Source organism: Paenibacillus sp. NFR01 (assembly GCF_900111565.1).
In the GTDB taxonomy this organism is placed as follows: domain Bacteria; phylum Bacillota; class Bacilli; order Paenibacillales; family Paenibacillaceae; genus Paenibacillus_AQ.
This window is the reverse complement of the sequence record NZ_FOIK01000001.1, coordinates 2,166,394-2,223,759: the sequence shown is the minus strand read 5'-3', so window position 1 is coordinate 2,223,759 and position 57,366 is coordinate 2,166,394. Positions and strand designations below refer to the sequence as shown.

60 protein-coding genes, 3 tRNA genes and 1 other annotated feature (2 of these 64 cut by a window edge) are annotated in these 57,366 nt (G+C 55.2%); of the genes, 54 read left to right on the top strand and 9 right to left on the bottom strand.

Annotation, left to right across the window (positions count from 1 at the left end; all coding sequences use genetic code 11):
* The 26 genes from rsmH to BMW84_RS10165 all read left to right on the top strand — a co-directional run.
* Positions 1-751: the 3' portion of a 16S rRNA (cytosine(1402)-N(4))-methyltransferase RsmH gene (gene rsmH / locus BMW84_RS10290; protein ID WP_091067390.1), read on the top strand. The gene continues 203 nt to the left of window position 1, outside the view; the window shows 751 of its 954 coding nt (coding positions 204-954); its start codon lies off the left edge, out of view; it ends in the stop codon at positions 749-751.
* Positions 752-776: 25 nt separating this feature from the next.
* Complete coding sequence (locus BMW84_RS10285; RefSeq protein ID WP_091067388.1) at positions 777-1,163, top strand: hypothetical protein; 387 nt, start codon at positions 777-779, stop codon at positions 1,161-1,163.
* 141 nt (positions 1,164-1,304) lie between these two features.
* Positions 1,305-3,434: a penicillin-binding transpeptidase domain-containing protein gene (locus BMW84_RS10280; protein WP_254772915.1), complete on the top strand. Its 2,130-nt coding sequence runs from the start codon at positions 1,305-1,307 to the stop codon at positions 3,432-3,434.
* A 96-nt stretch (positions 3,435-3,530) separates the two neighbouring features.
* Positions 3,531-5,456 (top strand): stage V sporulation protein D, encoded by a 1,926-nt coding sequence (locus BMW84_RS10275; protein WP_091067383.1) that lies wholly within the window; start codon positions 3,531-3,533, stop codon positions 5,454-5,456.
* 51 nt (positions 5,457-5,507) lie between these two features.
* A complete protein-coding gene (locus BMW84_RS10270; protein ID WP_091067380.1) occupies positions 5,508-6,995 on the top strand; it encodes a UDP-N-acetylmuramoyl-L-alanyl-D-glutamate--2,6-diaminopimelate ligase in 1,488 nt (495 codons plus the stop codon).
* Complete coding sequence (murF, locus tag BMW84_RS10265) at positions 6,992-8,401, top strand: UDP-N-acetylmuramoyl-tripeptide--D-alanyl-D-alanine ligase (protein ID WP_091067377.1); 1,410 nt, start codon at positions 6,992-6,994, stop codon at positions 8,399-8,401. Before BMW84_RS10270 ends, murF begins: the two co-directional genes overlap by 4 nt.
* Before the next feature lie 16 nt (positions 8,402-8,417).
* Positions 8,418-9,383 carry a phospho-N-acetylmuramoyl-pentapeptide-transferase gene (mraY, locus tag BMW84_RS10260; protein ID WP_091067374.1) on the top strand — a complete coding sequence of 322 codons (966 nt, stop codon included), beginning with the start codon at positions 8,418-8,420 and terminating at the stop codon, positions 9,381-9,383.
* A gap of 2 nt (positions 9,384-9,385) precedes the next feature.
* A complete protein-coding gene (gene murD / locus BMW84_RS10255; protein WP_091067372.1) occupies positions 9,386-10,804 on the top strand; it encodes a UDP-N-acetylmuramoyl-L-alanine--D-glutamate ligase in 1,419 nt (472 codons plus the stop codon).
* A 49-nt stretch (positions 10,805-10,853) separates the two neighbouring features.
* A complete protein-coding gene (gene spoVE, locus BMW84_RS10250; protein WP_091067369.1) occupies positions 10,854-11,951 on the top strand; it encodes a stage V sporulation protein E in 1,098 nt (365 codons plus the stop codon).
* A gap of 6 nt (positions 11,952-11,957) precedes the next feature.
* Positions 11,958-13,073 (top strand): undecaprenyldiphospho-muramoylpentapeptide beta-N-acetylglucosaminyltransferase, encoded by a 1,116-nt coding sequence (gene murG, locus BMW84_RS10245; RefSeq protein WP_091067366.1) that lies wholly within the window; start codon positions 11,958-11,960, stop codon positions 13,071-13,073.
* Positions 13,074-13,357: 284 nt separating this feature from the next.
* The gene (gene murA, locus BMW84_RS10240) at positions 13,358-14,641 is read left to right on the top strand and encodes a UDP-N-acetylglucosamine 1-carboxyvinyltransferase (protein WP_091067364.1); all 1,284 of its coding nucleotides are present in this window, start codon (positions 13,358-13,360) and stop codon (positions 14,639-14,641) included.
* A gap of 61 nt (positions 14,642-14,702) precedes the next feature.
* Positions 14,703-15,455 carry a cell division protein FtsQ/DivIB gene (locus BMW84_RS10235; protein WP_091067362.1) on the top strand — a complete coding sequence of 251 codons (753 nt, stop codon included), beginning with the start codon at positions 14,703-14,705 and terminating at the stop codon, positions 15,453-15,455.
* Positions 15,456-15,778: 323 nt separating this feature from the next.
* Entirely contained in the window at positions 15,779-17,041 is a 1,263-nt protein-coding gene (ftsA, locus tag BMW84_RS10230) for a cell division protein FtsA (RefSeq protein ID WP_091067359.1), read from the top strand.
* 63 nt (positions 17,042-17,104) lie between these two features.
* Positions 17,105-18,220 (top strand): cell division protein FtsZ, encoded by a 1,116-nt coding sequence (gene ftsZ / locus BMW84_RS10225; RefSeq protein ID WP_091067356.1) that lies wholly within the window; start codon positions 17,105-17,107, stop codon positions 18,218-18,220.
* Positions 18,221-18,456: 236 nt separating this feature from the next.
* Positions 18,457-19,413, top strand: a complete 957-nt coding sequence (gene spoIIGA / locus BMW84_RS10220; RefSeq protein ID WP_175498729.1) for a sigma-E processing peptidase SpoIIGA — start codon at positions 18,457-18,459, stop codon at positions 19,411-19,413.
* Positions 19,414-19,464: 51 nt separating this feature from the next.
* A complete protein-coding gene (sigE, locus tag BMW84_RS10215) occupies positions 19,465-20,187 on the top strand; it encodes an RNA polymerase sporulation sigma factor SigE (RefSeq protein ID WP_091068258.1) in 723 nt (240 codons plus the stop codon).
* Positions 20,188-20,264: 77 nt separating this feature from the next.
* Positions 20,265-21,047 carry an RNA polymerase sporulation sigma factor SigG gene (gene sigG, locus BMW84_RS10210; protein ID WP_091067353.1) on the top strand — a complete coding sequence of 261 codons (783 nt, stop codon included), beginning with the start codon at positions 20,265-20,267 and terminating at the stop codon, positions 21,045-21,047.
* 185 nt (positions 21,048-21,232) lie between these two features.
* Positions 21,233-21,544, top strand: coding sequence for a YlmC/YmxH family sporulation protein (locus BMW84_RS10205; RefSeq protein ID WP_091068255.1), 312 nt, complete (start codon positions 21,233-21,235; stop codon positions 21,542-21,544).
* A gap of 97 nt (positions 21,545-21,641) precedes the next feature.
* A complete protein-coding gene (gene pgeF, locus BMW84_RS10200) occupies positions 21,642-22,457 on the top strand; it encodes a peptidoglycan editing factor PgeF (protein WP_254772953.1) in 816 nt (271 codons plus the stop codon).
* Positions 22,458-22,466: 9 nt separating this feature from the next.
* Positions 22,467-23,159: a YggS family pyridoxal phosphate-dependent enzyme gene (locus BMW84_RS10195; protein WP_091068254.1), complete on the top strand. Its 693-nt coding sequence runs from the start codon at positions 22,467-22,469 to the stop codon at positions 23,157-23,159.
* Positions 23,159-23,602, top strand: coding sequence for a cell division protein SepF (locus BMW84_RS10190; protein ID WP_091067349.1), 444 nt, complete (start codon positions 23,159-23,161; stop codon positions 23,600-23,602). Before BMW84_RS10195 ends, BMW84_RS10190 begins: the two co-directional genes overlap by 1 nt.
* Before the next feature lie 37 nt (positions 23,603-23,639).
* A complete protein-coding gene (locus BMW84_RS10185; RefSeq protein ID WP_091068251.1) occupies positions 23,640-23,879 on the top strand; it encodes a YggT family protein in 240 nt (79 codons plus the stop codon).
* A gap of 9 nt (positions 23,880-23,888) precedes the next feature.
* A complete protein-coding gene (locus BMW84_RS10180) occupies positions 23,889-24,671 on the top strand; it encodes a YlmH family RNA-binding protein (protein WP_091067347.1) in 783 nt (260 codons plus the stop codon).
* A 162-nt stretch (positions 24,672-24,833) separates the two neighbouring features.
* Positions 24,834-25,319, top strand: coding sequence for a DivIVA domain-containing protein (locus BMW84_RS10175; RefSeq protein ID WP_091067345.1), 486 nt, complete (start codon positions 24,834-24,836; stop codon positions 25,317-25,319).
* A gap of 797 nt (positions 25,320-26,116) precedes the next feature.
* Positions 26,117-26,397: a binding site (T-box leader), on the top strand.
* 96 nt (positions 26,398-26,493) lie between these two features.
* On the top strand, positions 26,494-29,586 hold the full coding sequence (gene ileS, locus BMW84_RS10170) for an isoleucine--tRNA ligase (protein ID WP_091068248.1): 3,093 nt from the start codon (positions 26,494-26,496) through the stop codon (positions 29,584-29,586).
* A gap of 183 nt (positions 29,587-29,769) precedes the next feature.
* The gene (locus tag BMW84_RS10165) at positions 29,770-30,156 is read left to right on the top strand and encodes a DUF5665 domain-containing protein (protein ID WP_254772914.1); all 387 of its coding nucleotides are present in this window, start codon (positions 29,770-29,772) and stop codon (positions 30,154-30,156) included.
* A gap of 29 nt (positions 30,157-30,185) precedes the next feature.
* Here BMW84_RS10165 and BMW84_RS10160 read toward each other — a convergent pair whose 3' ends face one another.
* Complete coding sequence (locus tag BMW84_RS10160) at positions 30,186-30,917, bottom strand: TraR/DksA C4-type zinc finger protein (protein ID WP_091067343.1); 732 nt, start codon at positions 30,915-30,917, stop codon at positions 30,186-30,188.
* Between the two features lie 228 nt (positions 30,918-31,145).
* On the opposite strand from BMW84_RS10160, the gene lspA reads away from it, so the two are divergent.
* The 3 genes from lspA to BMW84_RS10145 all read left to right on the top strand — a co-directional run bounded on the left by lspA (position 31,146) and on the right by BMW84_RS10145 (position 33,964).
* Complete coding sequence (gene lspA, locus BMW84_RS10155) at positions 31,146-31,649, top strand: signal peptidase II (protein WP_091067340.1); 504 nt, start codon at positions 31,146-31,148, stop codon at positions 31,647-31,649.
* A complete protein-coding gene (locus BMW84_RS10150; protein WP_091067337.1) occupies positions 31,642-32,613 on the top strand; it encodes an RluA family pseudouridine synthase in 972 nt (323 codons plus the stop codon). Before lspA ends, BMW84_RS10150 begins: the two co-directional genes overlap by 8 nt.
* 97 nt (positions 32,614-32,710) lie before the next feature.
* On the top strand, positions 32,711-33,964 hold the full coding sequence (locus BMW84_RS10145) for an LL-diaminopimelate aminotransferase (RefSeq protein WP_091067335.1): 1,254 nt from the start codon (positions 32,711-32,713) through the stop codon (positions 33,962-33,964).
* 103 nt (positions 33,965-34,067) lie between these two features.
* Here BMW84_RS10145 and BMW84_RS10140 read toward each other — a convergent pair whose 3' ends face one another.
* Positions 34,068-34,706 carry a GNAT family N-acetyltransferase gene (locus tag BMW84_RS10140; protein WP_091067333.1) on the bottom strand — a complete coding sequence of 213 codons (639 nt, stop codon included), beginning with the start codon at positions 34,704-34,706 and terminating at the stop codon, positions 34,068-34,070.
* A 313-nt stretch (positions 34,707-35,019) separates the two neighbouring features.
* Between BMW84_RS10140 and pyrR the strand changes: the two genes are divergently transcribed.
* From pyrR to BMW84_RS10095, 10 genes are all read left to right on the top strand, one after another.
* The gene (gene pyrR / locus BMW84_RS10135; protein ID WP_091067331.1) at positions 35,020-35,583 is read left to right on the top strand and encodes a bifunctional pyr operon transcriptional regulator/uracil phosphoribosyltransferase PyrR; all 564 of its coding nucleotides are present in this window, start codon (positions 35,020-35,022) and stop codon (positions 35,581-35,583) included.
* Positions 35,580-36,494, top strand: coding sequence for an aspartate carbamoyltransferase catalytic subunit (locus BMW84_RS10130; RefSeq protein ID WP_091067328.1), 915 nt, complete (start codon positions 35,580-35,582; stop codon positions 36,492-36,494). The genes pyrR and BMW84_RS10130 overlap by 4 nt, the downstream gene beginning before the upstream one ends.
* A 112-nt stretch (positions 36,495-36,606) precedes the next feature.
* Positions 36,607-37,896: a dihydroorotase gene (locus BMW84_RS10125; protein WP_091067325.1), complete on the top strand. Its 1,290-nt coding sequence runs from the start codon at positions 36,607-36,609 to the stop codon at positions 37,894-37,896.
* Positions 37,897-37,942: 46 nt separating this feature from the next.
* Complete coding sequence (gene carA / locus BMW84_RS10120; RefSeq protein ID WP_091067323.1) at positions 37,943-39,121, top strand: glutamine-hydrolyzing carbamoyl-phosphate synthase small subunit; 1,179 nt, start codon at positions 37,943-37,945, stop codon at positions 39,119-39,121.
* A 1-nt stretch (position 39,122) separates the two neighbouring features.
* On the top strand, positions 39,123-42,341 hold the full coding sequence (gene carB, locus BMW84_RS10115) for a carbamoyl-phosphate synthase large subunit (protein ID WP_091067320.1): 3,219 nt from the start codon (positions 39,123-39,125) through the stop codon (positions 42,339-42,341).
* 105 nt (positions 42,342-42,446) lie between these two features.
* Positions 42,447-43,205 carry an orotidine-5'-phosphate decarboxylase gene (pyrF, locus tag BMW84_RS10110; RefSeq protein ID WP_175498728.1) on the top strand — a complete coding sequence of 253 codons (759 nt, stop codon included), beginning with the start codon at positions 42,447-42,449 and terminating at the stop codon, positions 43,203-43,205.
* Complete coding sequence (gene pyrE / locus BMW84_RS10105) at positions 43,202-43,843, top strand: orotate phosphoribosyltransferase (RefSeq protein ID WP_091067317.1); 642 nt, start codon at positions 43,202-43,204, stop codon at positions 43,841-43,843. Before pyrF ends, pyrE begins: the two co-directional genes overlap by 4 nt.
* 127 nt (positions 43,844-43,970) lie before the next feature.
* Positions 43,971-44,135, top strand: coding sequence for a hypothetical protein (locus tag BMW84_RS24775; RefSeq protein ID WP_019909365.1), 165 nt, complete (start codon positions 43,971-43,973; stop codon positions 44,133-44,135).
* Positions 44,136-44,233: 98 nt separating this feature from the next.
* Positions 44,234-44,310: transfer RNA gene (locus BMW84_RS10100), tRNA-Met, on the top strand.
* Between the two features lie 57 nt (positions 44,311-44,367).
* Positions 44,368-44,441: transfer RNA gene (locus BMW84_RS10095), tRNA-Ile, on the top strand.
* A 43-nt stretch (positions 44,442-44,484) separates the two neighbouring features.
* Here BMW84_RS10095 and BMW84_RS10090 read toward each other — a convergent pair.
* Positions 44,485-44,685, bottom strand: a complete 201-nt coding sequence (locus BMW84_RS10090) for a hypothetical protein (RefSeq protein WP_091067315.1) — start codon at positions 44,683-44,685, stop codon at positions 44,485-44,487.
* Positions 44,686-44,768: 83 nt separating this feature from the next.
* On the bottom strand, positions 44,769-44,999 hold the full coding sequence (locus tag BMW84_RS10085) for a DUF6199 family natural product biosynthesis protein (RefSeq protein WP_091067312.1): 231 nt from the start codon (positions 44,997-44,999) through the stop codon (positions 44,769-44,771).
* Positions 45,000-45,195: 196 nt separating this feature from the next.
* Here BMW84_RS10085 and BMW84_RS10080 point away from each other — a divergent pair, with 196 nt between their 5' ends.
* Positions 45,196-45,744 carry a leucine-rich repeat domain-containing protein gene (locus tag BMW84_RS10080; RefSeq protein ID WP_091067308.1) on the top strand — a complete coding sequence of 183 codons (549 nt, stop codon included), beginning with the start codon at positions 45,196-45,198 and terminating at the stop codon, positions 45,742-45,744.
* A 7-nt stretch (positions 45,745-45,751) separates the two neighbouring features.
* Here BMW84_RS10080 and BMW84_RS24770 read toward each other — a convergent pair whose 3' ends face one another.
* The gene (locus BMW84_RS24770) at positions 45,752-45,910 is read right to left on the bottom strand and encodes a hypothetical protein (RefSeq protein WP_175498727.1); all 159 of its coding nucleotides are present in this window, start codon (positions 45,908-45,910) and stop codon (positions 45,752-45,754) included.
* Between the two features lie 190 nt (positions 45,911-46,100).
* On the opposite strand from BMW84_RS24770, the gene BMW84_RS24765 reads away from it, so the two are divergent.
* Entirely contained in the window at positions 46,101-46,247 is a 147-nt protein-coding gene (locus tag BMW84_RS24765; protein ID WP_175498618.1) for a hypothetical protein, read from the top strand.
* 55 nt (positions 46,248-46,302) lie between these two features.
* Here the strand turns inward: BMW84_RS24765 and BMW84_RS10070 are convergent, their stop codons facing one another.
* Positions 46,303-46,740, bottom strand: a complete 438-nt coding sequence (locus tag BMW84_RS10070; protein ID WP_091067304.1) for a NucA/NucB deoxyribonuclease domain-containing protein — start codon at positions 46,738-46,740, stop codon at positions 46,303-46,305.
* 126 nt (positions 46,741-46,866) lie between these two features.
* Between BMW84_RS10070 and BMW84_RS10065 the strand changes: the two genes are divergently transcribed.
* A complete protein-coding gene (locus BMW84_RS10065; RefSeq protein WP_091067301.1) occupies positions 46,867-47,466 on the top strand; it encodes a hypothetical protein in 600 nt (199 codons plus the stop codon).
* Between the two features lie 178 nt (positions 47,467-47,644).
* A complete protein-coding gene (locus tag BMW84_RS10060; RefSeq protein WP_175498726.1) occupies positions 47,645-47,980 on the top strand; it encodes a YolD-like family protein in 336 nt (111 codons plus the stop codon).
* Between the two features lie 34 nt (positions 47,981-48,014).
* Here the strand turns inward: BMW84_RS10060 and BMW84_RS24760 are convergent, their stop codons facing one another.
* The gene (locus BMW84_RS24760) at positions 48,015-48,176 is read right to left on the bottom strand and encodes a hypothetical protein (protein ID WP_175498725.1); all 162 of its coding nucleotides are present in this window, start codon (positions 48,174-48,176) and stop codon (positions 48,015-48,017) included.
* A 170-nt stretch (positions 48,177-48,346) separates the two neighbouring features.
* On the opposite strand from BMW84_RS24760, the gene BMW84_RS10055 reads away from it, so the two are divergent.
* From BMW84_RS10055 to BMW84_RS10045, 3 genes are all read left to right on the top strand, one after another.
* Complete coding sequence (locus tag BMW84_RS10055; RefSeq protein WP_091067297.1) at positions 48,347-49,033, top strand: M15 family metallopeptidase; 687 nt, start codon at positions 48,347-48,349, stop codon at positions 49,031-49,033.
* 78 nt (positions 49,034-49,111) lie between these two features.
* Positions 49,112-49,597, top strand: coding sequence for a WGxxGxxG family protein (locus tag BMW84_RS25035; protein ID WP_091067295.1), 486 nt, complete (start codon positions 49,112-49,114; stop codon positions 49,595-49,597).
* A gap of 140 nt (positions 49,598-49,737) precedes the next feature.
* Positions 49,738-49,823 (top strand) — tRNA-Leu (locus BMW84_RS10045).
* An 81-nt stretch (positions 49,824-49,904) separates the two neighbouring features.
* Here the strand turns inward: BMW84_RS10045 and BMW84_RS10040 are convergent.
* A complete protein-coding gene (locus tag BMW84_RS10040) occupies positions 49,905-50,384 on the bottom strand; it encodes a tyrosine-type recombinase/integrase (RefSeq protein WP_091067293.1) in 480 nt (159 codons plus the stop codon).
* A gap of 76 nt (positions 50,385-50,460) precedes the next feature.
* Between BMW84_RS10040 and BMW84_RS10035 the strand changes: the two genes are divergently transcribed.
* Positions 50,461-51,273: a hypothetical protein gene (locus BMW84_RS10035; RefSeq protein WP_091067290.1), complete on the top strand. Its 813-nt coding sequence runs from the start codon at positions 50,461-50,463 to the stop codon at positions 51,271-51,273.
* A 68-nt stretch (positions 51,274-51,341) separates the two neighbouring features.
* Positions 51,342-51,866 (top strand): hypothetical protein, encoded by a 525-nt coding sequence (locus tag BMW84_RS10030; RefSeq protein ID WP_091067289.1) that lies wholly within the window; start codon positions 51,342-51,344, stop codon positions 51,864-51,866.
* 210 nt (positions 51,867-52,076) lie between these two features.
* Here the strand turns inward: BMW84_RS10030 and BMW84_RS10025 are convergent, their stop codons facing one another.
* Positions 52,077-52,493: a hypothetical protein gene (locus tag BMW84_RS10025; RefSeq protein WP_091067286.1), complete on the bottom strand. Its 417-nt coding sequence runs from the start codon at positions 52,491-52,493 to the stop codon at positions 52,077-52,079.
* A 95-nt stretch (positions 52,494-52,588) separates the two neighbouring features.
* Here BMW84_RS10025 and BMW84_RS10020 point away from each other — a divergent pair, with 95 nt between their 5' ends.
* The 6 genes from BMW84_RS10020 to BMW84_RS09995 all read left to right on the top strand — a co-directional run.
* The gene (locus tag BMW84_RS10020) at positions 52,589-52,810 is read left to right on the top strand and encodes a hypothetical protein (protein ID WP_091067284.1); all 222 of its coding nucleotides are present in this window, start codon (positions 52,589-52,591) and stop codon (positions 52,808-52,810) included.
* Positions 52,770-54,179, top strand: coding sequence for a hypothetical protein (locus BMW84_RS10015; RefSeq protein ID WP_091067282.1), 1,410 nt, complete (start codon positions 52,770-52,772; stop codon positions 54,177-54,179). The genes BMW84_RS10020 and BMW84_RS10015 overlap by 41 nt, the downstream gene beginning before the upstream one ends.
* A gap of 18 nt (positions 54,180-54,197) precedes the next feature.
* The gene (locus BMW84_RS10010) at positions 54,198-54,560 is read left to right on the top strand and encodes a hypothetical protein (protein WP_091067279.1); all 363 of its coding nucleotides are present in this window, start codon (positions 54,198-54,200) and stop codon (positions 54,558-54,560) included.
* 205 nt (positions 54,561-54,765) lie between these two features.
* On the top strand, positions 54,766-55,290 hold the full coding sequence (locus BMW84_RS10005) for a phage holin family protein (RefSeq protein ID WP_175498724.1): 525 nt from the start codon (positions 54,766-54,768) through the stop codon (positions 55,288-55,290).
* Between the two features lie 2 nt (positions 55,291-55,292).
* Entirely contained in the window at positions 55,293-56,120 is an 828-nt protein-coding gene (locus BMW84_RS10000; RefSeq protein WP_175498723.1) for a M15 family metallopeptidase, read from the top strand.
* 137 nt (positions 56,121-56,257) lie between these two features.
* Positions 56,258-57,366, top strand: the 5' portion of a protein-coding gene (locus BMW84_RS09995; RefSeq protein WP_091067274.1) for a DEAD/DEAH box helicase. 769 nt of this gene lie beyond the right edge of the window; the window shows 1,109 of its 1,878 coding nt (coding positions 1-1,109); the start codon lies at positions 56,258-56,260; its stop codon lies beyond the right edge, outside the window.

Below are 57,366 nucleotides of genomic sequence, written 5' to 3'. Positions count from 1 at the left end.
CGGAGAGCGCGTCGTGCTCGTAAAGACCAATTTCCGCGATCTTCAGCAGGTGCTGACGGATCTTCCGTTTGTGCCTAAGAAGGACGGGATCCCTCAAGTTGACGGCATTCTGTTCGATCTCGGCGTATCTTCGCCCCAATTTGACGAAGGCGAGCGGGGGTTCAGCTACAACCACGATGCGCCGCTCGACATGCGGATGGATCAGTCGGCGGAGCTGACGGCGTCCGAAATCATCAATACTTGGCCGGAGCAGGAGATTGCCCGGATTCTTTTCCAGTATGGAGAGGAAAAGTTCTCGCGGCGCATTGCGCGGCGTATCGTCGAAGCCCGGCAGGAACGCAAGGTGGAGACAACCGGCGAGCTGGCCGAGCTGATCAAGGAAGGCATACCAGCGGCGGCGCGGCGCACGGGGGGACATCCCGCCAAGCGCAGCTTTCAGGCGCTGCGGATTGCCGTCAACGATGAGCTGGGCGCGTTCGAGGAAGGCCTGCACAGCGCGGTGCGCTGCCTGGCACCTGGAGGAAGGGCTTCGGTCATTACGTTCCATTCGCTGGAGGACAGGATTTGCAAACAAATTTTCAGCGGTTATCTCAGCCGGTGTACCTGTCCGCCGGATCTGCCGTTCTGCGTCTGCGGCGCCGAGGGCACGCTCAAGCTGGTGAACCGTAAACCCATCGTGGCATCAGAAGAAGAACTGGCGCTGAATCCGCGCGCTCGCTCCGCGAAGCTGCGCGTCGCCGAGAAATTGTAAAAATGATGACAAAGGAGAGTCAAAGATGGCCTATACCCGCGGCAACCTAGCTACACAACCCAGAAGAAAACAGGAAGCGGCACCGCTATACCGTGAGAAGACCAAGGTCGTTACCCGGCGGAAGGTGCTTCCGGTTCAGGAGAAATTGCTATATATGCTGACGGTGGCCGTTTTTGCTCTCATGGCTGCCCTGCTGGTCTGGCGTTACGTCCATATCTACGATCTGAATATGAAGGCCCAATCGATCGACCAGAACATTGCCGAAACGAAGAAGCAGATTGCCACATTTGAAATGAAAAAGCAGGTCCTGGAGCAGACAGTTGTTCAGCGCGCCAAGGAAATGGGCTATCAGGAGGCGAATGCCGACGATACCATTCATATCAGCGGACAGTCCTCCGATGGAGACAATTAACGGGCGGTTTTCGGGAAACCGCAATATATACGTTTGTGGGGTTTGCTTATGGTGAAGAGAATAAAACTTCGCACGCTGTTTATAGGAGGGTGTATTACCCTCTTTTTTCTTGTTTTAGTCGGAAGGGTGTTCTGGATCCAGGTGCTTCAAAACGACTTCTGGCACGGGAAGGCGGTAGCTCAGTGGGCGCATTCCTCGGAAATCAAAGCGGTCAGGGGCACGATTGAGGACCGAAACGGCAATGTGCTGGCCAGCGATGTTCCGGCTTACACCGTCGTAGTCGATCCTGAAGTCATCGCCAAGCAGAAGATCGGCGACGAGGTGATTGCCGGATTGCATGAGCTGCTGGGCAAGCCGGAGGACGAGCTCCGCAAGCTGGTGGAAGCCAAAGACGAGAACGGCGAATACCTCAAAAACCGCGAAATCCGCAACGAAGGCTGGAAGATCGACGAAGAACTGAAAAACAAGGTCGACCAGTTTATCCAGAAGCTCCGCAAGGAGCATGACATTCTGGAAACCGGCGTTGGACTTGTGCGGGAACAGAAACGTTATTATCCGAAAGAAACGCTGGCGGCGCATATTCTCGGGTATACCGACCGCGACGGTAATGCCGTCATGGGGCTGGAACAATATTTCGACAAGGTCTTGAAGGGCACGAACGGCAAACTCTACTACCAGAGCGACGGCAAGGGCGTCAAGCTGCCCGATTCGCAGGATATTTACCAGCCCGCCGTGAACGGCAGCGACATCAAGCTGACCATCGACAGCACCATTCAATATTATATTGAAGATGCCATTGCCAAGGCCTATGCGGAATATAAACCGAAATCGATCAGCGTCATTGCCGCAGACCCGAAGACGATGGAGATTCTGGGCATGGCCAACATGCCGACGTTTAACCCGAACGAATACTGGAATACGGATCAGGCCAACTTCTATAATCATGCGATCAAGTCCAGATACGAGCCGGGCTCGACATTCAAAATCGTCACACTGGCCGGCGCGGTGGAAGAGAAGCTATTCAAACCGGAGGACAAATTCCAGTCGGGCCAGATCCGGATTAAAGGATACAGCAGGCCGCTGCATGACATCAACACGGTCGGCTGGGGGCAGATTTCCTTCCTGGACGGCGTCAAGCGCTCGAGTAACGTAGCTTTCGTAAAACTGGGCTACGAGATGCTCGGCCAGGACCGGCTGCTTCAGTACATCAACGATTTCGGGTTCAACGGCAAAACCGGCATTGATCTGCCCGGCGAGACGAGCGGGATCGTTAACCCGAACCCGAGCATCGCGGCCGAGAACGCTACACTGGCCTATGGTCACGGCAAGGTGCTCGTAACACCGATCCAGCAGCTTACGGCGGTAGCGGCAATCGCCAACGGCGGCAAGCTGATGGTTCCCCATGTGGTCAAGGAGATCACCGATCCGAATACCGGAAAGACGACCGTCACGAAGCCCGAGGTGGTTCGTCAGGTGATTTCGGAAGCGAGTGCCAAGGAAACCGGCAGCTATCTCGAACAGGTCGTCTCTGACCAGGTCATCGGTACCGGACGGCATGCGTACATCGAAGGGTACCGGGTCGCGGGCAAAACCGGCACGGCCATCAAGGTTGTCGGTAAAGGCTATGACCGGGATATCGTGTTGTCTTCGTTTATCGGCTATGCGCCGGTGAACGATCCGAAGATCGCGATGATCGTTATCGTGGACGAACCGCAGGGCGGGGAAGGCGGCGGCGCGGTGGCGGCGCCGATCTTCAAGGAGATCGCGTCCCAGGCGCTGCAATATATGGGAGTGCCAAAGGTGACGGACGATCCGAAAACCGCCGGCAGCAAAGCCAAGCAAACATCAACGGCGGCTGCGCTGCGCAAAGCGCCGGATTTGACCGGCAAAACCGTGCAGGAAGCGCGGAAACTGTTGCTTGACCAAGGCTTTGATTTTGAAGTGGTCGGGCAGGGAGCGAACGTCGTCCGGCAGTATCCGGAGAAAAATACATCGCTGGCTTCGGGACAACGCATCTATGTCATCAGCGAGGAAAGCAACAATCCGGCGATTCCGGATCTGCGCGGCCAATCGCTGCGCGATGCGCTGGAGATGCTCAGCCTGCTCAAGGTGAACGTAACCGTGGAAGGCGAAGGGTACGTAACCGGGCAATCGGAAGGAACCAAAAACGGCAAGCCGCTGGTCACCCTGCAGCTCAGCCCGCTTAATCCGTACGGCGAGGACATACCGGTTCCGCCGCCGGATGAGGAAGCGGAGGACGCTGCTCCATAGCGCTCCGGGTCAGAGGCTTGTTCTAAGCCCTGTTTGTCCCGAATAGTCATGAAGATAAGAGATCATGCCTATACAGGGAAAGCGGGGAGACGGAAAATGAAGGTTTCGAAGGTTGCCACCCGGCGCAGAATGCTGTGGACGCTGGTCGGACTAGCCGTATTGTTCGGCTCGCTGGCCGTGCGTCTTGCCTATGTGCAGCTGTCTCAGGGTGAAAAGCTCAGCGCCAAAGCAGAAAACTCCTGGCGCCGCAATATACCGATAACCGCCAAACGCGGAGAAATACTGGACCGAGAAGGAGTGCCGCTCGCCTACAACATCAGCTCTCCTACCATCTATGCCGTTCCGGTACAGGTGAAGGATAAGATGAAGACGGCGCAGACGCTGGCTCCGCTCCTCGGGATGAGCGAGGTAAAGCTGTCGGCTTTACTGTCCAAAAGAGAGTCCTCGGTGAAGCTACAGCCCGGCGGCCGCAAAATTACGATGGAGCTTGCCGCGAGCATCCGTGATTTGCAGCTTCCGGGCATCGTTGTGGCAGAGGACAATAAACGGTTCTATCCCTATGGCGACCTGGCGGCCCATATTCTGGGCTTCACCGGGATCGATAACCAGGGCATCACCGGAGTCGAGAGCATTTACGATAAGTTGCTGCTGGGCATCAACGGCAATACCTCCTATCTCTCCGATGCGGGCGGACGGCTGATGCCGGGCTCCTCGGAGAAGTACAGCCCCTCCCAGGACGGGATGAGCCTGGAGCTGACCATCGACAAGCAGATCCAATCCATCATGGAACGCGAGCTGGATCAGGCGATGGTGAAATATCAGGCCGACGGTGCCTGGGCGATTGCGATGAATCCGAAAAACGGGGAAATCCTGGCTATGGCCAGCCGTCCGGGCTACGAGCCGGGGGCCTACAAGGAATATGATCCGAATGTGTATAACCGCAATCTGCCCATCTGGATGACGTACGAGCCCGGTTCAACCTTTAAGATCATCACGCTGGCGGCGGCGCTGGAAGAGAACAAGGTCAACTTGCAGAACGAACGTTTCTACGATCCCGGTTATATCGAGGTCGGCGGGGCCAAGCTGCGCTGCTGGAAAAAAGGCGGGCATGGCAGCGAAACGTTCCTGGAAGTGGTCGAAAATTCCTGTAACCCGGGATTTGTCGTCCTGGGACAGCGGCTCGGCAAAGAAACGCTCTTCAAGTATATCCGCGATTTCGGCTTCGGCACCAAAACCGGCATCGACCTCAACGGAGAATCCAGCGGGATTCTGTTCAAGCTTTCGCAGGTTGGACCGGTGGAGCTGGCGACCACAGCTTTCGGGCAGGGCGTGTCTGTGACGCCGATCCAGCAGATCACCGCGGTGTCCGCTGCGATAAACGGAGGATATTTATATAAGCCCCATGTCGCCAAAGCGTGGATCAATCCGGATACCAAGGAAGTCGTCTCCGAGGTGCAGCCGGAGCTGGTGCGCCGGGTGATCTCCGAGGAGACCTCCAAGGAAGTGCGGGCCGCCCTTGAGAGCGTAGTTGCCAAAGGCACGGGCCGCCCGGCGTTTATCGACGGGTACCGCGTCGGGGGTAAGACGGGGACGGCACAAAAAGTGGTGAATGGCCGTTATTCAACGACGGAGCATATCGTTTCGTTTATCGGCTTTGCGCCCGCCGACGATCCGCAGATCGTCGTATATACGGCGGTGGACAATCCGAGCGGCACCCAGTTCGGGGGCGTGGTCGCCGCGCCGATTGTGCAAAATATACTGGAGGATTCTCTGCATTACATGAAGGTGCCGGAGCGGAAAGATCAGCTTCCAAAGACCTACAAATACGGCGAAACGCCGATTGTTACCGTTCCGAATCTGATTGGCGCCACCGTGCAGGACATTTATGAGGATCTGAACATGAACTTTAACCTGGCCCGTTCGGGAACCGGCAATACGGTCATTAACCAGGCGCCGAAGGCCGGCGCGCGGGTGGAACAAGGTTCGACCATACGGATTTATATGGGATCGACGGGTGAATAATGAGGTATATGGAGCGGTTTGATATCCGAAAATGTAGAGTGAGGGATGGTTATGAAAGTTAGTGAATTAAGCGCCTGTCTGGCAACCGCCCGGGTGTACGGGGACGGAGAGACCGAAATTTCCGGCCTGCAGATCGACTCGCGCAAAGTCAAGGCCGGGGACATCTTCATCTGTTTGCCGGGTCATACGGTCGACGGGCATGATTATGCCTCGCAGGCGGCCGCGAGCGGGGCGGCCGCGCTGGTCTGCGAACGGCGGCTTGACGTGGAGCTGCCGCAGATCGTCGTGGACGACAGCCGTTATGCTATGGCGGTCATGTCCAACGCTTTCTTCGGCTTTCCGAGCAGCAAGATGAAGATGATCGGCGTGACCGGCACGAACGGGAAAACGACAACCACCTATTTGATCGAACGGATCATGGAAGACCACGGCATCAAGACCGGCTTGATCGGTACGATCCAGATGCGCTACGACGGCCAGGATTATCCGATGTCCGGCACGACGCAGGAATCGCTGGAGCTGCAGCGCTCGCTGCATGATATGACCCAGAAGGGCGTGCAGTGCTGCGTGATGGAAGTGTCCTCGCATGCCCTGGTACAGGGCCGGGTGAAGGGGACCGATTACCGGACCGCGATTTTTACCAATTTGACTCAGGACCATCTGGATTATCACCATACGATGGAAGAGTATCGGGCCGCAAAGGCGCTTTTCTTCTCCCGGCTGGGCAACGTGACTTCGCCTTGGAAGGAAGAACGCAAGTATGCCGTGCTGAACGCGGACGATGAGGCCGGCGAATACTTTGCCGCGCAAACTGCAGCCGAGGTCATTACATATGGAATCGACAAGCCGGCGAATGTCCGGGCATCGCAAATCTCCATTACGGCAAAAGGAACATTTTTCCATGTGGAGACGTTTAAAGGGGAGACCGATATCTCGCTGAAAATGGTCGGCAAATTCAATGTCTACAATGCCCTTGCCGCATTGACCGCCGCGCTGCTGGAGGATGTGCCGCTTGCAGAGATCAAAGCCAGCCTTGAGGCGGTGGAAGGCGTCGCCGGCCGGGTGGAATCGGTGGACGCAGGACAGGATTTTGCGGTGATCGTGGACTATGCCCATACGCCGGACGGCCTGGAAAACGTACTGCGGGCCGTGACGGAATTCGCCACCGGCAAAGTGTTGACCGTGTTCGGCTGCGGCGGAGACCGCGACCGGACGAAACGCCCGCTGATGGGCAAGATCGCCGCCAAATACAGCGACAGCGTGATCGTCACCTCCGACAATCCGCGGACGGAAGATCCGCTGCTGATCCTGAAGGATATCGAAGCGGGACTGGTGGAAGACGGCGTGGACCCGGCACGGTACGAAATGATTCCGGACCGGCGTGATGCGATCCGCAAAGCGGTTGAAATGGCAAGCCCTGCCGATGTAGTATTGATTGCGGGGAAGGGGCATGAAACCTACCAGCTGATCGGCGGAAAGGTATTTGATTTCGATGACCGTCTGGTCGCCAAAGAAGTGATAAGGGGCCGAAGCCAGTGATAACAAGAACATTGTCCGAAATCGCCGCCATGTGCGGAGGAGAGCTTTCTCCGGCGGCTGATCTTCATACCCGAATATCCGGAGTCGTGACCGATTCCCGCAAAATAACCGCGGACTGCCTGTTTGTCCCGCTGGCCGGCGAACGCTTCGACGGCCACGACTATGGGGCGGCAGCGCTGCAGCAGGGCGCTGCGGCCACGTTGTGGCAGCGCGGCAGGGACGGCGCGCCGGAAGGCGCCGTGCTGATGGTCGACGATACGCTGGCTGCGCTCCAGCGCCTGGCATCGGCATACCTGGCCCGGCTGGCGCCGCATGTGGTGGCCGTGACGGGCAGCAACGGCAAGACCACTACGAAGGACATGATTACGGCCGTCCTTGAGAAGTCCTACAAAGTGCATAAAACGCAAGGCAACTTCAATAACCATATCGGCCTGCCGCTGACTCTTCTCTCGATGCGGGAAGATACGCAGATCGCCGTGCTGGAGATGGGCATGAGCTCGCGCGGCGAAATTGCCCTCCTGGCCCGGCTGGCGCCGCCTGACGTGGCAGTCATCACGAATATCGGAGAATCCCATCTGCTGCAGCTCGGCTCGCGCAAAGAGATCGCGCGCGCCAAGCTGGAGATCGCCGAAGGTTTGAAGCCCGGCGGCCTGCTGATCTACAACGGCGATGAACCGCTCCTCGCGGAAGTGATGGGCGAGCCGTCGTTCCGGGCGCCGGAAGGCATGCGAACCTTCCGGTTCGGCCATGCCGAAGGCAACGACGATTATCCGACCGGCCTGATGAACCATGACGGCGGCATGACGTTTACGTCATACCGGCACGCGGAGCAGGCGTTCTCGCTGCCTCTTCCGGGGAGCCATAACGTTATTAACGCTCTGGCTGCGCTGGCGGTTGCCGCTCATTTCAGCGTTGGGGATGAAGAAATCGCCGAAGGGCTCCGGGGGCTGAAGCTGACCGGCATGCGGATCGAAGTCATCACGACCGCTTCCGGCCTGACGCTTCTGAACGATGCCTACAATGCCAGTCCCACTTCGATGAAGGCGGCAATCGATGTTCTGCAGGCCGGCAAAAATGCCGGCGCACGAATCGCCGTGCTGGGGGACATGCTGGAACTCGGGCCGGACGAAGTGCGGTTCCACCAGGAGATCGGCCGTTATCTCGACCCCGCGCGGGTCGACGCGGTATATACGTACGGGCCGCTGGCGGCTTCCATCGCCGGAACGGCTGCCGAAAGGTTCGGTCCGGAACGCGTGTTTGCTTTTACCGATAAAGAAGCGCTGGCCGCCGAACTCAAAGCGCGCTGCGGCGCTAAAGATATGATTTTGTTCAAGGCTTCCCGGGGCATGCGCCTCGAGGAAGTGCTGCATCGTCTGGACGATGCGTCCCCGGCGGGACAACATTGACGGAGGGGGTGTACCCATGGATTATCAACTATTGCTACTGACAGCCGCCGTTTCCTTTATCCTTGCGGTCATTGCCGCTCCTTTGTTCATTCCGCTGCTGCGCCGACTGAAATTCGGCCAGCAGGTGCGCGACGACGGACCGCAAAGCCATCTCAAAAAGGCGGGAACGCCGACGATGGGCGGGATCATCATTATGATCGCCTTCACCTTGTCGTTCCTGAAATTTTCCGTGGTGGATTCGAACTTTTACGTGCTGCTTGTCTCTACTCTGGGCTACGGCCTGATCGGTTTTCTCGACGATTACATCAAAATCGTCTTCAAGCGTTCCCTCGGGCTGACGCCCCGCCAGAAGCTGCTCGGGCAACTCGTTGTGGGAGCTGCGCTGTGCGCCATCCTGATCCACGCCGGCCATGATACCGGAATCAGCATTCCCGGAACGGGCGCCGACTTCGACTGGGGGCCATGGTTCTACTATCCGTTCATTATTCTGATGATGATGGCAGTCACGAACGCCGTGAATTTCACCGACGGCGTGGACGGACTTTTGTCCGGCGTCAGTGCGGTCGCGCTGGCCGCCTTTGCAGTAGTGGCGATGCAGGCGACTTCGATTGCAGCCGGCGTCAGTGCGGCGGCGATGATCGGAGCAGTGCTCGGCTTCCTTGTATTCAATGCCCATCCGGCGAAAGTGTTTATGGGCGACTTCGGGTCCTTCGGCATCGGCGGCGTTATCGGGGCGATCGCCATCGTCACCAAAACGGAGCTGCTGTTCGTCGTCATCGGAGGCGTATTTGTCATCGAAATGCTGTCGGTCATCCTGCAGGTTGCTTCGTTCAAAAGCCGCGGCAAGCGGATTTTCCGCATGAGCCCGATCCATCACCATTTTGAGCTGGGGGGCTGGTCGGAATGGCGCGTCGTCACTTCATTCTGGTTGGTCGGCGTGGTGCTTGCGGCCATCGGACTATATCTTAGCAAGGGGTTGTAGCAATGAGACATCCGGATTCGTACCGTGGGGAAGAAGTTGTCGTCCTGGGGCTGGCCAAAAGCGGCGTCCAGGTCGCCAAGGTGCTGCATGAGCATGGCGCCATAGTGACGGTCAACGATAAAAAAGAAAGAGATCAGAGTCCCGAAGCTTCCGAATTGGAGGCTTTGGGCATTTCTGTTATTTGCGGGGGACACCCGGACGGACTGATTCATGAAGGCGTTCGCCTTGTGGTCAAAAATCCGGGCATCCCTTATTTTGCGCCGCCGGTGGCGCGCGCGCTTGAACTGGGCATCGAAGTGGTGACCGAAGTGGAGGTTGCCTACAGGCTGACCTCGGCACCCATCATCGGCATCACCGGCTCTAACGGTAAAACAACTACGACGACCTGGGTCGGCCGCATGCTGGAGGCGGCGGGCATGAATCCGATCGTCGCCGGCAACATCGGTACGCCGCTTTGCCAGGCGGCGCAGGAGGCCTCGGACGGCAATTGGCTGGTCGTCGAACTGAGCAGCTTCCAGCTCAAGGGGACGCAAGAGTTCCGGCCGAAGGTCGGGGCAATGCTGAATCTGGCGGAAACGCATCTCGACTACCATGGCGACATGCAGGATTATATCGACTCCAAAGCGAAACTGTTCGCCAATCAGGGACCGGGCGATACCGCGGTGCTGAACTGGGATGATCCGGTCTGCCGCGAGCTGGTGCCTTATGTGAAGGCGGGCATTTTGCCGTTCTCCATGACCGAGGAGCTGGTGCAGGGCATCTTCGTGCGTCCTTCCTATGTCCCGGATGTGGAGGATGGACTGAAACGGCAGATCATCTACCGCGATTACAGCGAAAGCGAGACGGTCATCGCGGACGTAGACTCCATTGTGCTGCCCGGCCGCTTCAATGTCGAGAACGCGCTGGCCGCTTGCGGCATCGCGATCGCCGCTGGCGCGGACCCGGCAGTGCTGGCCGGAGTATTGGCAACCTTCCGCGGCGTCGAGCACCGGCTTGAATATGTCGCTGACAAGGCCGGAGCTGCCTATTACAACAACTCCAAAGCTACCAATTCGAAGGCGACGGCGATGGCGCTGGGCTCGTTCCGCCAGCCGGTGGTGCTGATCGCCGGCGGACTGGACCGCGGCTCCGATTACATGGAGCTGCTGCCTGTCCTCGGCGGCGTGAAGGCTATGGTGGCGCTGGGGCAGACGAAGGACAAGCTGGCGCATGTGGCGCAGTTGGCGGGTGTAAAGACCATTTCCCTGGTCGATACTGGGGATAGCGCCGCCGCCGTCCTGGAGGCCGCCGTACGCGAAGCTTCCGCGCTGGCGGAAGCCGGAGATATCGTACTGCTGTCGCCGGCCTGCGCCAGCTGGGATATGTTCACATCCTATGAGGAGCGCGGGCGTATTTTTAAAGAGGCGGTGCATAACCTTTAAGTAGGGGGGTGGATAAGCCCCTACTACGGATGCAAGAGGTGTGCTCCAGATGAACAAAACCCGTCATGCGCCCGATATATGGCTGCTGATCCCGATTCTGGCCCTGCTCGCGATCGGCATGGTAATGGTGTACAGCGCCGGGTCTGTTTTGGGCTTCCGCAATTATGGTGATTCGTTTTATTTTGTGAAGCGGCAGCTGCTGTTTGCCGGACTTGGCCTTGGCGCGATGTTTGTCACGGCAAATACCGATTATCTGCTGCTGAAAAAGCTGGCCCGGCCGGCGCTGATCGTTTGCTTTTTTCTGCTCATCATCGTCCTGATTCCCGGCATCGGGGTCGTGCGCGGAGGCGCGCGGAGCTGGCTCGGCATCAGCTCGTTCGGTATCCAGCCTTCCGAATTCATGAAGATGGGGATGATTCTGTTTCTCGCCAAATGGCTGGGACAGGACGACTACGACATCTCCACCTTTACGCGCGGGCTGCTGCCCCCGCTGGCGCTGATCGGCTCGGCTTTTGCACTCATTATGCTCCAGCCCGATCTCGGCACCGGCACCGTGATGTTCGGTGCGGCGCTGATGATGATCTTCACCGCCGGCGCGCGGATGAAGCATCTTATGTCGCTCGGCGCCCTCGGCGTCGCCGGCTTTGCCGGCCTGATCGCCGCGGCGCCTTACCGGCTTCAGCGGATTACGGCATTTCTCGATCCGTGGTCCGATCCGCTCGGCAAAGGCTATCAGATCATCCAATCGCTGTACGCCATCGGGCCGGGCGGCCTGGGCGGCCTCGGGCTGGGCATGAGCCGGCAGAAATACAGCTATGTGCCGGAGCCGCAGACCGACTTTATTTTTTCTATATTGGCCGAGGAACTCGGATTTATCGGGGGACTGATCGTGCTGATCCTGTTCTTGATCCTGATCTGGCGGGGCATGAGGGTGGCGATGAGTCTTCCCGACCGGTTCGGAAGTTATCTTGCCGTCGGCATCGTGTGCATGGTGGCCGTGCAGGTCATCATCAATATCGGCGTGGTCATCGGCATGATGCCCGTTACGGGCATTACGCTGCCGCTGATCAGCTATGGCGGCTCGTCGCTGACCCTGATGCTTACGGCGCTCGGCATATTACTGAATTTATCCCGTCACGCGAGGTGATCGTTTATGCGTATCGTACTTAGCGGTGGCGGCACAGGAGGGCATATTTATCCCGCCGTTGCCGTCGCCAGACAGCTGGAAGCGGAAGCGGAAGGCTCGGCATTTTTATATATCGGAGGCAAACGCGGCCTGGAGAGCAAGCTGGTCCCGCAGGAGAATCTCCCCTTTAAATCTATCGACATTACCGGCTTCCGGCGCAAGCTGTCCATGGACAACGTGAAGACCGTGCTGCGCTTTCTGAAGGGCGTGCGGGCTTCCAAGGCAATGCTGAAGGAATTCAAACCCGACGTCGTCATCGGCACCGGAGGCTACGTGTGCGGGCCGGTGGTGTACGCCGCCTCACGCCTGGGCATCCCGACCCTCATTCATGAGCAGAACGCGATTCCGGGGCTGACGAACCGCTTCTTAAGCCGGTATGCCGATACGGTTGCCGTCAGCTTTGAAGGCACGGAGTCGGCCTTCCCGGGCAGCAAACGGGTAATCTATACCGGCAATCCCCGGGCAACGACGGTCATGACCGCCTCCCCGCAGCGCGGCTACGCTTCGCTGGGCATTCCGGACGGCAGCACGGTCGTGCTGGTCGTCGGCGGCAGCGGAGGCGCGCGGGCGATCAATCAGGCGATGATTGAAATGGCCGCCGCCGTCGGCCGGGACAATAAGGCGCACTACGTGTACGTTACCGGCGAAGCCTATTACGAGGACACGCGTAAGGCGCTCGTCGCCAAGCTCGGCCACCTGCCGAGCTGGCTGCATATTTTGCCGTATATCCACAATATGCCGGAGGTGCTGGCCTGCACGTCGCTGATCGTCAACCGCGCCGGCGCTTCTTTTCTTGCCGAGATTACGGCGCTGGGCATTCCCTCCGTCCTGATTCCGTCTCCGAACGTGACGAACAATCACCAGGAAGCGAATGCAAGGCAGCTGGAGGCGGAAGGCGCAGCGGTCGTGGTGCTGGAGAAGGATCTCAGCGGCCAGAGCCTGCACGCGGCGGTGCAGCGGATCATTACCGACGAAGCGCTCCGTGCGGGGATGTCGGAGGCGTCACGCCGCCTCGGCAAACGCGACTCCGCGGCAATCGTCGTCGATGAGCTGCGCCGGCTGGCAGCAGCAGGGAAGGGGTAATCCGCCTTCCCTACTTACGGTTGTAAGCGGCGGATGGCCCAGCCTTTTTTTCACTATTCCGAGGGTTGACCGTGCCGTTACCCTCCTCATCCGCCCTTCTTGCCGTCCATTGTCACACACCCGGGGTCATGAACATAGGATATTCCTATAATCGTGACAATCACCCAAATGGCGCCGCGTTCGGCCCGTGAGCTGCGAAAGCGGGAGGCTCTCCCGCACATTTCACGGATTTCCTTCACCGAAGGCGCCTGTGGTGGGTGAGCGGTAATCTCGGAGGTGATACATTGGACAAATTGGTGATTGAGGGCGGCACTCCCCTGTCCGGCACCATTCGTATCCATGGAGCAAAAAACGCGGCCCTGCCGATTATGGCGGCAAGCCTGCTGGCCGAAGGAGTTCACTCACTGCATAATGTGCCGAAGCTGCTGGACATCGAGACGATGCTGAACATCCTGGAGAGACTGGGCTGCCGGGGAACCCATGAGAACGAAACCGTGACCATCGATACATCGATGCTTGCCACATCCCATGTTCCCGAGGATTTGATGCGCCAGATGCGCTCCTCGATTTTTCTGATGGGGCCGCTGCTTGCAAGATTCGGCGAAGTCACGATCTATCAGCCCGGAGGCTGTGCGATCGGCGAACGAAAGATAGACCTTCATTTGGAGGGTCTAAAGCTGCTGGGCACCGAAATCGAAGAGAATAACGGATGCATCCACTGCCGGGCCGCCAAGCTTACCGGAGCGGACATCCATTTGGACTATCCCAGCGTCGGCGCAACGGAGAACATCATGATGGCGGCGGCGATGGCGGAGGGCACGACGACGATTTCGGGAGCGGCGCGCGAGCCGGAAATCCAGGATTTGCAGAATTATCTGAACCAGATGGGCGCAGAGATCATGGGGGCGGGAACGGATACGATTACGATCCGCGGCGTCCGCAAGCTGACGGCCTGCACGTATGAAGTGATCCCTGACCGCATCGTGGCCGGAACGGTGATGATCGCGGCGGCGGCAACCCGGGGCAGCGTCACGCTGACCCATACAAATGCGACCCACCTGAATTCGCTGATTCACGTGCTGCGCCGCGCCGGTGTTCAAATCACCGTATGCAATGATATAATTAATGTCAGCTGCATGGGCCGTCCGCGTGCCGTGGAACGGATCGTCACTTCGCCGTATCCTTCGTTTCCCACTGACCTGCAGTCCCAGGTGATGGTGCTTCTTGCGCTGGCCGACGGGTTCAGCGTAATCAAAGAAACGGTCTTTGAAGGACGCTTCAAGCATGTGGAGGAAATGGCCCGGATGGGGGCGGACATTTCCACGGATTTGAACCGGGCGTTTATCCGCGGCGTTCAGCGTTTGTACGGAGCCACGGTAGAAGCGACCGATTTGAGAGCCGGCGCGGCCCTGGTGATTGCCGGACTTGCCGCGCAAGGGACGACGGTGGTGGAGCAGGCGCATCACATCGACCGCGGTTACGATGGAATCGAAAAGCTGTTTCAGAAGCTGGGTGCGCGAATCAGCCGCAAAGTGCCGGTGCCGGGCCCGCTTGATTTAGCCAACTAATGCACCCTGTCTCCTTCGTTAACAGCGGCGGGAGACAGGGCTTAATTTACGGAGATAACGCATGCCAAAAACTCGAGTGCCTTCCTTAAAAGAGGACAAGCCTGTCAAAAAAATGAGCCGCAAAATTACCGCAATCCTGGTGCTGCTGTTTGCAGCGCTGCTGGCGGTGATCTTTTTCCGTTCGTCGATCAGCCGGATAACCGACATTCAGATTCAAGGGGAGAAATATTCCACCCGCGAAGAAGTGCTGGATGCAAGCGGGATCAGAGTCGGCGGGCAATTCTTCGCCGTTTCCGAGAACGGAGTAGAGGCCGCGCTGAAAAAGCTGAACACGGTTGAAGAAGCGTCGGTCCAGAAAAAGTTTCCCGGCCACGTCACCATCACGGTGCAGGAATTTCCGGCGGTTGCCTATGAACTGGATAACGGCGGAGCGCTGAAAGCCATATTGTCCAGCGGGGCGGCCGTCGATGTTGGCGATTCCGGCATAGCCGTGGAGAAGCCGATTCTCACGAACTGGAAGGCGGACGATCCGAACAAGGTCAAGCTCTGCAAGGCGCTCGCGGAAATACCGGGAGAACTGACGGGGGATATCTCGGAGATCGTCCCGTCGCCGACGCTTTCTTTTCCAGACCGCATCAAGCTGTATACCCGGTCGCATTTCGAAGTCATTACTGCGGTTTCGCTGCTGAAGGACAAAGTGGAATACCTTAATCAAATCATCGAAACGGAGCAGCCTGGATTGATCAAGATGCTGGAAGCGGACTCCTATGTTCCCTTTCCGACAGATACAGAAAACGATAATAAAGAAGAATAGAAGAGTAATTAGTCCCTACTAATAGGAACTGAAAAATGCTACAATCGGATTTACGGGCATTGAGCTGTATCCCTCTTTTTTCTTCGAATTTTTGCGATGAAGTTATGAAATGGATGTATTTTCTCATGTGCCAGTGATTCCAGCTGCGGGTGCGCGTTTGCCCGAATAGGCCTTTTGTACGTCTTTTAACTGCAATATTATTCCATTCAAAAAATTTGTAGAAAAAAGAGGGAAAAGATTAGGGATGTTGAATATGTACAGAGACGTTTCCCCGGAACGGGAATCAAATTCTATTACAATATTTACGGGAGGTGCCATAGGGCTTGGGCAACAATGACATCATTGTTAGTTTGGACATCGGTACATCCAAAGTTCGGGCAATCATTGGGGAAGTTACCAATGGAACCTTCAATATTATTGGCGTTGGTTCTGCCGATTCGGAAGGCATGCGCAAAGGTGCGATCGTCGATATCGACCAGACTGTGCAATCGATCAAAAGCGCCGTGGAGCATGCGGAGCAGATGGTCGGTATTCAAATATCCGAAGTTTACGTCGGGATTTCCGGCAATCATATCGCCTTGCAGTCCAGTCATGGCGTTGTGGCTGTGCAGAATGAAGACCGTGAAATCGGTGAAGACGACATTGACCGCGTGATCAAGGCTGCGGAGGTTATTGCGCTGCCCCCTGAACGGGAAGTCATCGATGTTGTCGCCAAACAATTTATAGTGGACGGCCTGGAAGGCATTCAAGACCCGCGCGGAATGATCGGCGTTCGTCTGGAAGTGGACGCGACGATTATTACAGGGGCGAAGACGCCGATACATAATCTGCTTCGCTGTGTGGAAAAGTCGGGCCTGAAGGTGAAGGATCTGGTGCTGATGTCGCTCGGAGCCGGCGGACTTGCGCTATCCAAGGATGAGAAATCCATGGGCGCTGTGCTGGTGGACATCGGAGCAGGTTCGTCTACGATTTCGGTATACGAAGAAGGTTCCTTGCGTGCAACCTCTACGATTCCCGTCGGCGGAGAATTCGTAACCAATGACATCGCCTACGGTTTGCGTACGCTTACCGACCAGGCGGAGAAGGTAAAGCTGAAGTACGGCTGCGCCTGGATTGACGACGCGGCATCCGACGTCGCATTCAAAGTGCTGCGCATCGGAAGCAACGTGGAGAAAGAATTTAACCAGGAAGATATCGCGGCGATTATCGAACCGCGGGTCCTGGAAATATTCCATTTGATCCGTCAGGAAGTGAAACGGCTTGGTTATAGCGAGCTTCCCGGTGGTTATATACTAACGGGCGGGACTGTCTCCATGCCGGGCGTGCTAAGGGCGGCCCAGGCTGAGCTTGCCGCATCGGTCCGTATTGCTGTGCCTGATTATATCGGCGTTCGCGATCCTGGATTTACCGGGGGCGTGGGCATTCTGCATCATGTGGTCCGCCGCCACCGTACCCGGGGCAACAGCACGGGCAGCAACAAGAAGGCAGCCAGCCGGAGCAAGCCAAGCCCTGCACCGCAGCAGGATGCAGCGGCCAAGCCAGGCATTATGGAGCGGCTCAAAAATATGTTTAGCGAGTTCATATAAGAGGAAGTCCAGATATACTTGGACCGGCCATCCAAGCACTATTCTAGGGGGAGATGGAACAATATGTTGGAGTTTGATTTTGAAATGGAGAGCTTGGCGCAGATTAAGGTCATCGGCGTCGGCGGCGGCGGAAGCAATGCCGTCAACCGGATGATTGAAAATGGCGTTCAGGGTGTTGAATTCATCACGGTTAATACGGATGCCCAAGCGCTGCATATGGCCAAATCCGAGCATAAACTGCAGATCGGGGACAAGCTTACCCGCGGACTTGGCGCCGGAGCCAATCCGGAGGTCGGCAAGAAAGCAGCGGAAGAATCCCGCGATCTGATCTCGAATACGCTTAAAGGTGCCGACATGGTATTTGTTACGGCGGGAATGGGCGGCGGCACCGGTACCGGCGCTGCTCCGGTTATCGCTGAAATTGCCAGAGAATGCGGAGCGCTCACGGTAGGCGTTGTGACCCGCCCGTTTACTTTTGAAGGCAGAAAGCGCTCCAACCAGGCCGATCTCGGCATTGAAGCGCTCAAAGAAAAGGTCGATACGCTAATCGTCATTCCGAATGACCGGCTGCTTGAGATCGTCGACAAAAAGACGCCGATGCTGGAAGCCTTCCGCGAAGCGGACAACGTTCTCCGTCAGGCGGTACAGGGCATCTCCGATTTGATCGCCGTACCTGGCTTGATCAACCTTGACTTTGCCGACGTGAAGACGATCATGACCGAGCGCGGCTCCGCGCTTATGGGCATCGGCATCGCGACTGGCGAGAACCGCGCTTCCGAAGCTGCGCGCAAGGCGATTATGAGCCCGCTGCTCGAAACGTCGATCGAAGGGGCGCGCGGCGTAATCATGAACATTACCGGCGGCTCGAACCTCTCGCTGTATGAGGTCAACGAAGCCGCAGAGATCGTAACTTCCGCCTCCGATCCGGAGGTTAACATGATTTTCGGTGCAATCATTGAGGAAAGCATGAAGGACGAAATCAAGGTAACTGTCATCGCCACCGGCTTTGAGAACAAGATTTCTCCGGCTGCTGCGCAAACCCGCCGCCCGGCCACCAGCAATAGCGAACCGGCGCCGGACAAGAATGCCAATCTCCGGCCGTTCGGAAACCAGCCTTCCTCGGATCAGCTGGACATTCCGACCTTCCTGCGCAACCGTACGCGCGGTAACAACGATTAATACTCTTTCAAAGAGTAAATATAAGCATTTCGTACCCGAACACCGTGTCTGCCTGCAGATACGGTGTTTTTTTGTTGTGACGGAACATTCCCCGCCTAGAACTCGACAAAAAAACGCAAGAACGGCATCCAGATTTAGACAGACTTTGAAGTCGGGGCTTTTTATACTAATCATATCGTCCAAAACAAAGAGAGCCGGGCTAAAGCCGCTCGGACAGAATGAGGGCTTTAAGGCAGGTGAATCCGCTGGTCGTTTATATTGATCTCATCTTTGCAGCTAACCTCGTGATCGACGGAATCCTGTTATGGCTCAGCGCCTGGCTGGTCAAGATCAAGGTCTCGTGGTGGCGTCTGGTTCTCTCGGCATTCGTCGGCGCTATGTATGTGGTGATGATGTTTGTCCCGGAGTTGTCTTTTCTGTATACCTTTTTGGTCAAATTCGGTTTGTCGCTGATTATGCTGTGGATCGCTTTCGGCTTTCGCAGTCTGCAAAGCTATCTGCGGGCGCTTGGCGCTTTTTATATTGTGAACTTTGCGGCGGCCGGCGGGATCGTCGGCGTGCATTATTTACTGCAGAGCTCTAGCGACATCTGGAACGGCATTCTGTTTACGTCCTCGGGCGGCCAAGCATACCGGCTGAAGATCGGCTTCTGGTTCGTGCTTGCGTTGCTGCCGGGGGTACTGCTTGTTTTTAAGCTTGTCCACACTTCGCGTCAGCGGCGCGAGCGACTTGATGCCTTTATCGCCGAGGTAACCGTACAGATTGACGGAGTGCGCATCGTCTGCCCGGGTCTAGTGGACACCGGCAACCGGCTCTGCGACCCGCTCACGCGGATTCCCGTCATGGTGATGGAGGCTTCGCTCTGGGAAGGGCATCTGCCAGCTACGTGGAAAGGGAAGCTGACGCAGACAGGGGCGGATAAGCTGCTTCTGGAGACGGACGGGCAGTCGTTTGCGTGGCAGGACCGGCTGCGGCTGGTGCCTTACCGGGGCGTCAACCGCGGCTCGGCATTTATGCTTGCCCTGAAGCCCGACATGGTGGAGATCAGGCTCGGGGACGAGTGTTTTACCGGGAAAAGAGTGCTCATCGGACTCGACGGCGGCACGTTGTCGGGCGACGGCGCATACCGGGCGATCATTCATCCCGAGTTGATTCAGAGTGAAGCGGGCGAAAAACACGCGGCTATGGCCTGATGCAGGTCCATCTTGGATCAACCGGCGAGGCTTATACTTGAAGGAGGAACAATAATGATCAAATGGAAGATTTCGCTTCAGCTGCAGTATTACCGCGTTCTTTTTCTGCTAGGCTTGAAAAGCCAGGAAATCTATTATATCGGCGGCAGCGAGGCGCTCCCTCCGCCGCTTACGCGGGAAGAGGAAGAATACCTGCTTCAGCGGCTGTCCAGCGGCGACGCGGCGGTCCGGGCCATGCTGATCGAACGGAATCTGCGTCTTGTCGTGTACATCGCCCGCAAATTTGAAAACACGGGCATTAACATCGAGGACCTGGTATCCATCGGAGCCATTGGCCTCATCAAGGCGGTCAACACCTTTGACCCGGATAAAAAAATCAAACTGGCCACCTACGCTTCGCGCTGCATCGAGAACGAGATTTTGATGTACCTGCGGCGCAACAGTAAGACGCGGAGCGAAGTGTCGTTCGACGAGCCGCTGAACATCGACTGGGACGGCAACGAGCTGCTGCTGTCCGATGTGCTCGGGACAGAGAACGATACCATTTACCGTGGCATCGAGGAGCAGGTGGATCGCAAGCTGCTGCAAAAGGCGCTGGAGAAGCTCAGCGAACGCGAACGGCTCATTATGGAGCTGCGTTTCGGGCTTCGCGGCGGGGAGGAAAAGACGCAAAAGGATGTCGCCGATCTGCTCGGTATCTCCCAATCATACATCTCGCGGCTGGAGAAACGGATCATCAAGCGGCTGCGCAAGGAGTTCAACAAGATGGTTTAAGGGTCATCTGCGAGGAATAAAATGCCGGGCCGGGGAGATAATGTACATTAATGTTTCTCCTTGGGAGGTATATCATCATGACCCGTAACAAAGTCGAGATTTGCGGCGTGGACACATCCAAGCTGCCCGTTCTGACGAACGCGGAAATGCGCGAGCTGTTCACATCGCTGCAGCAGAAGGGCGAACGATCCGCCAGAGAGAAATTGGTAAATGGTAACCTTAGACTTGTTCTTAGCGTTATTCAGCGTTTCAATAACCGGGGGGAATTTGTGGACGACCTGTTCCAGGTCGGCTGCATCGGACTGATGAAGGCCATCGATAATTTTGATCTTTCGCAAAATGTCCGTTTCTCCACCTATGCGGTTCCGATGATTATCGGCGAAATCCGCCGGTACCTGCGGGACAACAACCCGATCCGGGTCTCCCGTTCGCTCCGGGATATCGCCTATAAAGCCCTGCAGGTACGCGACAGTCTGACGAATCAGAATTCGCGCGAGCCGACGATCTTCGAAATTTCGCAGGCGCTCGGCGTACCCAAAGAAGACGTCGTGTTTGCCCTGGATGCCATCCAGGATCCGGTTTCGCTGTTTGAGCCGATCTACCATGACGGCGGCGATCCGATCTACGTGATGGATCAGATCAGCGACGACAAGAACAAGGATGTCTCGTGGATCGAGGAAATCGCTTTGCGCGAAGCGATGCAGCGGCTCGGCCAGCGGGAAAAGAGGATCCTGTCGATGCGGTTTTTCGAGGGCAAAACGCAAATGGAGGTCGCCGACGAAATCGGTATTTCCCAGGCCCAGGTGTCAAGGCTGGAGAAATCGGCGATCCAGCAAATGCAGAAGCACGTAAAGTCCTAATCTGACGATGAGAAAAACGGGGGTATCCCAAAAGGCGGCAACAACCGCCGGACGGGATGCCCCTTTGCAGTTATGGACAGGAATTTCGTGCATGCGGCCAGGCCAAGGCGACATATACTGGACCATAGGCCTTAATGTACAGGGGTGATGAAGTGAACGAGGAACCCGTCGGCAACGCCAGAAAGATGAAAATTTCCGATTTTCAAACCAAAGATGTCATCAACATTATCGACGGCAAACGGCTGGGCCAGATCAGCGATCTGGAGCTTGATCTGCGCCGCGGCGTGATCGATTCGATCGTCGTCCCCGGCTACACGCGGTTCATGGGCTTGTTCGGCGGCGGCGCCGACTTGATCATTCCATGGCGCAACATCGTCAAGATCGGAGCGGATGTCGTGCTCGTCAAGCTGGAGGAGTCGCGGATGTCCCAGGCCCAGGAGGACCGGGAGACGATGTATCTGGAGCGGGCGGACCGCAGCGAACGGCGCACTTATTAAACAAGTGCGTCTTTTTCTTTAAGGTCCGTTTTTATGCTACACTGAACACGAGGTGAAGATCATGGAACCGTTTGTTGTGCATCCGGCATATCCGTTTATGCTGGAACTTACGCCTTGGAGGCTGGCGCACCGGCAGATTACCGTCGGGTTTACCTCCAGGCAGGGCGGAGTCGGCGAAGCGCCGTACGCCAGTTTTAACTGCGCGCTGCATGTCGGCGACAAGCCGGAGTCGGTACAGCGCAACCGGGAGGCGTTAGCGCAGGCGCTCGGGTTCCCTTTTGAGTCGTGGACGAGCGGCGAGCAGACGCACGGCAAAACGATTGCCGTGGTGACGGAAGAAGACCGCGGGCGCGGCAGGCTGGAGCGGGAGTCGGCGTTTGCGGCGACGGACGGCTTGGCGACCAACGTGCCGGGCGTGCTGCTGACCTCCTTTTATGCCGATTGCGTGCCGCTTTACTTTTATGATCCGCAAGTGCAGGCGGTCGGGCTGGCTCACGCGGGCTGGAAAGGTACGGTAGCCGAGATCGCGTCGGAAATGGTCCAGACGATGGGGAGCGCGTTCGGCAGCAAGCCCGGAAATATCCGCTGCGCCATCGGACCGTCGATCGGAGATTGCTGCTACGAAGTGGACGATTATGTGATGGAGCATATCCGCAGACTCGAACTGGAACTGCCCTCTGCAGGAGAAGAGGCGCCGGCGCTGCATTCGGCAAGTCCGGGCGGTGCAGGCAAGCGGCTGCTGAACTTGAAAGAAATGAATCGACGCATTATGATAAAAGCAGGAATTTTGCCGACTCATATCGAATGTACAAGTTGGTGTACAAGCTGTAACCCGGATTTGTTTTTCTCCTACCGTAAGGAGAATGGGGTTACGGGGCGCATGGCGAGCTGGATCGGAATAAAGGAGAGTTGACGTTTGGCTTTGACACTGCAGGAGAGAATTGCCGATGTTGAGGCGCGTGTTGCGCGGGCCTGCGCGGCGAGCGGCAGGGATGTAGACGGGGTCAACGTGATCGCGGTAACGAAATACGTTTCGCTCGACACGATGTCCGCCGTGCTGGAGGCCGGGCTTGAGCATGTTGCCGAAAGCCGCTGGCAGGATGCAGAACCGAAATGGAAGGCTCTCGGCAACCAGGGGACCTGGCATTTCATCGGGCATTTGCAGACCAATAAGGTAAAGGACGTTCTCGGAAAATTTGCATATATACACTCGCTCGACCGTATATCCCTGGCCAAAGAGCTGCACAAGAAAGCGGAGGCTGCCGGAATCGAGGTCAAAGCGTTTCTTCAGGTCAACATTTCCGGCGAGGATACGAAGTTCGGTCTGTCTCCGGAGGAAGTTCCGGATTTTCTGCGCGGGATTTCCGCATTCCACCGGATTAAGGTGGTCGGCCTGATGACGATGGCGCCGCATGAAGAAGATCCCGAGCTAACGCGCCCGGTGTTCCGCGGACTTCGCGAGCTGCGCGACGAGCTCAATGCCCTTGCTTTGACGCCTGAGCCTATCCAAGAGCTGTCGATGGGAATGTCGAATGATTTTGAAGTGGCGATACAGGAAGGAGCCACCTGGGTGCGCCTGGGTACGGTATTAGTAGGTCATGAGGAGGGAGCCTGATGGGCGTGATGAACCGGTTTATGAGTTTTTTGGGCTTGCAGGAGGAAGAGGAGATTGTGGAGCGGGAGCAGATCTCCCGTGAGGAAGAGGACTACGAGCCGGCCCCTGTAGAAACGCGCAAAAATCAGCGGGCTAACGTCGTCAGCATCCATTCGCAAAAAAATGTGAAGGTCGTGCTCTATGAGCCGCGTTCCTATGAGGAAGCACAGGAAATCGCCGATCATCTCCGGTCGCACCGGACGGTCGTGATCAATCTGCAGCGGGTCCGCAACGACCAGGCGATCAAGATCATCGATTTTCTTAGCGGAACGGTTTACGCCCTAGGCGGAGGAATTTCCAAAATCGGGGGCAATATATTTATGTGCACCCCGGACACGGTAGAGATTCAAGGGTCCATCTCCGAGATTTTAATGGATGAGCAAGACTTTAACAGAATGAGGTGACAGGGCCTTGGCCGACCAAATCAACTATATTGTTTACATGCTATATAATATCTACTTCTTCATGATCCTCATCTATGTGCTCATGTCCTGGCTGCCCAATGTGCGGGAGAGTTTTATCGGCGAATTGCTCGGTAAGCTGGTTGAGCCTTATTTGACGCCGTTCCGGCGGATTATTCCGGCACTGTTCGGTACGCTGGACATTTCTCCGATCATTGCGCTCTTGGTGCTGGATTTCGCCAAAAACGGATTGATGTATCTCGTCGATAAGGTATTTTAGGGCGGATTGATGAAAACGGAAATTTACGGGCATTTTCACCCCGATGAGCGGCCATTTGTGGACAAGGCCTGGGAATGGGTCAACCACGCGGGCGAATACCATGAGAGTAAGCTGACGGAATTTCTCGATCCCCGGCAAGGCTATATTTTGCAAACGCTTGTGAACCGTCATCCCGATGTCGCGGTGCGATGGGAAGGCGGCTTCGCGGATGCCGAACGGAGAAGGGCGCTGGTCGCTCCGGATTACCGTAATCTGGAGGACGAGGATATGGGGCTCCAGGTGCTGTCCATTACTTCCGGCGAGCAGAAGTTTTTGACGCTGGACCATGGGGATTATATGGGCGCGATCCTGGGCCTGGGCATCAAGCGGGGAAAAATCGGCGATATCCACGTGCGGGAAGACGGCTGCCATGTCGTCGTTGCTGCGGATATCGCAGGCTTTCTGAACGCGAATCTGACCGGTGTGCACCGGGTGGCGGTGCACACCGAGCTTTTGCCGATCGCGGCGCTGTCGGCCAGCGTCTCTAAGCTGGAAAAGATGGAGCTGACCGTCGCATCGCTGCGGCTGGACGGCATTGCGGCCGATGTCACCCGGCTCAGCCGGGCCAAAATCCTCGCGCCGATCAAGGCAGGACGCGTACGGGTGAACTGGAAAGTGGAGGAGGATCCCTCCAGTCCCCTGCAAAGCGGAGACGTCGTTTCGATCCAGGGCTTTGGCCGTTTCAAGGTGCTGGAGATCGGCGGTTTGACGAAAAAAGGCCGTTACCGGGTCGAAGTCGGTAAATTTGTCTGAGATTGTAGCAGGAATTCACCCGCAGCTGTCGAAAATCAATAACGCTGGGGAAGCAAAGCTTCTGCGGCAGAATTGGATTTTACAGTAATTTCTTCTATACATCCCGGTTACCTGCGGTTTCAGGGACAAAGGAAGGCCCGAATTTTCTAGGAGGTGCACAGCATGCCATTAACGCCGCTCGATATACATAACAAGGAGTTCTCCCGGAGAATCCGTGGTTATGATGAAGACGAGGTCAACGAATTTCTGGATCAGGTGATCAAGGATTACGAGAGCATTATCCGCGAGAACAAGGAGCTGCGCAATCAGCTATTGTCGCTCCAGGAACGGCTCGATCATTTTGTGAACATTGAAGAAAGCTTGTCCAAGACGATTCTCGTCGCTCAGGAAGCGGCCGATGATGTCAAGAACAACTCCAAGAAGGAATCGCAGCTGATCATTAAAGAGGCGGAGAAAAATGCCGACCGGATCATCAGCGAAGCGTTGTCCAAATCGCGCAAAATCGCCATCGAAACCGAAGAGCTCCGTAAGCAGGCGTCCATTTATCGCACGCGCTTCCGCACCCTGCTCGAAGCCCAGCTGGAGCTGTTGTCCACGGACGACTGGAACGCGCTCGAAAGCCGCGAGCCGAGCGAAAATTTGTTGTGATAAGCAAAGTCCGGCCTGGACTTGCCATATAGAGGGTTTGTCGCAAAAAGCGGGGGAGCACCCCGCTTTTTGCTGTTTGTTGCGAGGCTAGCCGCTGCGGTAGCCGCCACCGCTCATGCTGCTGCAGAAGTCAGTCCTATCGAGTTGCGTAAAGCGGTTGTCCCCTAGTGGCGTTTGCTATTCCGGTGCTGTATCGTCAGCGAAGGGCCGCGTTAGCTAATGAGGTGCACTTTCCGCTCGCCGGTTGCTGCCATGCTGTATCGTCAGCCAAAGGGCCTCTGTGTGGTATTGAGTCGCGCAATGCGCTCGCCAGTTGTTATGCATGGTGTAACGTTAACCTCTGGGCAGCTGTTTGCCATTGAGACGCCGGCTGATTTCTCCGCTGTAACCAATGCTTCCTTGTTTGCTGCTGGCAGGCTAACGGACCTGAGAGCCCTTATTTGCGGGAAATAGGTCCATTTCCCAATCTTACGGACACCAGCGCCTTTATTTCTATGTTTGGCCCGCTTTTTGGACACTTTGGTCACCAATAGCGGCTCTCATGTCCGTTAGATGTTCAAAAAGTGTCTTTTCAACTAAATAGCGGCGCTCATGTCCGTTAGAATCAAAAAAGCGGTCTTTCGAGTACAAAGTACAGGCTTGAGGGATTAGGGAGATGGTTTAAATGGTTCCGACAGCACATCGTCACGGTGACACTTACTCGGCCCCAAAATTACCGTTAGGGTCCATTTTCAACCGTTGATGTTGACTTTTAGCGTCAAATTGTCTATAACTAGAACATATCTGTGTACTTTCATATGTATTCGATGACGGGACAAGTAAGATAAGGCCATGATCCCCAGAGAGCCGGCGGTTGCTGCGAGCCGGTTGTTCAAACCTTATCCGAAGATCTTCCCTTAGAAGCTGAGCCGAAGCGAGCAATCGTGTGTAGGTTTAGCCGTCGGCCGGACGTTATCCCGGCTCCGTGCAAGACAACATTCGCGCGGAACTGAGATTGTGCCTTTGTGTATCCTTTTGAAGACGGGATAAGCGGGGCGCAGAATTAGGGTGGTATCGCGAGCGCCGTCTCGCCCCTTTTGGGGTGAGCGGCGTTTATTTGTTTTGGCGGGGCCTTGACGCTCCAAGGGGGATCGAAATGGGTTTAAAGACGAAACCAGCGAAAGGATTGACCATCATGCAAAAAGTAGATGTCAAAGAAAAGGCGCGGGCCAGAGATGTCCGCATCTTGAAGAAATGGAGCGACGAAAATACGTTCCGCAGATCCATCGAGAACCGCGAAGGCCGTCCGAACTATGTGTTCTATGAAGGACCGCCGACGGCGAACGGCGCGCCGCATATTGGGCACGTGCTCGGCCGCGTGATCAAGGACTTCATCGGCCGCTATCAGACGATGAAGGGCTTCCGGGTCGTACGTAAAGCCGGCTGGGATACCCACGGCTTGCCGGTCGAGCTGGGCGTACAGAAGAAGCTCGGCATCTCCCACAAGCAGGAGATCGAGGAGTATGGCGTAGAGAAATTCATCAAGGAATGTAAGGCAAGCGTGTTCGGCTACGAGAAGCAGTGGCGCGAATTTACGGAAGCCATCGGCTACTGGACCGACCTCGACAATCCATATGTAACGCTCGATAACACTTACATCGAAAGCGTATGGAACATCCTGGCGACCGTGCATGAAAAAGGTCTCCTGTACCGCGGTCACCGCGTAAGTCCTTACTGTCCGAGCTGCCAGACGACGCTGAGCTCGCATGAAGTGGCGCAAGGCTACAAAACCGTGAAGGACCTGAGTGCGACGGCCAAGTTCAAGCTCGACGACAGCGGCGAGTATGTGCTGGCCTGGACGACGACGCCTTGGACCTTACCGGCGCATATGGCGCTGGCCGTGAATCCGGGAATGGATTATGTGCGCGTGCAGCAGGAAGACGGCGTGTACATCCTGGCCAAAAACCTGACGGACGAAGTGCTGAAAGGCGAATACACCGTACTGTCCACGCTGAAAGGGGCGGAGCTGGTCGGCAAAACGTATACGCCGCCGTTCAATTTCATCAAGGCCGAGAAGCACAATGTAATCGTCGGCGCGTCCTTTGTAACGGATTCGAGCGGTACGGGCATCGTACACATGGCTCCGGCGCATGGCGAAGACGACTATAAGAGCTGCCGCGAGAACGGCATCAGCTTCGTGAACGTGGTGGATGCCTCCGGGAAGTATACCGATACCGTGAGCGATTTTACCGGACGTTTCGTGAAGGACTGCGATCTGGATATCGTCAAAGTATTGTCTGAAAAAGGGCTTCTGTACGGTAAGGAAAAATACGAGCACAGCTACCCGTTCTGCTGGCGCTGCGATACGCCGCTGCTCTATTACGCAACGGACAGCTGGTTCATCAATACGACTTCGATCAAGGATCAGCTGATCGCCAACAACAACGGCATCAACTGGTACCCGGATCATGTGCGCGAGGGCCGATTCGGCAAATTCCTGGAGGAGCTGGTCGACTGGAACATCAGCCGGAACCGCTTCTGGGGCACGCCGCTGAACGTATGGGTCTGCCAGGATACCGGCAAGGAATTTGCGCCGCACAGCATCGCAGAGCTCCGTGCGATGGCGGTTGACGACGTGCCGGAGGATATCGAGCTGCATAAGCCGTACGTGGACAACATCAAGCTGCGCAGCCCGTTCAGCGAAGGCGGCGTGATGGTGCGGACGCCGGAGGTTATCGACGTGTGGTTCGACAGCGGTTCGATGCCTTTTGCCCAAAGCCATTACCCGTTTGAGAATGCCGACCAGCTCACCGACCAGTTCCCCGCCGACATGATCTGCGAAGGCATCGACCAGACACGCGGCTGGTTCTACAGCCTGCTGGCGGTATCGACATTGTTCAAAGGCGTGGCGCCATACAAGGCGGTCATCGCTACGGGCCATATCCTTGACGAGAACGGCCAGAAGATGTCCAAATCCAAAGGCAATGTCATCGATCCTTGGGAGATCATGAACGAATACGGCACGGACGCCTTCCGTTGGGCCATTCTGGCCGACAGCGCGCCGTGGAACAACAAACGGTTCTCCCGCGGTCTCGTTGGCGAAACGAAATCCAAGGTAGTCGACACGCTCGTCAATACACATGCGTTCCTTACGCTCTATGCCGGCATCGACGGCTACGAGCCGTCCGAGCATCCGTTCAAGGTATCGGCGCATAAGCTGGACCGCTGGATTCTGTCCCGTCTGAACAGCCTGATTCTGGTGGTGGATAAAGGCCTGGCGGTCAACGACTTCGTCAACACCTCGAAAGCCATCGAGAATTTCGTCGATGAGCTGAGCAACTGGTACATCCGCCGTTCCCGTGACCGGTTCTGGGGCAGCGGCCTGGGCGAAGAGAAGCTGGACGCTTATCGTACGCTGACGCATGTACTGATCACGACCGCCAAGCTGATGGCGCCGTTTACGCCGATGTTGTCCGAAGATATCTTCACCAATCTCGGCGGCGGAGACAGCGTGCATCTGGCCGATTATCCGGTCAGCGACGAAAGCCTGATCGATCTTGCGCTGGAGCGCGACATGGAAAGCGCCCGCGGCATCGTCGAGCTGGCCCGTAACGTCCGCAATGAGTCCGGCATCAAGACACGCCAGCCGCTCTCCGATCTGATCGTGTCCATCGACCAGAACTTTGATGTCGCCGAATATGAGGAGATCATCAAAGAGGAGATCAACGTTAAACATATCGTCGTCGAGCATAGCGACAGCGGTTTTGTCGACTTTACCCTGAAGCTGAACCTGAAGGTCGCCGGTAAAAAATACGGCAAAAACGTCGGTTTCCTCCAAGGTTTCCTGAAAGGCCTCGACGCAGACGCTACCCGCAAGGTAGTCACAGACGGCGAAGTCGCCTTGGTGTCGTCGGATGGGGAAGAACTGCGGATCACTGCCGAGGAGCTGCTGATCGAGAAGCAGGCCAAACCGGGCTTTGCTTCCGCATCGGGTTACGGCCTCACCGTAGCGCTGAACACCGAGATCACTCCGGAGCTCGTGCAGGAAGGCTGGGTGCGCGATATCGTCCGCGCCGTGCAGGATTACCGCAAACGCCTCGATTTGCCGATTGAGAAACGCGTCGCGCTGATATTCAAGCTGGATGAGGAGCTGAAGGCAGCCGTGCAGGCTTTTGAAGACGTGCTGCGCGAAAATGTCCTTGTTACCACGGTTGAGTTTGACGGGGCAGTCGACTATGAAACAGTTGAAGTCGGCGGCAAAGAAATCGGCATTCACATCGGCGGTTAATGACCCGCCGCTGCATGTCCTTCCCTGAAACGGCATATACTAGCATCACGGGATACAACGCCGTTTTTGCGGCAGCCGCTTACCGGTAATTTTAAGGGTCCGTACCCGGGGAGACCTGTTCTTCCGGGCACGGACCCTTTTGCTGTACGGCTGGCACAGAGCGGGAAGGAGGATAACATGGGGATGAAGCGCAGAGACAAGCGTAAACACGAGATCTTGCCATGGAAGCAGCCGGTACCTGCGCCTTCCGTAGATGTATTTAACGCGCTGCCGGAGGAAGAACAGAGAAGCACGGCCTACCGGCTGACGCTTCAGCTTGCCCAGCAAATGGAAAAGTCGCGCATCGCCCAATACACGGAATTGCTGTTTTCACCCTGGCGGCTGATCTGGCTGAACATTTTATCCGGGCTGGCAAGAGGGATCGGGATTGCGTTGGGCTTTACCTTTTTCGCGGCGACCATTATTTACGTGCTGCAGGTGCTGGGCGCACTGAATTTGCCGATCATCGGCGATTACATCGCAGATATTGTGCGGATCGTTCAGCATCAGCTCGAGCTGAAGACGTTCTAATACCCGCAAAAAAAAGGGAGTGGCTCGCGCTATTCCCTCTCTTTTTTACCGTTGGGATCAAGCATATAGTCGCCTTCTCCGGCGTCCATATAATGGCGGTAGCTCGTCCCGCGCACCACGGTCACATGATTGCCCGAAATGTCGGTGGCGATGAAGTTCTCCCACGGCTCCACGAAACCTTCGGTTTCATCCGCCTCAATCTCCATATCGTTGTAGGAGTCAATGTTGCGGCCTTCAGCCATTGCCGGAGAATTGGAGCTGCCCCAGCTTTCGACGATTTGCCAGGCATCTTCGCCGTCAAAGCCGGCGGCCTCTTCATGGTCATCCATGCTTGTTCGTCCGAACGGCGGGCTGAGGAACTCTTCCTCGACCGGACGGGTGAACGGTGAATTTTGCGTCGGATGATGCGCTTTGCAGAACCTGGTGGCAGGCACGGCGGCGAGACGCTCCGCAGGTATCGGCGCGCCGCATTCCGCGCAAATGCCATATGTGCCTTCGTCCATGGCGCGCAGTGCGGCATCGATATCGTCCAGTTCCAGCTCGTCCCGTTCCGCCAGCGAAATATCCATGGAACGGTGATACAGCTCGGTAGCGGTATCTCCGGGGTGATTGTCGATGGGGGACAGCTCGCCGGACATGTCGCGCAGCGAATCCTCAAGCCCGTAATGCTCGTTGTTTTGCAGCCTGTGGCGAATATCCTGCTGCTGGGTCAGCAGCGTCTTCCGCAATTCGGCGAGTTGGTCGGAGGACAGATGGCTCATGATGATTGCTCCTTTCGGGCCTCCGGCTAAGGGCTTACCGGTCGGCTTTTGCTGATGATGATAGGTTGACCGCCCAGGGGCTATTTTATAATTACAGAATTTCTTAAGTTAGGGACCAAGCGGCCTGCCAATGGACGGGTTCTTGAAGCCTGTGCTACAATATACAAGTCTTTACACAGTATTTGCACCGCTATTCGCGGGAAAAATAAGAACGGAGTGACAGCTTCTGTGGTGTACTATCTGATTGCGCTAATCGTATTTTTGCTTGACCAGGGGACGAAATATATTATTGCGACCCGCCTGGAGCTTGCGGAGCAAATTCCGGTCATCGGCAATTTCTTCATTATTACCTCCCACCGGAATCAGGGTGCCGCGTTCGGTATTCTGCAGGGACAGCGCTGGTTTTTTATTCTGATCACCGTGATTGTTGTTGCAGGCATGGTCTGGTATTTGAATAAGGCCAGAAAAACGCGCAAGCTTCTGCCGACCGCTCTTGCTCTGGTGCTTGGAGGCGCCGTGGGGAACTTTCTCGACCGGATGCTGAACGGCGAAGTGGTCGATTTTTTGATGTTTAATTTCGGCAGCTACACGTTCCCGATCTTTAACGTTGCGGATTCCTGCATCGTCATCGGTGTGGCATTGATCATTCTCGACACGCTGCGCGACGTCAAAGCGCCGGAAGAGATCAAGCAGGTCGAGGAGACAAAGGAAGTACAAGAAGGGAATGAATGATTTGAACAAGGACGTCAAGGAGCAATCCGCTTACGCCCTCGAGGAAGAAAGAGAAGCTACGGAATGGTCCGTCACCGGCGAATACGCCAAGGAACGGATTGATAAATACATTACGGAGAGCTGGGAAGAGGATGTCTCGCGCTCCCAAGTGCAGCAGTGGATCGCCGGGGGACATGTACAGGTGAACGGGCGTCCGGTCAAAGCGAACTACAAGCTGTCGGAAGGCGATGTCATCTCGGTCATCGTGCCTGAACCGGAAGCCACGGAACTGGTTGCAGAGGACATTTCCCTTGAAGTGGCCTATGAGGACAGCGACGTAATTGTCATTAACAAACCGCGCGGCATGGTCGTGCATCCGGCAGCCGGTCATCCGTCCGGAACGCTCGTGAACGCGCTGATGTTTCATTGCAAAGATCTCTCGGGCATTAACGGTGAGATCCGTCCCGGTATCGTGCACCGGATCGATAAGGATACCTCGGGCCTGATCATGGCTGCCAAAAACGACCATAGCCATGCATCCCTTGCCGCGCAGCTAAAAGCGCATACGGTGACCCGCCGTTATTTGGCGATCGTCCACGGCAATGTGTCCCACGATCAAGGGACGGTCGATGCCCCGATCGGCAGAGATCCGCATGACCGCAAGCTGTATACGGTGACGGAGAAGAACAGCAAACGGTCGGTGACCCATTTTACCGTGCTGGAGCGCTTTGGCGATACGACGCTGCTGGAGCTGAAGCTCGAAACGGGACGTACGCATCAGATCCGGGTGCATATGAAATTTATCGGCCACCCGCTTGTCGGCGATCCGGTCTATGGACGCAGCAAAGGCATCACAATGAACGGACAAGCCCTTCATGCGGCCGTGCTCGGTTTTGTGCATCCTTCAACAGGGGAGTATCTGGAGTTCAGCGCCCCGCTGCCGCAGGATATGGAAGATGTGCTCTTTAATCTGCGCAGCCGATAAGTACAAATGAAGTGAAGGATAGTCCATGGCGCAGGACCGCGCTTTGCGCGATATTTATTTCATGGGATGATTACGATTAGGAGATGAGAACAAAGTCATGAGCATTGAACAATACCAGGAAACGTACATTCAACAAAATTTTGCCGACCGCATTGGCGGCTCCAACTATGGCAAGGACACGAACATCTACAAATTCGAAAAAATCAAACGCGCCAAAGCATCGGCTAAGCTTGATTTTCCAAACATCGAACTGATCGACATGGGCGTCGGCGAGCCGGACGACATGGCCGACGAAGGCATCGTGGCCAAACTGGCCGCCGAAGCTGCCAAGGAAGAAAACCGCGGTTATGCCGACAATGGCATTCCTGAATTCAAAGCTGCTGCTGCCGCTTACCTGAAAGAAGTATTTCGCGTAGACGGTATCGATCCGGTCAACGAGGTTGTGCACTCCATCGGCTCGAAGCCGGCCCTTGCCATGCTGCCGTCCTGCTTCATCAACCCGGGCGACATCACGATCATGACGGTTCCGGGTTATCCGGTGCTGGGCACCCACACCAAATATCTGGGCGGACAAGTGTACTCGGTTGAACTGAAAAAGGAAAACAACTTCCTGCCGGACCTGAACTCCATCCCGGAAGAGATCGCTCATAAGGCAAAGCTGCTGTACCTGAACTATCCGAACAATCCGACCGGCGCCAGCGCAACGCCTGAATTCTTCAGCGAAGTCGTCGCTTGGGCAAAAAAATACAACGTAGTGGTCATCCACGACGCGCCTTACGCAGCCCTGACTTATGACGGCACCAAACCGCTGAGCTTCCTGTCCGTACCGGGTGCGAAGGATGTCGGCGTTGAACTGCACTCGCTGTCCAAGTCCTACAACATGACCGGCTGGAGAATCGGCTTTGTGGCCGGCAACCCGCTGATCGTGAAGGCTTTCAGCGACGTGAAAGACAACAACGATTCCGGCCAATTCATCGCGATCCAGAAAGCTGCCGCTTTCGGACTGGCTCATCCGGAGATCACCGAGAAAATTGCCGAGAAATATTCCCGCCGTCACGGCATGCTCGTGGATGCACTGAACAGCCTGGGCTTCAAAGCCGAGAAGCCGAAGGGCTCTTTCTTCCTGTACGTTGCCGCACCAAAAGGCATCAAAGGCGGACGCCGTTTCGAAACCGGCGAAGATTTCTCGCAGTTCATGATCCGCGAAAAGCTGATCTCCACCGTGCCTTGGGATGATGCCGGCGCGTTCGTCCGTTTCTCCGTCACCTTCGTCGCCAAAGGCGAAGAGGAAGAGAAACGCGTGATTGAAGAGATCAAACGCCGCCTCAGCGACGTGGAATTCGAATTTTAATTGATTGATGTTGAAAAAGGAGCTGTCCCGCAGCCGCGTTTGGCGGGGGACAGCTCCTTTGTGTGTTGAAGGGGCAGGGGCGGCAGCCCGGCGAAAGCGAGCCTCATCCCTTCCGGAATGATCGGCCGTGAAACGAAGTGATGTGCCGGAACAGCGCTTCGCCGCCGTCCGCCAGCTCCGGCATGCCGCCGCCGAGCGGCAGCAGCATCGCCTGATACGGCTCAGGCACCCAGACATACTGATGTACGTATGGCGTCAGTACGAAACCGTTGCGCTCCCAAAAGCGGATGCGCTCCAGATGCTCCGGCGTATCGCCGGATTCCGCTTCGATCAGGATGCCCGATATGCCATGCGTTTGCTTCGCCCATTCCCCGAGCCATTCCAGGAACCGGGTTCCCAGACCGCTGCCGCGTAAATCCTTGCGGACGGCCAAATAATCGATAATCAGCATGTCGCTGGCTGGGGGGCTACAGTCTCCCGCCAGGTTGCTGCTGTCCTCTGCCAGGTTACTGCTGTCCACGGCCGGGTCTCCGTTGTCGCCTGCTGAGAAGCCGGTCACAGCCAGCGCCACCGCCTGACCGTCCTGAAAAGCCGCATGCAAACGGCCGACGCCGCGTTCCACCATGCCGCGCAAAATATGTTCCGGCTTAGCGCCGCTCGGGAAAGCCTCCCGGTAGATCGGCTCAAGGCTTGCCCATAACGGGTGGTCCCATTTATCGTACGTACGAAATTCCGTTTCCATATCGAGACTCGCCTCCGTTCCTATCATACCAGATCACCTCTCCATTTTTCCCCATTTGACACCTGCCGCAACTTCTGGCATAATGCTGATAAATGAATATGCGCCTTTAAATCAGTCCCGTGAGGCTGGCAAGGTAACGTGAATCGAGGTTCGCGAACATTTAGGATGGAATCCGTCTGCTGGGCGGGGGCTTTTCTATGCGCGCGGACATGTCCTCTGATTAACAACGGAACTCACTCCTTGCCTGTTTCAGGCAAGGAGTTTTTGGTTTTTCCGGGAATTAAGGCAGGCGCAGCCAGGAGGATGTCAAACGATGGTTACTGAGAAAAATGTCATTATGGACGAAACGGCAATACGCCGGGCGCTTTCGCGCATTGCGCATGAAATTCTGGAGAAGAACAAGGGCATCGACAATTGCCTGCTCGTCGGCATCCGAACCCGGGGCGTGTATCTCGCCCAGCGGATTGCCGAGCGCATCAAAGAGATCGAAGGCGCGACCGCGCCTTACGGGGAGCTCGACATCACGCATTACCGCGATGACCGCAAATCCGGCGGGGAAGGTGCGGTGGTAACCAGCAACCTGACGCTGCCTGCGGGGGACAGCGGCATCCACGACAAAACGGTGATTTTGTTCGACGATGTGCTGTACACCGGCCGGACGATCCGCGCGGCAATGGATGCCCTGATGGATTGCGGCCGGCCGCGGATGATTCAGCTGGCAGTACTGGCCGACCGTGGTCACCGCGAGCTGCCGATCCGCCCCGATTATGTCGGCAAAAATGTTCCGACCTCCAGACATGAGCAAATTGAAGTCGCGCTGAAAGAATACGACGGCAAAGACGAAGTGTACATCATCTCAAACCGGGAGGAACGATGACAATGACGGCAACCAAAGTGAAATCGCGCAGCTTACTGGGAATCAAGGAACTGGACCCATCGGAAATCGTCGATATTTTGAACAGAACGGCTTACTGGGAGAGCCAGAAGGACAAGCTGACGCCGGTGCTGAATTCGCATTTTGTCGCCAACATGTTCTTCGAGAACAGTACCCGAACCCGCTTCTCCTTCGAAATGGCTGAGAAACGCTTGGGCGTGCAGGTGCTCAACTTCTCGGCGGCCGCTTCCAGCGTGGAGAAGGGCGAATCGATTTACGATACGGTACGCACACTGGAATCGATGGGCATCGACGCTGGCGTCGTCCGGCTGAAGCCTGCAGGCGTGCTGCAGCAGCTGGCCGAGAAGGTGCAGATCCCGCTGATCAACGCCGGCGACGGCAACAACGAGCATCCGACGCAGGCGCTGCTGGACATGTATACGATGCGCAAAACCTTCGGCGAGCTCAAGGGCTTGACCGTATCGATTATCGGCGACATCATGCACAGCCGGGTAGCACGCTCCAATCTGTGGGGGCTCAGCAAAATGGGCGCCAACGTGCAGTTCTGCGCGCCGGACAATATGAAGGCGCCTGAGCTTGAAGCCCACGCATCGTACGTCTCGATGGAGGAAGCGCTGAAAGCGGATGTCGTCATGATGCTGCGGGTGCAGCTGGAACGTCATGCAACCGGTATTCTGAAGTCCGCCGAAGAGTACCGGAAGCAGTTCGGACTGACCGAGGAACGCGCTGCGGGCCTCAGTAAAAATACAATCATTATGCATCCGGCACCGGTGAACCGGAATGTCGAAATCGACGATGCGGTGGTCGAAAGCAGTCAATCGCGCATTTTTCCGCAGATGAGCAACGGGGTTCCGGTACGGATGGCCGTCATGGAGCGGGCCTTGTCCCACTGAAGCACATAACCATCATTTTTCAATTCAGAATAATAAATATACACAACCATGAATTTTTATTATATAATAACTACGAGCTTGCAGGATGAGACCTGCAGGAAAGAGGAGAGCCATGACCGTAATCATTAAAAATGCCGGCGTTCTAAGCAATGAAGGTTCGCTTGAGCGTAAACATATCGCCATCGAAGGCGGCCGCATCACAGCCATTGAAAGCGAGCTTGAAGTTCTTGGCGAAGCCGCCGAAATCATCGATGCCGCGGGCAAGCTGCTGATTCCCGGACTCATCGACATGCACGTGCATTTGCGGGAGCCGGGCTTCGAGCACAAGGAAACGGTGGAGACGGGCAGCCGCTCGGCGGCCAAAGGCGGATTCACGACCATCGCCTGCATGCCCAATACGCGTCCGGTGACGGACAGCCCGGAAGTCGTTAACTTTGTGAAAGACAAGGCTCGGGAGGCCGGACTCGTCAAGGTGCTGCCGTATGCGGCGATCACGAAGGGCGAGCTTGGCCGGGAGCTGACCGATTTCACGGCGCTGAAGGAAGCCGGAGCGATCGGCTTTACGGACGACGGCGTCGGCGTGCAAAGCGCGCAGATGATGAAGGATGCAATGAAGATTGCGGCAGGCCTCGATATGCCGGTGATCGCCCACTGCGAAGACAACTCGCTGGTTGAAGGCTGCGCGGTGGCCGAAGGCTCTTTTGCCGATAAGCATGGATTGAAGGGCATTCCGAACGAGTCGGAGGCGATCCATGTCGGACGCGACATTCTGCTCGCGGAAGCGACGGGCGTCCATTATCATGTCTGCCACGTCAGCACCGAGCAATCGGTACGGCTGATCCGCCAGGCGAAGCAAATCGGCATCAAAGTGACCGCGGAGGTATGTCCGCATCATCTGCTGCTCTCGGAGGAAGATATTCCGGGCCTGGACGCCAACTGGAAAATGAACCCGCCGCTGCGCTCGCGCCGCGATGTGGAAGCCTGCATCGAAGGCCTGCTGGACGGTACGCTCGACATTATCGTAACCGACCATGCGCCGCACAGCGCCGAGGAAAAAGCGAAGGGCATGCTGCTCGCACCGTTCGGCATCGTCGGCTTCGAGACGGCGTTCCCGCTGCTCTACACCGCCTTCGTGGCGACGGGCAAATGGGATCTGGCGCTGCTTGTGCAGCGGATGACCGCCGACCCGGCACGGATTTTCCGGCTGGATGCCGGCAGTCTAGCCGTCGGTGCAACCGCGGATTTGACGCTGATCGATCTCGACACGGAGAAAGAAGTAGACCCGGCGACATTCGCCAGCAAGGGTAAAAACACCCCGTTTACCGGATGGAAGCTGAAAGGCTGGCCGGTCATGACCTGGGTGGACGGCAAAACCGTATGGACGGAACAAGACGCCCTATAATAGAACGACAGAACAAGACTACAGAAACTAGAAGGAGTGAAGGGGAATGCAGGCAAGATTGCTGCTTCAGGACGGCACGCTGTTTACCGGCACCGCGTTCGGCGCCGAAGGCGAAATGACAGGCGAGGTTGTATTTAACACGGGGTTTACCGGATATCAGGAGGTACTGTCGGACCCGTCGTACTGCGGACAAATCGTCACGATGACGTATCCGCTGATCGGGAACTACGGCATTACCCGTGACGATTTTGAATCCGTGCGCCCGTTTGTGCACGGGTTTGTCGTACGCCGTCATGAAACGGTGCCAAGCAACTGGCGCGCCGAATACAGCGTAGACGACCTGCTGAAGGAGTATGGCATTCCCGGAATCAGCGACATCGACACCCGGATGCTGACACGCATCATCCGCCATTACGGCACGATGAAAGCGATTCTGACCACTTCGAACAAACGCGTGGAAGAGCTCATGGAAATGATGGGCGACACGACGATTGAGCAGCTGCGCAATCAGGTGGCCCGCACCTCTACGGCCAAAGCCTACAACAATCCGGGCCTCAAGGAGCGGGTCGTGCTGGTCGACTACGGCGCCAAAACTGGGATTCTGCGCGAGCTGAACAACCGCGGCTGCGACGTGGTCGTCGTGCCGCATAACGTCACCGCCGACGAGATCCGCCGCCTCAATCCGGACGGCATTCTGTTGTCCAACGGCCCTGGGGACCCTAAAGACGTGCCTTACGCCGCTAAAACGATCGCCGACCTGCTTGGCGAATATCCGATCTTCGGCATCTGCCTCGGCCACCAGCTGTTCGCCCTGGCTTGCGGCGCGGACACCGAAAAGCTGAAATTCGGCCACCGCGGCGGCAACCATCCGGTGAAGGAGCTGGAGAGCGGACGCTGCTACATCACTTCGCAAAACCATGGTTATACGGTAAACGAAGACTCCGTGAAACAAACCGAGCTGGAAGTGACGCATATCAACAATAACGACAAGACCGTTGAAGGTCTGAAACATACCCGCTATCCCGCTTTTTCGGTGCAATATCATCCGGAAGCGGCACCGGGACCGCATGACAGCAGCTATCTGTTCGACCGTTTCCTGCAAATGATCGCCGACCATAAAGCAAAGACGCCGGTGCTGTCGCGCCAGGCCCAGCTTGCGGCGAATGCCAGAATCACGGCCCCGAAACCCGTAGCACAGCTTGAAGCCGTGAAAGGAGCTCGTTAAGATGCCTAAGAACGACAAACTCAAGAAAATTCTCGTCATCGGCTCCGGCCCGATCGTCATCGGCCAAGCCGCAGAATTCGACTATGCGGGAACGCAAGCCTGCCAGGCCTTGAAGGAAGAGGGCGTGGAGGTTGTGCTGATCAACAGCAACCCGGCCACGATCATGACCGATACGAACATGGCCGATAAAGTCTATATTGAACCGATCACCCTTGATTTCGTGACCGGCATTATCCGCCAGGAGCGTCCGGACGGCCTCTTGCCGACGCTGGGCGGCCAAACCGGCCTGAACATGGCGGTGGAGCTGGCCCGCGCAGGCGTGCTCAAATCCGAAAACGTGAAGCTGCTCGGAACCCAGCTGGAATCCATCGAAAAAGCGGAAGACCGCGACCTGTTCCGCGAACTGATGCGCGAGCTGGAGCAGCCGGTTCCGGAAAGCGAAATTATTACTACTGTTGAAGAAGCGGTGGAATTTGCCCAAAGCATCGGCTTCCCGGTCATCGTCCGTCCGGCGTATACGCTCGGCGGCACCGGCGGCGGTATTTGCGACAACCTGGAAGAGCTGAAAGAAACGGTCAAAGCGGGTATCCGCTACAGTCCGATCGGCCAGTGTCTCGTCGAGAAGAGCATCGCCGGCATGAAAGAAGTCGAATACGAAGTGATGCGCGACGCCAACGACAACTGTATCGTCGTCTGCAACATGGAGAACTTTGATCCGGTCGGCGTACATACCGGCGATAGCATCGTCGTCGCGCCGAGCCAGACGCTCTCCGACCGCGAGTATCAAATGCTGCGCAGCGCGTCCCTGAAGATCATCCGTGCGCTGAACATCGAAGGCGGCTGCAACGTGCAGTTCGCGCTCGACCCGCACAGCTACCAATATTATGTCATCGAAGTGAATCCGCGCGTCAGCCGCTCCTCAGCGCTGGCTTCGAAAGCGACCGGTTATCCGATCGCCAAGATGGCCGCGAAGATCGCGCTTGGCTACACGCTCGACGAAATCGTCAACCCGGTTACCGGCCAGACGTATGCCTGCTTCGAGCCGACGCTCGATTATATCGTCAGCAAAATCCCGCGCTGGCCGTTCGACAAGTTCACGCAAGCGAACCGCAAGCTGGGCACGCAAATGAAGGCAACCGGCGAAGTCATGGCCATCGGCCGTACTTTCGAGGAGTCGATCCACAAAGCGATCCGCTCGCTGGAGATCGGCGTGCACCGCTTCCGCCTGCCGGGCGCAGAGCTGCTGGAAGACAGCGTCCTGCGTACCCGTCTCGCCAAAGCCGACGACGAGCGCCTGTTCCTGATCGCCGAAGCGTACCGCCGCGGCTACGAGCTGCAAGAGATCCAGGACATCACCAAGATCGACTGGTGGTTCCTGTCCAAGATCGAGGATTTGGTCAAGTTTGAAGACGTGCTGCGCAGCGAAGACAGCCTCTCGGAAGAGACGCTGTATCAAGCGAAGCGCAAAGGCTTTACCGATCGGGCGATTGCCGAAATCCGTGCCGAAGGCCAGGCGGTTAATCAGGCCAAGGAAGCGGAGGTCCGCGCGCTGCGTTTGTCGCAAGGGCTGAAGCCGGTCTACAAGATGGTCGACACCTGCGCCGCAGAATTCGAGGCATCTACGCCATACTATTACTCGACTTATGAAACCGAAAACGAAGTCATTAAATCCGATAAGCAAAAGGTGGTTGTGCTTGGCTCCGGCCCGATCCGGATCGGCCAAGGCATCGAATTCGACTATTCGACCGTGCACGCCGTCTGGGCGATCCAGAAGGCCGGATACGAAGCGGTCATTATCAACAATAACCCGGAAACGGTCTCGACGGACTTCAATACCTCTGACCGTCTCTATTTCGAACCGCTCTTCTTCGAAGATGTCATGAACGTCATCGAACAGGAGCAGCCGATCGGCGTCATCGTACAATTCGGCGGCCAAACGGCGATCAACCTTGCCGCTCCGCTGGCAGCTGCGGGCGTCAACATTCTCGGCACCAGCCTAGCAAGCATCGACGAAGCGGAAAACCGCAAGAAGTTCGAAGCGCTGCTCGCCCGCCTGCACATTGCCCAGCCGAAGGGCAAAACGGTAACCAGCGCCGACCAGGCGGTAGAAACCGCCCAGTCGCTCGGTTATCCGGTGCTTGTCCGTCCATCCTACGTCCTGGGCGGACGCGCGATGGAAATCGTGTACAACGATGCGGAACTGATGAGCTACATGGTGGAAGCCGTGAAGATCAATCCGGAGCATCCGGTGCTGATCGACCGCTACATGCTGGGCAAGGAAGTGGAAGTCGACGCGATCTGCGACGGCGAAACGGTTGTCATCCCGGGCATCATGGAGCATGTGGAACGTGCAGGGGTTCACTCCGGCGACTCGATCGCCGTCTACCCGCCGCAAAATCTCGATGCCGGCCTGAAGGCAAAGATCACGGAAATCACCGTGAAGATCGCCAAAGAGCTGAAAACCGTCGGCCTGGTCAACATCCAGTTCGTCATCTACCAGAACGAAGTGTACGTCATCGAAGTCAATCCGCGTTCCTCGCGTACGGTGCCGTTCCTGAGCAAAGTAACGGGCATTCCGATGGCGCATCTGGCGACCAAAGTGATCCTCGGCGGCAAGCTGACCGAAGAAGGCTACACGGAAGGTCTCTGGCCGGAGAGCGAATACGTATCGGTTAAAGTACCGGTCTTCTCCTTCGCCAAGCTGCGCCGCGTGGAGCCGACGCTCGGACCGGAAATGAAATCGACGGGCGAGGTCATGGGCCGCGACAAGCTGTACGCCAAAGCGCTGTATAAAGGCCTGATCGGCGCAGGCATGAAGATTCCGGCCACCGGCGCTATCATCGTGACGGTAGCGGATAAGGACAAAGCCGAAGCGGTTGAACTGATGAAGGGCTTCCACGCCCTCGGTTACAAGATCATAGCTACAGGCGGTACGGCGATGGCGCTGGAACAAGCCGGCCTGAACGTGATGAATGTCAACAAGCTGGATGAGGGTGAACCGACGATTCTTGATCTGATCCGCGGCGGCCAGGCGAACTTCGTGTTCAACACGCTGACCAAGGGGAAAACGCCGGAACGCGACGGCTTCCGCATCCGCCGCGAGGCGGTGGAGAACGGCGTGGTCTGCATGACCTCGCTGGATACAGTCGCGGCGCTGCTGCAAATGCTGCAGACGATCAACTTCTCGTCGCAGTCGATGCCGGTGTTCGTCGGACAATAACATAACGGACGAAGGGCTAGTACAGGAACGGTTTGCGGATACGCGCAGACCGTTCCGCTGTGCCCGGACATAAATAACGGAACAATAAAGGAGCAGCACATGCAAATGGAATCTCTAACGAACGGAACCTATTCCGGAGACGCAGCGATGGCCGGCCGGCTGATGATCCCGCTGGATTATCCCGACGCCGCCCGTGCGCGTGTATTGATGGAGCAGCTCAAGGGCATCCCTTGCTACATGAAAGTAGGCATGCAGCTGTTTTATGCGGCGGGTCCGGATTTTGTCCGCGAACTGAAGGACAGCGGCTACTCCGTCTTCCTGGATGTCAAAATGCACGACATCCCGAACACCGTTCGCGGCGGCGCGGAGAGCATTACGCGCCTAGGCGTGGACATGTTCAACGTCCACGCGTCGGGCGGCACGGCGATGATGGCTGCAGCGCTGGAAGGGGCGGAAAAGGCGATCGCCGCCGACCCTTCCCTGAAGCTGCCGCTGATTATCGCCGTCACCCAGCTGACCAGCACGAGCCAGCAGGTCATGAACGATGAAATCGGCATCCCCGGCGCCGTCGAAGACGCCGTGATCCGCTACGCCAAGCTGGCCGCTGCGTCGGGCCTACACGGCGTGGTTGCCTCGCCGCAGGAATCGGCGGCGATTGCCCTGGCCTGCGGACCGGCGTTCCGCACGGTCACGCCGGGCATCCGTCCAGCGGGAGCCTCGCTGGACGACCAGTCCCGGGTGATGACTCCGGGACAAGCGATCCGCCAGGGCAGCCACTACCTTGTAGTCGGCCGCCCGATTACCGCTGCGGCCGATCCGCGCGCCGCCGCGCTTACTATCCTTGAGGAGATGAGCCAAGCATGAGTACAGTACCCTATCGGAGCGAGCAGGTCGCTTCTTATTTGCTGGAGATCGGAGCAGTGGCCCTGCGCCCGCAGGAGCCTTTTACTTGGACGTCGGGCATCAAGTCCCCGATCTATTGCGACAATCGCCTAACTATGGCGTATCCGCAGGTGCGCGGCTATATCGCCGAATCGTTCGCCGAGTTGATCCGCACGGAATATCCGGAGGCGGAGGTTATTGCCGGCACAGCTACCGCTGGCATTCCGCATGCCGCCTGGGTATCGGACAAGCTGAACCTGCCGATGGCGTACATCCGCGACAAGGCGAAAGGCCACGGCAAGCAGAACCAGATCGAAGGCCGTATTGCACCGGGACAAAAGGTCGTCGTGATCGAAGACCTGATCTCCACCGGCGGCAGCTCGATCAAAGCGGCGCAAGCCGTGCAGGAGGCCGGCGGCGAAGTGCTGGCCGTGCTGGCGATCTTCAGCTATGAGTTGGACCGCGCCGTAGAAGGCTTCGCCGCAGCAGAGATTCCGCTGCAGACCTTGTCCAACTACTCCGCGCTGATTCAGGTTGCGCTGGAGAAAGGGACCATCGCCGAATCGGATGTAGCGCTGCTCCAAGCTTGGCGCAGCGATCCGGCTTCGTTCGGAGTATAATAAGAACTCCATTAGCAAAAATTGCAGGAGAGGGCTGCCGGATTCCGGCGGCTTTTTTCGCCTAAAAAGGGCATGCTATGTCCTGTAACGGTGTACATCCATTAAGGCGAAAAGGAGTAGACGCAGCATGAACTGGATCTATTTCGCGAAGCTGTTCAGAACCCGATTTCAGGCGGGGTGCCTGGCCAAAAGACTGGAACAGGACGGATGGATTTACGGCTATCATGACCCGCGGTTTGTGGAGATCTACCGTTCGCGCAAAGGGCGCTACGGGGTGCGTTTCTTGCCGTGAGGGGACCTGCGGAGGACCGAAGCTGGTGGAATTTTCTTGACTTAAGACTCGGATCTATTGTATATTATTTAATGTCGCTGTTTGAATTTGATGACTGCCGCGGGGTGGAGCAGCCCGGTAGCTCGTCGGGCTCATAACCCGAAGGCCGCAGGTTCAAATCCTGCCCCCGCAACCAATTTTCACTTCCGGTTCGCTCAAACAGCCATTATTGAATAACGGATACTTTAGATCCGGGCCCTTAGCTCAGTTGGTTAGAGCGGTCGGCTCATAACCGATTGGTCACAGGTTCGAGTCCTGTAGGGCCCACTTCACTAAAACCCCTCGCATAAGCGAGGGGTTTTTTTATAGCTTAGATTATGCGTCTTTCATACCCTTTAATGTAGTCGAGTCCGGAGGAATGCAATCCGGCAACGGTTGCATAACCAGCCTCATGAATATGGCGGAGCGCTATGTTGAAATCCTTCTCGTCCAGACCGACATCGTGAAAGCTTACTTCCTTGTCTTCCTGCAGCAGCTTCAATATTTGATACACGGGATCTTTACCGAACAACTTGCTCAACGCCCTTCTGTGAATAGATATGGCGCTAGCTTATTCACAAAGGCACGGAGGGGTGACATTCTTTTTCCAAAACATCAAGCAGAAATAATTGCCAAAAATGCGAATACACTAACCACGCAGCCGAAAACAATCGTCGCTGCTCCGGAAAATTTCATGGAATCCAGATAGGCGTTACTCGGTTCGGAGTCGCCTTTGACTTTCCAGCCCTCATTCATGCGCCAGGCGAAGTCAGGATGGCGGCGTACATAAATGCCGAATGCGATAACGCATAGCCCCAGCAGCAAAGCAAAAATTCCTGCAAACATAGAAGATCACTCCTTTGCTGTACATACGAATTTTTGCCAGAAATGTTTCGAATAGGAGGAGGGTTCTTAATGAAATTGTATACCGACCCCAGAGATGAGGCTTACCGGCAGATTATTGATTTGGCGATGCGAACTCTGATTTTTTCGTGCTGAGCGATAAAATTATGAGGAAAACGGGGGAGACTTTCTCTATTCCGTGGTGCATGAGCAGATATATGGTCTGGAGGTTACGGAGAAAGAGGGAGAAACGCTGATGGAGCAGATTCCCGGGCTTTTTCTGGAACTGGAGACCCATCGGGGGCTGGATAATCTTCTGGATGACGCCGTCAAACATCGGACCGATAAGCTGTATATCAGCGGCCATCACTTGATTGAACTGCCTAGCCGAATCGGCGAATTGACGGAGCTCCGTGATCTGGAGATATTTGAACAGGATCTGTACCGCTTGCCCGAAGAGCTGTTCACCTTAAGCAAGCTGGAGCGGCTGAGCATTTTGACGGCTGACATGGAAGAGATCCCCGCTTCGATTGGCAAACTCCAACAACTAAAGGTGCTGAATATTCAATGCGGCAGTTCGGAACGTCTGGTACCCGGATACCGGTTCAAACCGAAGGAAGAGATCGGAATCAAGCAGATTCCGCCTGAAATCGGCGAGCTAAGGCAACTGGAGTCTCTGACCATCCAGTACACCGCAATTGATAAGCTGCCGCCTGGGCTACTTATGGGAATAGACGAATTAATCTAAAGCTTCTTCACTCGGGTGGTTCCTGCAGCAGGATGGAAAAGGTCTTTGTCTCATGATCGACCTCAATGGCTGCGATACCTACAAAATCTGGCGTTTCGGGGTGGACGGCATCTACGCTGTAATCCGGATGGGCCAATAATAAACGGATGACTTGTAAGGCTTCCATATCGCGCCCCCTGCAATCTTTGATGGCTTTATTATCCCCGCCCGGTTTGGGGAATATGAGAGCCATTATTTCCGCAACGCTCCCGGGAGGAGAACGGGATTGTTTGCCTTTTGGCCCAAACCGCCCGTTAGACGTATACATATGCTGTGTTGTATTCAAACTTCAACATTTCAAGGGGAGGAATTTGATTATGGCATACGGTTGCGGCTGTAATAATGTCGGCGGAGTAAATGACTCTCATCCGGTTGCTCCGGTAGTAAGCCCTTTTACTTCGACTGGCGCGATTCTGGTTCTGTTCATTCTGCTGGTCATCATCCTGAGAGCTTGGTGCTTCTAAGATTGACAGCCAAAGGCAGACCTCCGGAAGTCATTCCGGGGCGTCTGCCTTTTCATTACTTGAACATAAACTCAACCCGGGTGCCATCGGCGTAGCCTTCGAGCTGATTGCCTACCCAGCTTCCCGCCCCGCGGTTATCGGCGGGCGTTATGTATTCGATATCGGCGCCTGCACCGCCTTCGGCGCACATCGCCATCGGCCATTCGTCGCGGTCATACCCTTTTTTGGTGGGAACGTCTTTAAGCGATGCTTTACGGTTCTCGTCCGCATCCTCCCGGTTGATGGTACAGATGGCCGATTCCCCGCCCTTGATGGCATCCTTGATATGTTTGGCCGTTTCGGGATAGCGGTCCTCCGGAAAATCGATTTGGACAACTTTACCGCCAGACGTTGGCGGCGTTTGATCCGCAGGGTTCTGCTCTTCGAAATAATAGGCGGCAAATACAAGCAAAGCAATAAAGATGAGGGAAGGAATTAATTTCTTGAATTTCATAGCTGTCCTCCTTTGTGGCATTCCCCAGTATAACCGAAGTCATCGGCTTTTTGTATTTTACTATTAATTTCATTTGCACTTTACAAATCCCGACATTATTCTATTAAATATGGAGGGATTATAAATATGAAAAAGGTTTTACTTGTCGGACTGCTGATGAGTATGATGATCGTCAGCGCAGCATGCGGTAACAACAGCGCATCCGTGCCTGCCTCGCAGGATGAAATCCAGGAGTCGGTGCAGGAATTTTACAATCATATGTCCGAGCTGGATGAGCGTGGTAAAACCTCGCTTAGCGACTTTAACGCTGCTGTAGCTTCCTATTCCGCCGGAACGGCTTCCGGCGATGAGCTGCAAAAGGCGCTGGACAAGTTCCAGGATACCGCTACCGATCTGGCTGACCAGGTGGAGAAAGTAAAGCTGCCAAGCAACCTGCCTGAGAATATCCAGACGCTGCTGCGGGACTCCATGATTGCGTTCAAAAGTGCATATTCGATTAAGGAGCAGGCCTCTGAAGGGGCAGCTTCCCCTACAGTGACCGCGGATGAATTTAACCAGATGAACCAACAGGCGGATGTGGCCATGCTGTACGGCATCTCTAAATTGAACGAGGCACGTGTTGCCGCCGGACTGATAGAGAAAGATGAAGCTGCCACGACCGATATTATCCCAAGCGGAAATGAAGCGGACGGAGCCGCTGCCGGTAATACGGGAACTTCGCAATAATTTCGTTATTCGTTAAAAAGGCACGCACAGTCATCTGTGGCAGTGTCTTTTTTTTGCGGAGAAAACAAGCATTGCCTTTAATTTCATCTTGCGAAATAAAACCCTCATGACTATAATACAAACATACGTTCGCAAAGTAAAGGGCGCTTCGAGAAAAAAAGATGCAGGAGGAGCGGATATGGTGAAAAGAGCAGGAACCGGCAGTCCGTGGGACGGCAGCCGGATGATGCTTCCGGAGCATAAACTGGAGATTTTCAAAACCATGCTTGAAACGGATCCGTCCGGACCGCCCGTAACGGATGAAACCAAGCTGGAGGAGATTGAACGGATGCTGGGCATGTCCTTGCGGACCCACGCCCGGATAAGGGTGGTGCTGCGTGACGGAGGCCATCAGAAGACGCTCAGCGGTTTCGTGACTTCGATTCATACCCACTCCCGGGAAGTGAAGCTGCAGTGGCGGGAGGACTACCGGTGGATCAGCGTGGACAGCATCGTGGAAATAACCCCCGCCTGAGCCTATTCTAGGCTTGTTTGGCGGGGGAGCGGCGTTAGCCTTGCGTTTCGGACGTCGTTTTCTCGTAAGCGATCAGTGTGAGCTCCTTGTCACCGCTCAGCCGGGCCAGCTCCTGTTCCGCTTTGCGGATCACCTCTACGGCTTCGTCCGTGTTGCTGAACCCTGCAATTTTATAGCTGTCGCTGTGAATGTCCATGGGTGTAACCTCCGTCCGGGTGGATTGGATGCAATGCGGTTCACATGCTAGTATGGCTTTTTGAAGGAAGAAGGATACAAGAATCGGCCTGTTGGTGGCTGCTTTAATCCGGGAAAAGCGTACAGGCAAGGCCTCCGCGAAAGGCATTTAATACACCAGGGGGTGATTGGATGCTGACTTTGGATCAGGTCAAAAGCAAATCCTCCGGCTGGCTGGGCGGGCTTCATCCCGTCGTGCTTGCTGCGGCAGGAGCGCTGATTCAGCGCAGCTATGCCAGAGGCGTACCGATAATGATAACCCAGGGACTGCGAACGATTGCCGAGCAAAACGCGCTGTATGCCCAGGGACGGACGAAAAAGGGCCCTATCGTGACCAACGCGCGCGGCGGCGAGAGTTACCATAATTACGGGCTGGCGATTGATTTCGCACTGCTGCTGCCGGACGGAACCAACCTGTCCTGGGATACGTCACGGGATGGGGACCGCGATAAGACCGCCGACTGGCAAGAAGTTGCGTATGAGGCGAAGCAGCTTGGGTTTGAATGGGGCGGAGACTGGACCTCCTTTAAGGACTATTCGCATCTGGAGAATAACTTTGGGCTTTCGATTAATCAATTGAAGAGCGGCAAACTGCCTACCGTCCAGCAGGTCAAGGATGCTTTGGCCAGAATCAACGGTACGCCTTCGGATAGCGAGGGGGGAACCAAGCTGCTAATCACTCTGAATGGGCAAAAAATTGCCGATGGGTATCTGGAGGACGGTACGGCGTATGCGCCGGTGCGGGCCGTCGCCGAGGCATTGGGCGCCAAGGTGACGTATGACGCGGCAACGAAGACGGTAAAGCTGGTTACGGATTAAATGTTTACCGGGTATAGGGGATGCTTCTTGTGGGGAAATTATTTGCGATCAACCACAACTTCAGAGGAGGCATGACACTTGAATAAGCTGCTTACAAGTCTGGCTTGCGGCACGGTTTTGTCCATGAGTATTCTGGGCGTCGGTTTTGCGGAAAATGCGTCGGGGATGTCTATGGGCGGAAGTGGCGGAATGACAACACGCAATGCCCCAGCTCCAACGTACACGAATGACAGAGTCGGCAACATGGATACCAACAACTACATGGATCGCATGGTCAATCAGGCAGGCAGAGATATGACCAACACAATGACGGGAACGGTGCGCAAGACCGAAAACATCATGGACGATAAAGTCCGTACCGACAACTACCGTACAAACAACTACCGGAACGATAACAGTACGGTGTCTCCGCTTTCGAATGCTACCCCTACCGGACGGTACCGGGCAACGAGCACCACGGCCAACAACGACAACGATAACAACAATGGCAACTGGGGCTGGCTCGGTCTGATCGGGCTTATCGGTTTGGCCGGCATGCGTAACCGCAGCAGCGAACGCCGCTAACCGCGCGTGTCAGGGAAGCCCGCACCGGCTTTAGGCCGGTCCGGGCTTTTTTATTCCTGTCCGCCATGGATAAAAGAGGATTGCACCAAGTTTAAAACCATGGTATGATATTGCTTGTCGCGTTAACTACGCGGTTACGTGCCGGGGTGGCGGAATAGGCAGACGCACAGGACTTAAAATCCTGCGATGGGTGACCATCGTACGGGTTCGACCCCCGTCCTCGGCATTATATGTTAAAGTGAAATCCCTTGATGTATAAGGGGTTTTTCTTTTTGTCCGAGAGGAATTTGTTTAGCCATACTAAAGTCTACTTAACGTCTTTTTGGGCGTTGGGGACGGATTGGGGACGAACATTCGGATCAAATTTGTCTAGCTGCGAAATAGTACGCTTGCTGAGTTTCTTTGTAACATGGGCATAAGTGTTGATTGTTACCTGCGAAGTTGAGTGGCGAAGTCGATGCTGAATTTCTTTTATTGAGGCTCCGCTACCCAGAAGGTATGTCGCATTCGTGTGTCTTAGCCCGTGTAAAGATACGTTTCGGAATCCATTGCGTTCGCACCAATCTTTCCAACGTTGAGTCGGCGTTGTATGGTAATACGGTTTTCCAAATCCTGAATGAAAAACAAAGTTACGCTCGCCGCCTTGCCACTTATCCCGGATCTTCATTTTCAACTTTTTCAGCTCCCGAACGTGAGCAGCCAGCTCGTCCATATACCAGGCGGGCATATCGACATAATCGTCGGATGCGTCATTCTTGGTTCCTGTGATTACTGCCTCGCCGTTCACAGTACGGGAAATATTCTCGTCAATCCGTAAGCGACTACCTTCAAAGTAGCAAAGCGAATTCCCGGTAGCCGGGGCGTTGACGACGGCGATTGATAACCTGAACAAAACGGCGGTAAAGCAGGGGCGCAATTACTTCGGCCTCAGTGTCTCACCGGATTACGGGTTGAAGATCCAGCGCAGCGACGGCAAGAGCGACCTGACGCTGAACTCGGATGTCATGGATTGGCGGGTTAATGGTCAATCGTCTCTCTACTTCGACGCCCAGACTAACAAGTTGAAATTTGCCGGCGTGCTGGAGGCAGCGGGTGGAACCTTTTCGGGAGCACTTGTCGCCGCGACAGGTACCTTTGCCGGCGCCCTTCAGGCAGTCACAGGGACGTTCTCCGGGGCACTTCAGGCGGCGAGCGGATCATTCTCCGGGCAGATTTCAGCGTCTACAATACTGGGCGGTAATGTAACGGGGGCCCTCATCCAAACGTCGGAGCCAGGTAATTATCCGCGAGCTGAAATGAGTAGCTCAAATAGAACGTTTTCCGTGTGGTCTTCCGCAAACAAAGGGATCGAAATTCGTTCTTACGGAGCTAATGATGCTTCGGAGTTTCGTTTCTCAAATGGTAGCGGGTATACCTATATGCTCATGATGGATCCGGGTTTTTACTTGAACGGAAGCAGCGCAATGACGATGGAATTTATGAATATTTTTCTTCGTGGATATAACGGAACCTTCGTACAAAGATGGAGCGAGCTTCGAAGTGAGGAGACGGGGACGAGCATGGCAGCAGAACTAAACTCTCTCGCAATTAACATGACGTTTGATTCAGGCAGCAGGAACTTAAAATTGTGGAGTAAAGGCGGAAACCTTCTTGCTCAAGTGAACATTCCAACCTGACATATTGAAACTTTTATCAAAATATGACGATAATACAGGTAGAAAACTTTACCAAAGGAGCGGTTGATTTGAAAAAGTTTATATCGGGACTTATCGTCGGTGCGCTGTTATTTAGCGGTGTTTCAGCTTTCGCTGATAGCTCGTCTTTAATTGGAAAAAAGGTTCAGGGCTTGTTTTCTGTTGAAAAAGCGGGAGTAAAAGTTGCTGATGCGGTTGTTATAAACGGTACTGCCTATGCGCCAGTTCGCGCTGTCGCCGCGGCTACTGGAGCTACTTTATCGATAGAAGGGAAGAAGATAATAGTGGGGGCAGAGGTGCTTTCCAATGGTTTGTATGACGAATTAATTGTGCAACGGACCGCAATTGAAAGTAAGATTAATGAAGCCAAAGGCGGTGTAAAACTCTATGAAGAGACTTACATCCCAAAAGCCCAAGATCAGTATGATAAATCAATTGGAACAACTGATGAAGCGGCTCGCAAGCAATTCCTCGATAACTTGAAATTGAATTTGAGCAAGCAAAAAGAAGATCTGGCAGCACTGCAGCAGCAGCTTGCCGATCTGGACGCCCAACTCGCTGCGCTACAAAAATAACATATCATCCATACAAGAGTCTCGCCGGATCCGGCGGGGCTTTTTGTGTTGGGACGAGAGGAGAATGCACCATGTGTGAAGGAAAGTGCGGCTTGACGCCAGAAGTCGAGGCGCGGATCAGGGGTATTATCCAGGAAGAGTTGGCTGCCCGCATGGAGCAGCCAGTAGGCGTTAATTTAAAAGTGGAACGAAAAGAACTGGCGAGATGCATTATGAAAATGGTTCGCCAAAGGTCAAACCGGATATCTGGTCAGTAAATAAGATCATTTCATCTAATTTATGTGTATTTATTCCAGATAACGGCTTGATGGTAACATTTTTGAGGTGAATGAACGCGGCATCATTTATTGGCCGCATAGTAGCATTTTCATGCTCTACTTCAATAAGCGTATCTCTTCTGAAATCCATGGTTTTCTCAATAACCGAATGAAAGAATGACAATTCATTATCGTCTACTTCAACATAAGGATCTACCATATCCCCTTGAATAAATGAAGAGTTGGTTATAAAGATCAATTTGAAATTAAGTTCGTTGCTTTCGTTAAGAGAAAGCAGTATGGAATTAAGCTCAGTAATAGTTACGTGACGAACATCAACTCTATTTAAGTATATTGGAGCAGTTTCCACAATTACACCTCCCTACTGAGAAAATGGCCAACCAGCCTATCATTTCGACATATTGGGAGGTTTTTCCTGTGTCAAAAAATAAGGAGGTTTTAAGTTTGGCAAACATCATGCCGAAAGTCTTCGTCGAGCTTGATCCGAGACAACCTGTTCCAGAGATACTGGCCGTCATATCAGCGATGATGCCCTACAACCCGGACCACGAGGTAAATATTTTACTCGGCGTCGCTGATGCAGTACAAAAGCGGCTCGAGTTAATCACGAAAGGAAGTGAAGCGAATGGCATACCAGCACCTGAACGGAAACGAGAAGATCAGTGAGTCCTATACGAAGATCAACGACAACTTTGACGGAGTAGACACGGCAGCGACGGCGCACAAGACGGCCGCCACGCTGGATCATCCGGACGGCAGCGTCTCGACGGCCAAACTGGCCGACAAGGCCGCGACTCGGGCCAAAATCGGCGACAACGCGGTCGGTACCGGGCAGCTCGGTGACGCAGCGGTCACGGCAGCTAAGCTCGCTGACGGCTCCGTCACCGCCGCAAAACTCGGAGCTGGGGCGGTTGGCACCGGCCAGATCGCGGACGGCAGCATTACAGCCGCAAAGGTGGCCGCGGACGTAGCCACGCAAGCGGAACTGGACACGCACGCTGCGGACACGACGCTGCACGTGACGGCGGCGGAGCATACAAAGCTGGCCGGCATCGCTGCAGGCGCCGAAGTCAATCAGAATGCCTTTAGCAAGATTGTCGTTACCGGCCAGGGAGACATCATCGCACAAAGCGAGACGGGAACTCTCACGTTTGCTGCAGGAACAGGTCTTACAATAACGACAGATCCGGCAGCCGGTAAGCTGACATTTACCGCGACAGGCGAGTCGACGCCAGGACCGCACGCCAGTAGTCACATCACCGGGGGCACGTACGTGATCCCGATTGCCGTCACCGGCGGCGCCAGTGGGTTAATGAGCGGCGCTGACGCCACGTTTGTCCGGTTCACTGGGGAGACCAAGACCGGCGCGCAATCCAAGGCGGACGCTGCACAGGCGGCAGCCACGTCTACGGCAGCGTCAGATGCGACAGCTAAGGCTAATGCAGTACAAACGAATCTTACAAACCATGCAGCTGACGCCGCTACGGGTGCGCATAAAGCGAAAAATATTGCTGTAGAAGATACCGGTAATCACTTTGCCGGCACAAATGTAGAATCGGTACTCACAGAGCTTTTTACGTTTGCCAATGGCGGTAAAACAGCAGTAGCAAGCGCGATAACTGCTAAAGGCGTATCCGCAAGCCCGTCGGATACGTTTAGTGCATTGGCGACAAAAATAGGGCTGATTCCTACGGGGAAAAAGTATAACTCTGGCGTAGCAACATCGGCAGCTACTCCCTTATCTACGTACGTTCTTGCTTCCGGTTCGACGACTTCCGCGTACCCGCTGACAGTGACCGGACTCGATTTTACGCCCTCCGTAGTTTTGCTAATTCGTAATTCTGCGTCCACTCCAATAGGATCGTTTGTTCGATCTGACAGCTTACCTGTATCCGCGGGTTCAAAACTGGTTGGACTATTTACGACTACAACGATTTCCTACGTGCGTCTTACAGGGGATGCGTATTTGACGAGTGGCGGATTTAGTTTGCCGACACCAGGAAACTCAGATTATCAGTGGATTGCGTACGAATAGCGAAAGGAGAGGTTATTTATGGGGTATCGGCGGATTTATTACGACATTAATACGGGTGTAAAGCTCGCTCACGTGGCGTTCCAGTTCGATCCAGTAAATAAGCCTACAATTGAGCAAGATATCGAATCAATTGAGGTACTGTATAGCCGGGTAAGATCAAGCTTTGATTGTCTCGAGCTTGGCTTTGACGAATATTCTCAAGATTTCTTAACCGGAACCCTAACGGGCGTTAACGTGCAAACCAAAACTCCTACATTCGCTTATGATGTAGAAGAGGATCCGCCGCAAGTACCACTATCTGTACAGGTAGCTGAATTGAAGCAAGAACAGGCGCTAATAAAAGCGGCACTCGACGAGCTGCTGCTGGGAGGTGCGCTGTAATGGCCGCATATCTCGCGCAACGCATTATCGACGAGGCATATACGTATAGTACGTCATCGGCAAGCGGCCGGACCTACAGGCAGGTATTTACGCCTATCTCCGGGATAAAGGCCGCGAAGATCTGATCACAGCATAGCGCCCCATTGAGGCGTTTTTATTTTGCCCTCGGGATCCCGGGGGCTATTTTATTGGAGGGAGACGCGGCATGATCAATCAAATCAAAAATCTCGTCACAACAATTATCACAGCTGCCGTAGGCTCGGGGAGCCGCGAGGTAGCAATGGGGGGAGCATCGGCTATGGCGGGAGTGCTGGGGACAGTGGCTGGCCTGCTGGGAGGCTGGGACAAAGGGCTGCTGGTGTTGATCGTGCTTATGTGCGGTGATTACGCTACCGGCGTAATGGGCGCATTTCGGACCAAGACAGTCAGCAGTGACGTGATGTTCTGGGGCGGCGTGCGCAAGGCGGTCGTGTTATTCGTGGTCGGTTTGGCTTCGCTCATGGATGACTGGATTCAGCCTGGATCACCAATCTTCCGGACCGCGGCCATTTACTTTTACGCCGGGCGCGAAGGCCTGAGCATTGTCGAGAACCTGGGCGTGCTGGGCGTGCCGTTACCGCAGGCCCTGCAGGACTTCCTGCTGCAGCTGAGCGAGGATAAGTCGAAGAACAACCCGGCCAAGCCGGAGCACCCGGACAACGCCGGCGACGACAGCCAGAAAGGGGCATAATCATGTACACATTGGAGCAGGTCAAGGCCAAATCCGCGGCCAAGCTGGCCGGTCTCGAGCCGACCGTCCGTCAGGCGGCCACAGCATTGATTGAGTTTGCGTATGCCCACGGCGTGCCGATCGTCATCACCCAGGGGCTACGTACCATCGCCGAGCAAGACAAGCTTTATGCGCAAGGCCGGACGGCGCCCGGCCAGATCGTCACCAACTCCCGCGGAGGCTACAGCTATCATAATTTTGGCGTGGCAATCGACTTTACGCTGCTGCTGCCCGATGGCGGCGTGAGTTGGGACGCCAAGCGAGACGGCGACGGTGACGGCTTGGCGGACTGGTCGGAGGTCGTGGCGGATGCAAAGCGGCTTGGCTGGGAGTGGGGCGGCGATTGGAGCAGTTTTAAGGACCTGCCACATTTCCAGATGGACTTCGGCTTGAGTACGGCCGACTTCCGAGCGGGCAAACAGCCGACGGCGGCTCAACTGGCTGCGGTGGTTTCGCAGATCGCGAGAATTGAAGAGGGGGAAGATGAAATGAGCGCTGAAGACAAGAAGAGATTGGACACGCTGGAGGCAGCGGTAGCACAGCTGGCTAAAAGCCGCGACGTACTCGTAGATCAGGTGCTGCAGCAGGCTGGGCAAAGCAAGGATCTGACGGGGCGTGTGATTACGCTGGAGGGCAAGGCGAGCCTGCCGGAGATTCCGGCCTGGGCCAAAACGGCGGTTGACGGTGCCGTAGCTGCGGGACTGATTGATACGCCAAACGAGGGCAGCCAGGACTTTTACCGGATCCTCGCCATCATGGAGCGGGCGGGGCTGCTGGCTTATCATAAATAATACTATTATGCCCACTTACTTCGGCTAGTGGGCATAATAACTTTTTGGGGAAATTGAGGGTAAATAAAAAGGAAATAATTGTACTTTGTCGTATTATGCTATTTAAGGATGTGATTTGAAAAAACGGGGGAAATAAAATGACATTTGATATTAATTATTTTATGAACGCAAATCCAAGCATTGTAGAAAATGATGAGCTTAGGGAGCCGCAGGTTTTAGCTTACGTTGATGCCTTTAATCATTTTAAAACAGAAGGATCTAGTAGAGATGCTATTATCATTTTACCGACAGGCGCGGGTAAAACAGGAGTAATGGCACTTGTCCCCTACGGAATTTGTAAAGGTCGCGTTCTTATTATAACTCCACAGCTCGTTATCAAGGATCACGTAGTAGAATCACTTGATCCTTCTGAACCGGGTAACTTTTGGTTGAAGAGAAATGTGTTTACAGAGTTTAAGGAGCTACCGATAGTTAATGAGTATGATAACGATATTAACCAAGATGAGTTAGTAAACAGCAACATTGTAATATTGAACATACATAAACTAACCACTCGGTTCAGAAATTCCTTATTGAATCGAGTTGATGCTGACTTTTTTGATATGATTATCATCGATGAAGCTCACCATTCTCCTGCTGAAACTTGGCAAAACGCTTTAAACTACTTTAGCAAATCAAAAGTGATTAAAGTGACTGGCACGCCCTTCCGCACAGACAGAAAACCTATTGAAGGTAAAATTATTACAGATTACGGTTTAGGAAGGGCTATGCAACAAAATATCGTAAAGTCTTTAGAAAATTTTAAATTGCTTCCGGAAAAGGTTTATTTAACAATCGACAATGATTTCTCTATACAGTATACAATCGAACAACTTCGAGACCTTGGCATAAAGGATGAGAATTATATTGCCAGAAGCGTAGCCCTCTCCAAAGAGTGCAATGAGCAGATCATCAATGAAAGTATAAGCGCTCTAAATGCGAAAAGATTAGGATCGGAAATACCACATAAAATTATTGCTGTTGCATGCAGTATTGATCATGGTGAAGTTCTTGAAAAAATGTATGAAGAAAAAGGTTTAAGAGCTCGATTGATTCATAGCGATCTAGATAAGGATGTCAGAAGAAGGATTCTAGTTGATGTAGAAAACAATCGATGCGACGTTATTGTCCATGTGGCTATGTTAGGAGAAGGTTACGACCATATCTACCTATCAGTTGCCGCAATTTTTAGACCTTTTAAATCACT

Coding starts and splice junctions, on each gene's coding strand:
- sigG (WP_091067353.1), top strand. CDS start 20,265: ATGACCCGTAACAAAGTCGAGATTTGCGGCGTGGACACATCCAAGCTG.
- BMW84_RS10190 (WP_091067349.1), top strand. CDS start 23,159: ATGGGCGTGATGAACCGGTTTATGAGTTTTTTGGGCTTGCAGGAGGAA.
- BMW84_RS10275 (WP_091067383.1), top strand. CDS start 3,531: ATGAAGGTTTCGAAGGTTGCCACCCGGCGCAGAATGCTGTGGACGCTG.
- murD (WP_091067372.1), top strand. CDS start 9,386: ATGAGACATCCGGATTCGTACCGTGGGGAAGAAGTTGTCGTCCTGGGG.
- spoVE (WP_091067369.1), top strand. CDS start 10,854: ATGAACAAAACCCGTCATGCGCCCGATATATGGCTGCTGATCCCGATT.
- pgeF (WP_254772953.1), top strand. CDS start 21,642: ATGCTGGAACTTACGCCTTGGAGGCTGGCGCACCGGCAGATTACCGTC.
- BMW84_RS10010 (WP_091067279.1), top strand. CDS start 54,198: ATGGGGTATCGGCGGATTTATTACGACATTAATACGGGTGTAAAGCTC.
- BMW84_RS24770 (WP_175498727.1), bottom strand. CDS start 45,910: ATGGAAGCCTTACAAGTCATCCGTTTATTATTGGCCCATCCGGATTAC.
- BMW84_RS10160 (WP_091067343.1), bottom strand. CDS start 30,917: ATGAGCCATCTGTCCTCCGACCAACTCGCCGAATTGCGGAAGACGCTG.
- BMW84_RS10130 (WP_091067328.1), top strand. CDS start 35,580: ATGACAATGACGGCAACCAAAGTGAAATCGCGCAGCTTACTGGGAATC.
- BMW84_RS10165 (WP_254772914.1), top strand. CDS start 29,770: ATGAAGCGCAGAGACAAGCGTAAACACGAGATCTTGCCATGGAAGCAG.
- BMW84_RS10175 (WP_091067345.1), top strand. CDS start 24,834: ATGCCATTAACGCCGCTCGATATACATAACAAGGAGTTCTCCCGGAGA.
- BMW84_RS24775 (WP_019909365.1), top strand. CDS start 43,971: ATGAACTGGATCTATTTCGCGAAGCTGTTCAGAACCCGATTTCAGGCG.
- BMW84_RS10005 (WP_175498724.1), top strand. CDS start 54,766: ATGATCAATCAAATCAAAAATCTCGTCACAACAATTATCACAGCTGCC.
- BMW84_RS10180 (WP_091067347.1), top strand. CDS start 23,889: ATGAAAACGGAAATTTACGGGCATTTTCACCCCGATGAGCGGCCATTT.
- BMW84_RS10285 (WP_091067388.1), top strand. CDS start 777: ATGGCCTATACCCGCGGCAACCTAGCTACACAACCCAGAAGAAAACAG.
- BMW84_RS24760 (WP_175498725.1), bottom strand. CDS start 48,176: ATGGACATTCACAGCGACAGCTATAAAATTGCAGGGTTCAGCAACACG.
- BMW84_RS10060 (WP_175498726.1), top strand. CDS start 47,645: ATGGTGAAAAGAGCAGGAACCGGCAGTCCGTGGGACGGCAGCCGGATG.
- BMW84_RS10185 (WP_091068251.1), top strand. CDS start 23,640: ATGCTATATAATATCTACTTCTTCATGATCCTCATCTATGTGCTCATG.
- carB (WP_091067320.1), top strand. CDS start 39,123: ATGCCTAAGAACGACAAACTCAAGAAAATTCTCGTCATCGGCTCCGGC.
- ileS (WP_091068248.1), top strand. CDS start 26,494: ATGCAAAAAGTAGATGTCAAAGAAAAGGCGCGGGCCAGAGATGTCCGC.
- BMW84_RS10055 (WP_091067297.1), top strand. CDS start 48,347: ATGCTGACTTTGGATCAGGTCAAAAGCAAATCCTCCGGCTGGCTGGGC.
- BMW84_RS10125 (WP_091067325.1), top strand. CDS start 36,607: ATGACCGTAATCATTAAAAATGCCGGCGTTCTAAGCAATGAAGGTTCG.
- BMW84_RS10070 (WP_091067304.1), bottom strand. CDS start 46,740: ATGAAATTCAAGAAATTAATTCCTTCCCTCATCTTTATTGCTTTGCTT.
- BMW84_RS10015 (WP_091067282.1), top strand. CDS start 52,770: ATGGCATACCAGCACCTGAACGGAAACGAGAAGATCAGTGAGTCCTAT.
- BMW84_RS10270 (WP_091067380.1), top strand. CDS start 5,508: ATGAAAGTTAGTGAATTAAGCGCCTGTCTGGCAACCGCCCGGGTGTAC.
- murG (WP_091067366.1), top strand. CDS start 11,958: ATGCGTATCGTACTTAGCGGTGGCGGCACAGGAGGGCATATTTATCCC.
- BMW84_RS24765 (WP_175498618.1), top strand. CDS start 46,101: ATGGCATACGGTTGCGGCTGTAATAATGTCGGCGGAGTAAATGACTCT.
- BMW84_RS10065 (WP_091067301.1), top strand. CDS start 46,867: ATGAAAAAGGTTTTACTTGTCGGACTGCTGATGAGTATGATGATCGTC.
- BMW84_RS10085 (WP_091067312.1), bottom strand. CDS start 44,999: ATGTTTGCAGGAATTTTTGCTTTGCTGCTGGGGCTATGCGTTATCGCA.
- mraY (WP_091067374.1), top strand. CDS start 8,418: ATGGATTATCAACTATTGCTACTGACAGCCGCCGTTTCCTTTATCCTT.
- ftsZ (WP_091067356.1), top strand. CDS start 17,105: ATGTTGGAGTTTGATTTTGAAATGGAGAGCTTGGCGCAGATTAAGGTC.
- BMW84_RS10140 (WP_091067333.1), bottom strand. CDS start 34,706: ATGGAAACGGAATTTCGTACGTACGATAAATGGGACCACCCGTTATGG.
- BMW84_RS10235 (WP_091067362.1), top strand. CDS start 14,703: ATGCCAAAAACTCGAGTGCCTTCCTTAAAAGAGGACAAGCCTGTCAAA.
- pyrE (WP_091067317.1), top strand. CDS start 43,202: ATGAGTACAGTACCCTATCGGAGCGAGCAGGTCGCTTCTTATTTGCTG.
- carA (WP_091067323.1), top strand. CDS start 37,943: ATGCAGGCAAGATTGCTGCTTCAGGACGGCACGCTGTTTACCGGCACC.
- BMW84_RS10150 (WP_091067337.1), top strand. CDS start 31,642: ATGAATGATTTGAACAAGGACGTCAAGGAGCAATCCGCTTACGCCCTC.
- BMW84_RS10205 (WP_091068255.1), top strand. CDS start 21,233: ATGAAAATTTCCGATTTTCAAACCAAAGATGTCATCAACATTATCGAC.
- pyrF (WP_175498728.1), top strand. CDS start 42,447: ATGGAATCTCTAACGAACGGAACCTATTCCGGAGACGCAGCGATGGCC.
- pyrR (WP_091067331.1), top strand. CDS start 35,020: ATGGTTACTGAGAAAAATGTCATTATGGACGAAACGGCAATACGCCGG.
- BMW84_RS10000 (WP_175498723.1), top strand. CDS start 55,293: ATGTACACATTGGAGCAGGTCAAGGCCAAATCCGCGGCCAAGCTGGCC.
- BMW84_RS10145 (WP_091067335.1), top strand. CDS start 32,711: ATGAGCATTGAACAATACCAGGAAACGTACATTCAACAAAATTTTGCC.